This window comes from Clostridium sp. LIBA-8841 (genome assembly GCF_057782475.1).
Map to the genome: position 1 here is coordinate 3,360,001 of NZ_CM173488.1, position 57,671 is coordinate 3,417,671.

50 protein-coding genes, 21 tRNA genes and 1 riboswitch (1 of these 72 running past the window's edge) are annotated in these 57,671 nt (G+C 29.3%); of the genes, 7 read left to right on the forward strand and 64 right to left on the reverse strand.

Features of this window, described 5'->3' with window-relative positions:
• Positions 1-414: 414 nt before the first annotated feature.
• Positions 415-984 carry a chromate transporter gene (locus tag AC2A4K_RS14800; protein WP_322505426.1) on the reverse strand — a complete coding sequence of 190 codons (570 nt, stop codon included), beginning with the start codon at positions 982-984 and terminating at the stop codon, positions 415-417.
• Positions 971-1,522, reverse strand: coding sequence for a chromate transporter (locus AC2A4K_RS14805; RefSeq protein WP_322505425.1), 552 nt, complete (start codon positions 1,520-1,522; stop codon positions 971-973). The genes AC2A4K_RS14800 and AC2A4K_RS14805 overlap by 14 nt, the downstream gene beginning before the upstream one ends.
• 109 nt (positions 1,523-1,631) lie before the next feature.
• On the opposite strand from AC2A4K_RS14805, the gene AC2A4K_RS14810 reads away from it, so the two are divergent.
• Entirely contained in the window at positions 1,632-2,510 is an 879-nt protein-coding gene (locus AC2A4K_RS14810; protein WP_322505424.1) for a LysR family transcriptional regulator, read from the forward strand.
• A gap of 282 nt (positions 2,511-2,792) precedes the next feature.
• Positions 2,793-3,485: a YjgB family protein gene (locus AC2A4K_RS14815; RefSeq protein ID WP_488458831.1), complete on the forward strand. Its 693-nt coding sequence runs from the start codon at positions 2,793-2,795 to the stop codon at positions 3,483-3,485.
• Positions 3,486-3,542: 57 nt separating this feature from the next.
• Here the strand turns inward: AC2A4K_RS14815 and AC2A4K_RS14820 are convergent.
• From AC2A4K_RS14820 to rph, 24 genes are all read right to left on the reverse strand, one after another.
• Positions 3,543-3,619: transfer RNA gene (locus tag AC2A4K_RS14820), tRNA-Arg, on the reverse strand.
• 46 nt (positions 3,620-3,665) lie between these two features.
• A tRNA-Gly gene (locus AC2A4K_RS14825) sits at positions 3,666-3,739 on the reverse strand.
• Between the two features lie 3 nt (positions 3,740-3,742).
• Positions 3,743-3,817, reverse strand: a tRNA-Gly gene (locus tag AC2A4K_RS14830).
• A gap of 23 nt (positions 3,818-3,840) precedes the next feature.
• Positions 3,841-3,924, reverse strand: a tRNA-Leu gene (locus tag AC2A4K_RS14835).
• A 10-nt stretch (positions 3,925-3,934) separates the two neighbouring features.
• Positions 3,935-4,010 (reverse strand) — tRNA-Lys (locus tag AC2A4K_RS14840).
• 6 nt (positions 4,011-4,016) lie between these two features.
• Positions 4,017-4,091, reverse strand: a tRNA-Gln gene (locus tag AC2A4K_RS14845).
• Positions 4,092-4,094: 3 nt separating this feature from the next.
• A tRNA-His gene (locus tag AC2A4K_RS14850) sits at positions 4,095-4,170 on the reverse strand.
• Positions 4,171-4,174: 4 nt separating this feature from the next.
• Positions 4,175-4,251 (reverse strand) — tRNA-Arg (locus AC2A4K_RS14855).
• A 35-nt stretch (positions 4,252-4,286) separates the two neighbouring features.
• Positions 4,287-4,360 (reverse strand) — tRNA-Gly (locus AC2A4K_RS14860).
• A 4-nt stretch (positions 4,361-4,364) separates the two neighbouring features.
• Positions 4,365-4,440, reverse strand: a tRNA-Pro gene (locus tag AC2A4K_RS14865).
• 5 nt (positions 4,441-4,445) lie between these two features.
• Positions 4,446-4,522, reverse strand: a tRNA-Arg gene (locus tag AC2A4K_RS14870).
• A 75-nt stretch (positions 4,523-4,597) separates the two neighbouring features.
• Positions 4,598-4,671: transfer RNA gene (locus AC2A4K_RS14875), tRNA-Gly, on the reverse strand.
• Between the two features lie 4 nt (positions 4,672-4,675).
• Positions 4,676-4,750, reverse strand: a tRNA-Gly gene (locus AC2A4K_RS14880).
• 26 nt (positions 4,751-4,776) lie between these two features.
• Positions 4,777-4,860, reverse strand: a tRNA-Leu gene (locus tag AC2A4K_RS14885).
• A 9-nt stretch (positions 4,861-4,869) separates the two neighbouring features.
• Positions 4,870-4,945 (reverse strand) — tRNA-Lys (locus AC2A4K_RS14890).
• A 20-nt stretch (positions 4,946-4,965) separates the two neighbouring features.
• A tRNA-Lys gene (locus tag AC2A4K_RS14895) sits at positions 4,966-5,041 on the reverse strand.
• A gap of 6 nt (positions 5,042-5,047) precedes the next feature.
• Positions 5,048-5,122 (reverse strand) — tRNA-Gln (locus tag AC2A4K_RS14900).
• A gap of 3 nt (positions 5,123-5,125) precedes the next feature.
• Positions 5,126-5,201: transfer RNA gene (locus tag AC2A4K_RS14905), tRNA-His, on the reverse strand.
• 4 nt (positions 5,202-5,205) lie between these two features.
• Positions 5,206-5,282 (reverse strand) — tRNA-Arg (locus AC2A4K_RS14910).
• Between the two features lie 78 nt (positions 5,283-5,360).
• A tRNA-Gly gene (locus AC2A4K_RS14915) sits at positions 5,361-5,434 on the reverse strand.
• 4 nt (positions 5,435-5,438) lie between these two features.
• Positions 5,439-5,514 (reverse strand) — tRNA-Pro (locus tag AC2A4K_RS14920).
• Positions 5,515-5,725: 211 nt separating this feature from the next.
• Entirely contained in the window at positions 5,726-6,196 is a 471-nt protein-coding gene (locus tag AC2A4K_RS14925) for a metallophosphoesterase (protein ID WP_322505128.1), read from the reverse strand.
• Positions 6,197-6,207: 11 nt separating this feature from the next.
• A complete protein-coding gene (locus AC2A4K_RS14930; protein WP_322505127.1) occupies positions 6,208-6,822 on the reverse strand; it encodes an XTP/dITP diphosphatase in 615 nt (204 codons plus the stop codon).
• Between the two features lies 1 nt (position 6,823).
• Positions 6,824-7,570: a ribonuclease PH gene (gene rph / locus AC2A4K_RS14935; RefSeq protein ID WP_322505126.1), complete on the reverse strand. Its 747-nt coding sequence runs from the start codon at positions 7,568-7,570 to the stop codon at positions 6,824-6,826.
• 229 nt (positions 7,571-7,799) lie between these two features.
• On the opposite strand from rph, the gene AC2A4K_RS14940 reads away from it, so the two are divergent.
• Positions 7,800-9,503 (forward strand): hypothetical protein, encoded by a 1,704-nt coding sequence (locus AC2A4K_RS14940; RefSeq protein ID WP_416173365.1) that lies wholly within the window; start codon positions 7,800-7,802, stop codon positions 9,501-9,503.
• 40 nt (positions 9,504-9,543) lie between these two features.
• Here AC2A4K_RS14940 and AC2A4K_RS14945 read toward each other — a convergent pair whose 3' ends face one another.
• Positions 9,544-11,088, reverse strand: coding sequence for an ABC transporter substrate-binding protein (locus AC2A4K_RS14945; protein WP_322505124.1), 1,545 nt, complete (start codon positions 11,086-11,088; stop codon positions 9,544-9,546).
• A 71-nt stretch (positions 11,089-11,159) separates the two neighbouring features.
• Positions 11,160-11,570 (reverse strand): restriction endonuclease, encoded by a 411-nt coding sequence (locus tag AC2A4K_RS14950; protein WP_322505123.1) that lies wholly within the window; start codon positions 11,568-11,570, stop codon positions 11,160-11,162.
• A 176-nt stretch (positions 11,571-11,746) separates the two neighbouring features.
• Here AC2A4K_RS14950 and AC2A4K_RS14955 point away from each other — a divergent pair, with 176 nt between their 5' ends.
• Positions 11,747-12,070, forward strand: a complete 324-nt coding sequence (locus tag AC2A4K_RS14955) for a hypothetical protein (protein ID WP_322505122.1) — start codon at positions 11,747-11,749, stop codon at positions 12,068-12,070.
• 50 nt (positions 12,071-12,120) lie between these two features.
• Here AC2A4K_RS14955 and ligA read toward each other — a convergent pair whose 3' ends face one another.
• From ligA to AC2A4K_RS15030, 15 genes are all read right to left on the reverse strand, one after another.
• A complete protein-coding gene (gene ligA / locus AC2A4K_RS14960; protein ID WP_322505121.1) occupies positions 12,121-14,109 on the reverse strand; it encodes an NAD-dependent DNA ligase LigA in 1,989 nt (662 codons plus the stop codon).
• Between the two features lie 115 nt (positions 14,110-14,224).
• Positions 14,225-16,477 carry a DNA helicase PcrA gene (pcrA, locus tag AC2A4K_RS14965; protein WP_322505120.1) on the reverse strand — a complete coding sequence of 751 codons (2,253 nt, stop codon included), beginning with the start codon at positions 16,475-16,477 and terminating at the stop codon, positions 14,225-14,227.
• A gap of 202 nt (positions 16,478-16,679) precedes the next feature.
• Positions 16,680-17,408 carry a hypothetical protein gene (locus tag AC2A4K_RS14970; RefSeq protein ID WP_322505119.1) on the reverse strand — a complete coding sequence of 243 codons (729 nt, stop codon included), beginning with the start codon at positions 17,406-17,408 and terminating at the stop codon, positions 16,680-16,682.
• Positions 17,409-17,424: 16 nt separating this feature from the next.
• On the reverse strand, positions 17,425-17,973 hold the full coding sequence (locus AC2A4K_RS14975; RefSeq protein WP_322505118.1) for a SipW-dependent-type signal peptide-containing protein: 549 nt from the start codon (positions 17,971-17,973) through the stop codon (positions 17,425-17,427).
• Position 17,974: 1 nt separating this feature from the next.
• Positions 17,975-18,646 (reverse strand): LPXTG cell wall anchor domain-containing protein, encoded by a 672-nt coding sequence (locus AC2A4K_RS14980; RefSeq protein ID WP_322505117.1) that lies wholly within the window; start codon positions 18,644-18,646, stop codon positions 17,975-17,977.
• A gap of 538 nt (positions 18,647-19,184) precedes the next feature.
• Positions 19,185-19,904: a pseudouridine synthase gene (locus AC2A4K_RS14985; RefSeq protein WP_322505116.1), complete on the reverse strand. Its 720-nt coding sequence runs from the start codon at positions 19,902-19,904 to the stop codon at positions 19,185-19,187.
• A 206-nt stretch (positions 19,905-20,110) separates the two neighbouring features.
• Positions 20,111-22,156 carry a triple tyrosine motif-containing protein gene (locus AC2A4K_RS14990; protein WP_322505115.1) on the reverse strand — a complete coding sequence of 682 codons (2,046 nt, stop codon included), beginning with the start codon at positions 22,154-22,156 and terminating at the stop codon, positions 20,111-20,113.
• Between the two features lie 352 nt (positions 22,157-22,508).
• Positions 22,509-22,946, reverse strand: a complete 438-nt coding sequence (locus AC2A4K_RS14995; RefSeq protein WP_322505114.1) for a YaiI/YqxD family protein — start codon at positions 22,944-22,946, stop codon at positions 22,509-22,511.
• A 142-nt stretch (positions 22,947-23,088) separates the two neighbouring features.
• Positions 23,089-24,441 carry a glucose-6-phosphate isomerase gene (locus AC2A4K_RS15000; protein WP_322505113.1) on the reverse strand — a complete coding sequence of 451 codons (1,353 nt, stop codon included), beginning with the start codon at positions 24,439-24,441 and terminating at the stop codon, positions 23,089-23,091.
• Between the two features lie 29 nt (positions 24,442-24,470).
• Positions 24,471-24,680 carry a hypothetical protein gene (locus tag AC2A4K_RS15005; RefSeq protein ID WP_322505112.1) on the reverse strand — a complete coding sequence of 70 codons (210 nt, stop codon included), beginning with the start codon at positions 24,678-24,680 and terminating at the stop codon, positions 24,471-24,473.
• Positions 24,681-24,886: 206 nt separating this feature from the next.
• Positions 24,887-25,855 (reverse strand): ABC transporter ATP-binding protein, encoded by a 969-nt coding sequence (locus tag AC2A4K_RS15010; protein ID WP_322505111.1) that lies wholly within the window; start codon positions 25,853-25,855, stop codon positions 24,887-24,889.
• Positions 25,856-26,833: an ABC transporter ATP-binding protein gene (locus AC2A4K_RS15015; RefSeq protein ID WP_322505110.1), complete on the reverse strand. Its 978-nt coding sequence runs from the start codon at positions 26,831-26,833 to the stop codon at positions 25,856-25,858. It lies immediately after the preceding gene.
• 13 nt (positions 26,834-26,846) lie between these two features.
• Entirely contained in the window at positions 26,847-27,761 is a 915-nt protein-coding gene (gene opp4C / locus AC2A4K_RS15020; protein ID WP_322505109.1) for an oligopeptide ABC transporter permease, read from the reverse strand.
• Positions 27,762-27,775: 14 nt separating this feature from the next.
• Positions 27,776-28,741 carry an ABC transporter permease gene (locus tag AC2A4K_RS15025; RefSeq protein ID WP_322505108.1) on the reverse strand — a complete coding sequence of 322 codons (966 nt, stop codon included), beginning with the start codon at positions 28,739-28,741 and terminating at the stop codon, positions 27,776-27,778.
• Between the two features lie 72 nt (positions 28,742-28,813).
• Positions 28,814-30,565, reverse strand: a complete 1,752-nt coding sequence (locus AC2A4K_RS15030; protein WP_322505107.1) for an ABC transporter substrate-binding protein — start codon at positions 30,563-30,565, stop codon at positions 28,814-28,816.
• 633 nt (positions 30,566-31,198) lie between these two features.
• Here AC2A4K_RS15030 and AC2A4K_RS15035 point away from each other — a divergent pair.
• Positions 31,199-32,491 (forward strand): MFS transporter, encoded by a 1,293-nt coding sequence (locus tag AC2A4K_RS15035; RefSeq protein WP_322505106.1) that lies wholly within the window; start codon positions 31,199-31,201, stop codon positions 32,489-32,491.
• A gap of 276 nt (positions 32,492-32,767) precedes the next feature.
• Here the strand turns inward: AC2A4K_RS15035 and guaA are convergent, their stop codons facing one another.
• The 18 genes from guaA to groES form a co-directional block, all read right to left on the reverse strand.
• Entirely contained in the window at positions 32,768-34,297 is a 1,530-nt protein-coding gene (gene guaA / locus AC2A4K_RS15040) for a glutamine-hydrolyzing GMP synthase (protein WP_322505105.1), read from the reverse strand.
• Between the two features lie 115 nt (positions 34,298-34,412).
• The gene (gene guaB / locus AC2A4K_RS15045) at positions 34,413-35,867 is read right to left on the reverse strand and encodes an IMP dehydrogenase (RefSeq protein WP_322505104.1); all 1,455 of its coding nucleotides are present in this window, start codon (positions 35,865-35,867) and stop codon (positions 34,413-34,415) included.
• Between the two features lie 186 nt (positions 35,868-36,053).
• Positions 36,054-36,151, reverse strand: a riboswitch (purine riboswitch).
• A gap of 211 nt (positions 36,152-36,362) precedes the next feature.
• Positions 36,363-38,993: a PA14 domain-containing protein gene (locus tag AC2A4K_RS15050; protein ID WP_322505103.1), complete on the reverse strand. Its 2,631-nt coding sequence runs from the start codon at positions 38,991-38,993 to the stop codon at positions 36,363-36,365.
• Positions 38,994-39,012: 19 nt separating this feature from the next.
• On the reverse strand, positions 39,013-39,570 hold the full coding sequence (locus AC2A4K_RS15055) for a PilW family protein (RefSeq protein WP_322505102.1): 558 nt from the start codon (positions 39,568-39,570) through the stop codon (positions 39,013-39,015).
• A gap of 27 nt (positions 39,571-39,597) precedes the next feature.
• Positions 39,598-41,694 carry a DUF2572 family protein gene (locus tag AC2A4K_RS15060; RefSeq protein WP_322505101.1) on the reverse strand — a complete coding sequence of 699 codons (2,097 nt, stop codon included), beginning with the start codon at positions 41,692-41,694 and terminating at the stop codon, positions 39,598-39,600.
• Positions 41,695-41,698: 4 nt separating this feature from the next.
• Positions 41,699-42,694 carry a type IV pilus modification PilV family protein gene (locus AC2A4K_RS15065; protein ID WP_322505100.1) on the reverse strand — a complete coding sequence of 332 codons (996 nt, stop codon included), beginning with the start codon at positions 42,692-42,694 and terminating at the stop codon, positions 41,699-41,701.
• 16 nt (positions 42,695-42,710) lie between these two features.
• Entirely contained in the window at positions 42,711-43,922 is a 1,212-nt protein-coding gene (locus AC2A4K_RS15070) for a hypothetical protein (protein WP_322505099.1), read from the reverse strand.
• Complete coding sequence (locus AC2A4K_RS15075; protein ID WP_322505098.1) at positions 43,909-44,478, reverse strand: PilN domain-containing protein; 570 nt, start codon at positions 44,476-44,478, stop codon at positions 43,909-43,911. Before AC2A4K_RS15075 ends, AC2A4K_RS15070 begins: the two co-directional genes overlap by 14 nt.
• 14 nt (positions 44,479-44,492) lie before the next feature.
• Positions 44,493-45,590, reverse strand: a complete 1,098-nt coding sequence (pilM, locus tag AC2A4K_RS15080; RefSeq protein ID WP_416173366.1) for a type IV pilus assembly protein PilM — start codon at positions 45,588-45,590, stop codon at positions 44,493-44,495.
• A 144-nt stretch (positions 45,591-45,734) separates the two neighbouring features.
• Entirely contained in the window at positions 45,735-46,214 is a 480-nt protein-coding gene (locus AC2A4K_RS15085; protein WP_322505096.1) for a prepilin-type N-terminal cleavage/methylation domain-containing protein, read from the reverse strand.
• Between the two features lie 15 nt (positions 46,215-46,229).
• Positions 46,230-46,688 (reverse strand): prepilin-type N-terminal cleavage/methylation domain-containing protein, encoded by a 459-nt coding sequence (locus AC2A4K_RS15090; protein WP_322505095.1) that lies wholly within the window; start codon positions 46,686-46,688, stop codon positions 46,230-46,232.
• Positions 46,689-46,835: 147 nt separating this feature from the next.
• Positions 46,836-47,327 carry a prepilin-type N-terminal cleavage/methylation domain-containing protein gene (locus AC2A4K_RS15095; protein WP_322505094.1) on the reverse strand — a complete coding sequence of 164 codons (492 nt, stop codon included), beginning with the start codon at positions 47,325-47,327 and terminating at the stop codon, positions 46,836-46,838.
• A gap of 19 nt (positions 47,328-47,346) precedes the next feature.
• Positions 47,347-48,552 carry a type II secretion system F family protein gene (locus tag AC2A4K_RS15100; protein WP_322505093.1) on the reverse strand — a complete coding sequence of 402 codons (1,206 nt, stop codon included), beginning with the start codon at positions 48,550-48,552 and terminating at the stop codon, positions 47,347-47,349.
• Between the two features lie 27 nt (positions 48,553-48,579).
• Positions 48,580-50,271, reverse strand: coding sequence for a GspE/PulE family protein (locus tag AC2A4K_RS15105; protein ID WP_322505092.1), 1,692 nt, complete (start codon positions 50,269-50,271; stop codon positions 48,580-48,582).
• Positions 50,272-50,302: 31 nt separating this feature from the next.
• Positions 50,303-51,046 carry a prepilin peptidase gene (locus AC2A4K_RS15110; protein WP_322505091.1) on the reverse strand — a complete coding sequence of 248 codons (744 nt, stop codon included), beginning with the start codon at positions 51,044-51,046 and terminating at the stop codon, positions 50,303-50,305.
• A 253-nt stretch (positions 51,047-51,299) separates the two neighbouring features.
• The gene (locus tag AC2A4K_RS15115) at positions 51,300-51,728 is read right to left on the reverse strand and encodes a type II secretion system protein (RefSeq protein ID WP_322505090.1); all 429 of its coding nucleotides are present in this window, start codon (positions 51,726-51,728) and stop codon (positions 51,300-51,302) included.
• 671 nt (positions 51,729-52,399) lie between these two features.
• A complete protein-coding gene (gene groL / locus AC2A4K_RS15120) occupies positions 52,400-54,019 on the reverse strand; it encodes a chaperonin GroEL (RefSeq protein WP_322505089.1) in 1,620 nt (539 codons plus the stop codon).
• A 56-nt stretch (positions 54,020-54,075) separates the two neighbouring features.
• Positions 54,076-54,360, reverse strand: coding sequence for a co-chaperone GroES (gene groES / locus AC2A4K_RS15125; protein WP_322505088.1), 285 nt, complete (start codon positions 54,358-54,360; stop codon positions 54,076-54,078).
• A gap of 381 nt (positions 54,361-54,741) precedes the next feature.
• Between groES and AC2A4K_RS15130 the strand changes: the two genes are divergently transcribed.
• Both AC2A4K_RS15130 and AC2A4K_RS15135 read left to right on the forward strand, forming a co-directional pair.
• The gene (locus tag AC2A4K_RS15130; protein ID WP_322505087.1) at positions 54,742-55,398 is read left to right on the forward strand and encodes a TIGR01906 family membrane protein; all 657 of its coding nucleotides are present in this window, start codon (positions 54,742-54,744) and stop codon (positions 55,396-55,398) included.
• A gap of 128 nt (positions 55,399-55,526) precedes the next feature.
• On the forward strand, positions 55,527-55,832 hold the full coding sequence (locus AC2A4K_RS15135) for an HNH endonuclease (RefSeq protein ID WP_322505086.1): 306 nt from the start codon (positions 55,527-55,529) through the stop codon (positions 55,830-55,832).
• A gap of 78 nt (positions 55,833-55,910) precedes the next feature.
• Here AC2A4K_RS15135 and AC2A4K_RS15140 read toward each other — a convergent pair whose 3' ends face one another.
• The 3 genes from AC2A4K_RS15140 to AC2A4K_RS15150 form a co-directional block, all read right to left on the reverse strand.
• Positions 55,911-56,849, reverse strand: coding sequence for a DNA-3-methyladenine glycosylase family protein (locus tag AC2A4K_RS15140; protein ID WP_322505085.1), 939 nt, complete (start codon positions 56,847-56,849; stop codon positions 55,911-55,913).
• Between the two features lie 17 nt (positions 56,850-56,866).
• Positions 56,867-57,271 (reverse strand): C-GCAxxG-C-C family protein, encoded by a 405-nt coding sequence (locus AC2A4K_RS15145; protein WP_322505084.1) that lies wholly within the window; start codon positions 57,269-57,271, stop codon positions 56,867-56,869.
• Between the two features lie 264 nt (positions 57,272-57,535).
• On the reverse strand, positions 57,536-57,671 hold the 3' portion of the coding sequence (locus tag AC2A4K_RS15150; RefSeq protein ID WP_322505083.1) for a signal peptidase I. 365 nt of this gene lie beyond the right edge of the window; 136 of the gene's 501 nt are visible here — the last part of the coding sequence; its start codon lies off the right edge, out of view; its stop codon occupies positions 57,536-57,538.

Below are 57,671 nucleotides of genomic sequence, written 5' to 3' on the forward strand. Positions count from 1 at the left end.
AATTTTCAAAGACCATTGTCATCTTGCAACTTGTTTGTCGCTTGTTCTTGATGACGATATTTATGATATCACAATTATAAATGCCTTTTCATTTAGTCTAATCTATTTAACATAATTAAATTAATATTTCTTTAAATTACGTCTTTTTTCTCCATTTTTCTTTTATAGATACACTTGGTTCAGTTTTACTATGATTAGTATGTCTTTTTTGTATTTTAAATCGAAATTTATCTTAATCTTATTTATTATGGTTACATTTTGACTTCTTAGTTATCATATTTTCATTCATAATATAAGATTATCTAAAATATATTTGTAAATATAAATTACTAGAGAACTTACTTTGAAAAGTAAGTTCTCTAGTAATTAAATCTCTTTTTATATTTATAAATTTTCTCTCTTTTCAAAAATGCTTTATTGTGCAAAATTAAATATAATTCCAATAATAGCTGATAGAGCTATATAAAAAATTGGTGACTTTTTAAACTTGTTTATTAAAAAGTATAAAATTATAGCTAATATTAAAGCTTTAAAAGAAACTATGTCAAAAATATTATGCGTTTTATCATATTTATCTAAAGTCAATATTGATATCTTAACTATCTCAAATCCAGCAGCAAAAAGAAGTCCTGTTGATGCTGGACGTAACCCATAAAAGCAATCCGCAACAATTTTATTTTCTTTAAATTTGCTTAATACTCTTGCTACAAGTAGAATTATAATAATTGAAGGAACAACAATACCTATAGTTGCAACAATTCCTCCTATAATACCATCAGTTGCATAACCAACATAAGTTGCCATGTTAATTCCCATTGCTCCTGGTACTGATTGAGATATAGCAACCATATTTGCAAGATCAGTATGAGTAAACCAATGTGTTCTATCTGAAATATCATAAAGAAATGGAATAGTAGCTGCTCCTCCACCTACTGCAAAAAGGCCAACCTTAAAAAATTCAAAAAACAATCTAACTATTAGCATTTTTTCTACCTCCAAGTCCCTTAAGTACAATACCAGCTATTCCTGCTATTATTATAAATAGAACAGGAGATATATTTGTAAATATAGAAAAACCAGCTACAAATATAAAAATCATCAATGTCTTAACATCAATAACTGATGTCTTCACTAGTTTTATTGCTGTATTTAAAATTAGTACAGATACACATACACGAATACCTGCAAAGGCATTTTTAACTATTGGAAGATCAGAAAAATTCCCAATAAAAGTAGCAATTATTGTTATTAATATTAAGGATGGTGTTACAAATCCAAGAGTTGCAAATATTCCTCCTAAATTACCTTTTCTTTTATGTCCTATAAATGTAGCAGTATTTACTGCAATTACCCCTGGAGTACATTGTCCAATTGCATAATAATCCATGAGTTCTTCATTGGTAATCCATTTTCTTTTTTCGATTATTTCTTTTTGTAGTATTGGAAATAAAGCATATCCACCACCAAAATTCATAAATCCTAGTTTTACAAAAAGAAGATATAATTCAATTAATTCTTTCATATATAAGAACTCCTTTCTATTGACTAATTATTTAAAATCTATAATATTTACAAAAAAAATTTTTTATATTAAAGTTTACTTAATATAAAAAGTAAAGCGAGGTCTTATCATGGATATAAAACATCTTAAATATTTTATTGCTATTGCTGAGGAAGGAAATATAACTTCTGCTGCGAAAAGACTACATATTTCACAGCCTCCTTTAAGCATGCAATTAAAACTTCTTGAAGAAGAATTAGGTACAAAGCTTATTGAAAGAGGATCTCGTAGCATAACTTTAACTGATTCAGGCAAACTTCTATATAAACATGCTTGTAATATAGTATCTTTAACTAATACAGCCATAAAAGATTTAAGGGATTTTGATAATGGTGTCAAAGGAACTTTAAGACTTGGAACCATATCATCATCTGGTACTGAACTCTTATCTCATAGAATGAAAGATTTTCACCAAGCAAATCCTAATATAAAATTTGAAGTCCATGAAGGAACAACATTTGAAATGCTTGATATGCTTGAAAACAACATTATTGAGATAGCATTAGTTAGAACCCCATTTAAATCTAAAAATATAGTCTCTTACTTTTTAAAATCAGAACCAATGGTTGCTGTTGCTAAAAAAGAATACTTTATTGGTATAGATAAAGATGTAATTTCTATTTCCTCTTTAGATAATAAACCTTTAATTTTCTATAGACGTTTTGAATCTTTAATAACATCAATCTTTGAAAAAAATAATATTAATTTAAATTGTTTTTGTAAAAATGATGATGCTAGAACTACATTGCTATGGGCTAAAGCGGGACTTGGAATAGCACTTATTCCAAAATCAGCATCAAAAATGATTGAAATTCCTAATCTTCAATTAAAAGTATTAGATGAGCCCAATTTATGTACAAGTCTCGGAGTAATCCATAGAAAAAGTACTCCACTTTCAAAAGCTGCCGAAAGTTTTATAAAATTATTTATCAATAATAATAATATATAACCTTAGTGTTTTAAATAGCTTACTTATATAATATACCATTTTATATCCTTTACAAAAAAATATATAAAAAATATGTTTATAATATATTTTTTATATATTAAGTAAAAATAATTCTTATAATATAAGCAAAAAAATAGCATAGAAAGATTTCTGTAATATTCAAAATTAATGTTAATCTAACTTATATTTAATCTGATTATTTAGTCTTATTAATTAATAATTTTGTTAACTATTCTGTAAAAAAAATATATAATATAATTAATTTTTCAAATAAAAAAAGGAGTGGTTAAATTGAAAAAGTTGCTTATACCAATTTTGATTATTATAAGTTTTTCAGTAATATTTTTAGGTTGTACTAATTCCTCCTCTAACTCATCTGTAGAAATAATCAATAATAATCAAGCAAATTCTAATAATAACAATAATTCTAATAATACTGAAAAATCCAACGCTAATAACAATTCATCACATAATAATAATAATATTTCCGAAAATAATAATAATAAAGTAAATTCAGATACAGAAAAATTATTAAAAAATATAAAAGACAAAGCTGCAAAGGGCCAAGTTATTGATTCTAACTTTACTTTAGGCGATTCAATATATACTGTAACTTCTAAGTTAGGAGAACCTTCCAGTGAGGATTATGTTGCTGAAGCTAAAGGAACCTATTTTAATTTTGATTCCTATAACTTATCCTTTGGATGTAATAAAGGAGATCAAATCTTTGAAATCAGATCTTTAGATAAGAATTTAAATAACTTAGACTTAAATGATGTAGAAAAACTTTTCGGAAAACCTGACTACGATGTAACCACTAAATCAAAAGAAAAAATTATTGGATATAAGATAACAAAGGATTTTAAAATACTGTTTGTTTTTAATACTAGTACATATAAGTTAAAACATTACTCTGTTCTATATCCAGGTATAACTCAAAACTCTATGGCTGGAGATAGCGGAAGAGAATGGTAAATCAATATAATTATCTTTAAATATAAAAAGAGTTACAGAATTTCTGTAACTCTTTTTTGGTGCACCTAGCAAGATTCGAACTCGCGACCTGTGGATTCGAAGTCCAACGCTCTATCCAGCTGAGCTATAGATGCTTATATTTAAATAAAAAAAAGATAACCGAAATGGTTATCTTTTGAATGGAGCGGGTACCGGGAATCGAACCCGGGTATCCAGCTTGGAAGGCTGGTGTTCTACCATTGAACTACACCCGCATATGGAGCGGAAGACGAGACTCGAACTCGCAACTTTCACCTTGGCAAGGTGACACTCTACCATTGAGTCACTCCCGCATGAATGCTTGTTTAAATTTAATTGGTGCAGATGAAGGGAGTCGAACCCCCACGCCGTAGGCGCTAGATCCTAAGTCTAGTGCGTCTGCCAATTCCGCCACATCTGCAAATTAAATTTGGTGATCTGCCAGGGAATCGAACCCTGGACACCGTGATTAAAAGTCACGTGCTCTACCGACTGAGCTAGCAAATCAAGTTTTGGCTGGGATAGCAGGATTTGAACCTGCGAATGACGGAGTCAAAGTCCGTTGCCTTACCGCTTGGCGATATCCCAATATGGGGTGAGCGACGAGACTCGAACTCGCGACAACCAGAGCCACAATCTGGTGCTCTACCAACTGAACTACGCCCACCATATGGTGTACCTTAAGGGATTCGAACCCCTGACCCACGGCTTAGAAGGCCGTTGCTCTATCCAGCTGAGCTAAAGATACACATTAATAAATTTTGAAATGATTTTAAACATTTATGGAGCGGGTACCGGGAATCGAACCCGGGTATCCAGCTTGGAAGGCTGGTGTTCTACCATTGAACTACACCCGCATAATGGTCGGGGTGACAGGGATCGAACCTGCGACCTCATGGTCCCAAACCACGCGCGCTCCCATCTGCGCCACACCCCGAAGTGTGGTGTACCTTAAGGGATTCGAACCCCTGACCCACGGCTTAGAAGGCCGTTGCTCTATCCAGCTGAGCTAAAGATACACATCAAACAATATTTATTTTAAATGTTTTTTAACATTTTGTCAAGCATTTTTACTTAACATTTTAAATATTTAGTGGAGCGGGTACTGGGAATCGAACCCAGGTATCCAGCTTGGAAGGCTGGTGTTCTACCATTGAACTACACCCGCATATTGGAGCGGAAGACGAGACTCGAACTCGCAACTTTCACCTTGGCAAGGTGACACTCTACCATTGAGTCACTCCCGCATAAAAATGCTTTAGTATAATTTAATTGGTGCAGGTGAAGGGAGTCGAACCCCCACGCCGTAGGCGCTAGATCCTAAGTCTAGTGCGTCTGCCAATTCCGCCACACCTGCAAATTAAATTGGTGATCTGCCAGGGAATCGAACCCTGGACACCGTGATTAAAAGTCACGTGCTCTACCGACTGAGCTAGCAAATCATAATTTTAAAATTTTGTTTTGGTGATCTGCCAGGGAATCGAACCCTGGACACCGTGATTAAAAGTCACGTGCTCTACCGACTGAGCTAGCAAATCACATTTTGGCTGGGATAGCAGGATTTGAACCTGCGAATGACGGAGTCAAAGTCCGTTGCCTTACCGCTTGGCGATATCCCAATATGGGGTGAGCGACGAGACTCGAACTCGCGACAACCAGAGCCACAATCTGGTGCTCTACCAACTGAACTACGCCCACCATATGGTGTACCTTAAGGGATTCGAACCCCTGACCCACGGCTTAGAAGGCCGTTGCTCTATCCAGCTGAGCTAAAGATACACATTGAAAACAAAATTTATTTTAATTAGTTTGAAATGTTTTGTCAAGCATTTTTTGCTTAACATTTTAAACATTTTGTGGAGCGGGTACCGGGAATCGAACCCGGGTATCCAGCTTGGAAGGCTGGTGTTCTACCATTGAACTACACCCGCATAATGGTCGGGGTGACAGGGATCGAACCTGCGACCTCATGGTCCCAAACCACGCGCGCTCCCATCTGCGCCACACCCCGAAGGCTTTGTTTCACCGCCGCTCTCTCGCGACGACAATAGTTATTCTACAGTATACTTATTATTCTGTCAACACTTTTTGCAAAGTTTTTTTTAAAAAATTTATCGAATCCTCTGAACCCCTGATTAAATCTAGGTTTTCTTTTCAAAAAAAGTGTTAATACATAACATTTTTTATATATTAACACCTATTCTTGTTAAATTATATTCTAATTATATAGCAAAAAATCTCACACTTGTATTATCACCATTTATATCCATAAATGCTATACTAGCTTCACCATCTTTAGGTATAGAGGGGCTACCAGGATTAATAATCCACATATTTCCTTCTTGTAATGCTATTTTTCTATGTGTATGTCCAAAAATAACTCCGTCCACTCCTAATTCCATTCCTCTATAGTATATTCTGTCTAAGCCATATTTAACCTCATACTTATGTCCATGGGTTATTAAAAACTTTTTCCCTTCTATTTCAATGACTTGTTCTACTTCGCCATCTTTCTCATAATCACAATTACCTATAACGGCATATACCTTTCCATTAAATCCTGAACTTAAAAGCTTAGCATCATTTATACTATCTCCTAAATGTATAAGCACATCTGAATCATTTAATAACGTTTTTATATATTCAATAACATTTGTAACTCCATGTGTATCACTTACTATAGCTACCCTCATTCCTTCTCCTCCTATTTAAGTAAATCTTTTAACTTACTCTTTAGTTTTTCTAAAGCTCTCCCTCTATGACTAATAGCATTTTTTTCATCTGAAGTCATTTCTGCAAAAGTCTTTTTATATTCTGGTACAAAGAATAATGGATCATATCCAAACCCTTCATTTCCACTTAACTCTTCTAAAATTATCCCATAGCTTTTTCCTTCAGCTACTATCTTTTCTCCCTTATCTGTAACAGCTACTATTACGCATATAAAATTAGCCTTTCTATTTTCCTCTTTAATACCTTTTAATTCATTTAATAACTTTTCATTGTTTTTTGCATCATTGCCGTGTTCCCCAGCATATCTAGCTGAATATATTCCTGGTTCTCCATTTAAATATTCTACTTCTAAGCCAGAATCATCAGCCATTACAATAAAATCACATTCACCTTGGCTATCTAAATATTTTCTTATTTCATCAGCTTTCTTAAAAGAATTCTCTTCAAAAGTTTTCCCATCTTCCTCAACATCTATGTCTATTCCAGCTTCTTTTAAAGATAATATCTCAAAATCAAAATCCTTTAATATTTCTTTTATCTCTTTAATCTTATGTGCATTATTACTTGCTAATATAAATCTTTTCATCTTATTCTCTCCCTGTTCCAATCCATAAAGAATCAGTTTTTAAAGCATCTTTTTGTGCTTGTATCATTTGTCTTGCTCCTTTTTCAGCAAGATTTAATAATTCATCCAATTCTTTTCTTGAAAAAGGACCAGCTTCTCCTGTTCCTTGAATTTCTATAAACTCGCCCTCTTCTGTCATGACAACATTCATATCAACCTTGGCAATATGATCTTCCTCATAACATAAATCTAATATTTTCTCTCCACCTACTATCCCTACACTTATTGCACTAACAAAATTTCTTACTGGATATACCTCAAAAGGTTTCTTTTGATGAAGTTTATTTACAGCATCAATTAAAGCTACAAAAGAACCGGTAATAGAAGTTGTTCTTGTTCCACCATCAGCTTGAAGAACATCACAATCTATCCAAATAGTTTTTTCTCCTAAAGCTTTCATATCTACAGCGGCTCTAAGTGCTCTTCCTATAAGCCTTTGTATTTCCATTGTTCTTCCATCTATTTTTAATTTATTTATATCTCTTTGCTTTCTACTTTGAGTACTCCTTGGAAGCATATTATATTCAGCAGTTATCCATCCTTCACCTGAACCTTTTAAAAAAGGTGGAACCTTATCTTCTATAGAAGCAGTACATAATACCTTTGTATCTCCTACTTCTATTAGTACAGAACCCTCAGCATACTTTGTGAAGTTTCTTGTTATTTTAACTGGTCTTATCTGTTCTTTTTTTCTTCCACTACTTCTCATTCAATATCTCCTTACCTTATTTTAATTTCAAACACTAATTATAAGAATAGTATATTGGTTATTTTATCCTTTATCAATATTTTACCTATTAAAATCCACTAATAAATATACTTACGAAAATTACTTAAACTCTATATTTTCTATAAAGGTATTATATACTCACCAGGTAATATTTATAATAAAAATTCATATTAATATATATAAGAAATAATATCATGAGGTGAATTATTTGAAATATATAGGTTCATTCTTCAAAAAAAATTCTCTTTCAAAAGAAGAGATAAAATCACAATTACTTTTTCTTTCAAAAGAATCAGTAAACCACATAGTACTTGAATCTAGATGTGGAATATCTACAAACTATAAAAATCTTAAAGAAAATTTTAAAAAAGATGAAATTTCCTTTTTTAAAAATAATACTCCATTAGTATGCATATACAGAAAAGCAAAACCTAATATCTATTCTTCTAAGTATTCAAAAACTTGGGATGATACAACATTTAAAAAGGATATCCCTATTTCCTCTAATGCATTAATGACCCTTTCTATTTTAAGACTTTGTCCTTACTATGAAAAGTTTAAAAAAATTAATAATGCTCTCTATAAAAAAGTTGCTTTTTATAAAAATTTAAGCAAACTACAACTTGACTTTTATTATAATTATCTAAGAAATCCTGAAGGTTTCTTTGTAAATAAAAAAAATGAGGATTCTTCATCTAAATCTGGATTGAACATAAGTGAAAAAGAGGATGCTATATCTTATTCAGATCAAGCGTTTATGATGTTAGCATACTATTTGTATAGTACTATCTGTCCTGAAGATCCAGATAGTAAAACTTATGAAGACTTTGCTTTTCAAATATTAAACATGTTCATCAATTTTAAGGATGAAATTTACTCACTTCCACTAGATGAATGTTGTAAGATAAACTATTGTTTAAATAACATGCTTCTATACTCTAATAGCGAAGATTGTAAGTCCTTAGTTTTAGACTTGTCTGACTTTATACTAAATAAATACTACGAATCAAGTAATACATTTTCTGACATTGAAACAACATCACTTTTAGCATTAAATATGTACTTAAGCTACAAGAATACAAACATACTTATATTTAAAGATGCTTACTTAGACTTAATTGAACTTTTCAGCAACATGTTTAATGATGATAAAGGAATAATAATAAAAGGAACAGATAAAAAAGAATATAAATATTCTAACGTTGAAATCTGTTTATACTTAACAAATCTCTTAATATCTTTTGATATAGATAAAGAAGGCTCAGAAAAAAGAGAAAATATAATAGCTAAAGTCTATAAAAACTATGTGATAAATTCTGGAATGGTTACTAGTTTCCCAGACGCTCCAAACCTAGATTCTCATGAAAGATATAAAAAATTCTCTTTAAAACCAGATGATTTAATTGATGAATCAATGTTTAGAATAACAAATGCTAATAGTCCTGAACTTACTGGAATGGCACCTATCTTTGTAAAGAATATAAAATACTCTAATAGAAAATCAATTTTCACTTCTGATAAAACTACTTTTGATAGTACAAAAAATATGTTTATATTCTTTGTATTTATAGATAGCTTTATTGATAGATATATTGATTATATTACTGATGCAAATGTAGAAGAAAAATATACTCTTTCAATAGAAAAAATAGAAGCAATAAAAGATGTAGAGAACATAGACAAACTAGATGTCAATAAAACACCAGATATAGAGGATCCTTTAATTCCTCCAAATACTATAGAAACAGAAGATAAAATTATAAAAGAACCAAGCAAAATTCATCCAATTCCTCCTCCAGTAACTAATGGAATTTTACCTAGAGAAATTTCTGAAGGCTCTAATACAACTGATGTAAAAGAAGAAAATCTAGATGATAAAATGAAAAATGTTCTTACTTCCACAGATTTGTGATAAAAAGCTGTATCAAATATTATTTGATACAGCTTCTTTATTAACTACTATATTTAAATATTAAATTCCCATTTCCATCTATAAATAGATAATTAACCTTTTGAGATTTACACCAAACATCATTTTTAAAATATAAGCTTATTAAACTCAAGTTCTCTTCTTTTAAAAACATTTCTTTTTCTTTATTTTCTAAATTTTCCTCAGTATTACTATCAACTGAATCCTTTTCCTCATTTTCTAAATCACTGATCTCTTCTTTGGATTCTTCTAATAATTCTTCATCTTTATTTAAATTTAATTCCACTAAAGCTATATTAAAATCTCCTTTTTTTATAACTTCATCAATTCCCTCTTCATGTACTTTAATTATACTTTTTATAGATAACTCTTTTTCTAAGAAACTTTTTAGCTCATTTGCTAATATTTTATCCTCTTCTTTATCTTCTATAATTATTTTTAATACTTCATTTTCATCAATACATTTTTTCAATTTACTTTTTGCTATTTCTCTATAATTATTTTTTTCCCCATCACTTATTTTATGATTTAATTCACTACTTTGTTTATTTTTTAATGAGAGCTTTTCTTTATTATCTATTAAATTCACATAAGGTTCTCCCAAATTATTTTTTAATATATTACTTTCATTAATCAGAACATTCATAATAGAAGATATTCCTTGGCTTAATTCAGGATTTTCACTATTTACAAGCATAACCTTTAAAGTTTCATTATTAAATTTACTTAAGTCCTTATATAAACCTAAGTCATCTGAATATATTATTGGAGGATTTTTTAAAATATCTACTTTATTCAAATTAAAAGCAGCTAGTTCAACTTCATCAGCTTCTTTTTCCTTTAAAACTACATCTTTTATTTCAAGTTGACTTTTATTATATGGGTTGTCTTTCAAGTGAATAAATCCATTATCAGTTATATCATATATAGTATAAGGACCAGTATATGATACTTGATTAAAATCTTTTTTATAATTATCTAAAGGTTCATTTAAATCTCTTAATCTATATATAGGTTTTGATAATTTTTTTAACAATTGATCATCCTTATTATTCATTCTTATAGTAAGTGTATAATCATCTGGGCTATTAATAGCTACCTTACTAAAATCTGATTTTCCTTCTCTATATTCCTTAACTCCATATATGCTATCTAATTCATCACTTGAATACTCTTCATTATCTGGACTTAATAACTCCCTAAAGAATATCTGAAAATCTTTAGCTACTATTTCCTTACCATTACTCCACTTATTTTCCTCATTAATCTTAAATGTATATTCAAGTCCATCTTCACTAACCTTCCATCCCATAGCTAGGTCTGGGATTGGCTCTCCTTTTTCATTTAACTCAATTAATCCTGAAAATATAGAGCATGTTAAATCTTCTTCTCCCCTACTTACGAACTCACTAGGGCTTATAGAATTTGGTAGGCTATCAACTGCATATATTAAGCTTTCATTAGTTTTAAAATTAACAGTAGAAACTGGAGTTACCTCTACATAACTCTTCAGCAAACCTACGCTTAACAAAACTATTAAACATATAAATAAAATTACTTTCTTCATGTAAATATCTCCTTCAATAATCTTTTACCCTCTAGATTATTGACAATTTTAATAAAAGAAATACTTACACCTTAGAATAAAGATTTAAAACTTAATTTATCATAGGAAATATGATGATGTTTTTTCCTCTTTATCCATCTTTGCTTAACAACAAACTCTTTTCCATCTAAAAGTTTTATTTTGTTTATAAATCTATCTGTTTCTACTCTGTTATAGACATCCTGTTGAAATACTCCCGTAGTTATATATACGCCTTTATCAACTTCTCTATCTTGCATTAAATGTATAAATCTATCATAATCATAAATTGTTACAGCTAATATTTTGTGAAATGCTATTAATGTCTTCTTTCTACTAGAACTTATTTCGATTAAAAATTCATTATTATTTTTTTTGATTATTTCATAATTTAAATTTTCTTTAATACACTCTTTAATTATTATTTGACTTACTTTTTTTATTGATATTTTCCTGAACTTCATAAGTGACTTTTCTATATTTTTTGAGTTCAATAAAATATAAAAGGATTTGAGCATAGTTTTCTCTCCTCATTTATTGCTTACTAAATTATATGTTCTAATGTAATAATTATTTAACACTATTTTTTCCTATTATTATGGTATAATTTATTTATTATTTTATATGGAGGTAAAGTTAGATGACTTTAGCAGTTCAAGTTATTGCTATACTTTTCATGCTAACAATGATGTTCTTAGGAATCTGGAGTTTTGTTATAGCTAACAAGGCATATAGACAAATAAAATATAAAAATTATTTACTTGAAAAAATAGCACATAACATATCTCTAATAAGAAATAAAGAAAAAATATTTGATAACTTAAATGATATGGATGACTCAGTTTCATATTCTGAAATAAAAGAAAACCTTTTAGATAAAGATGATATAGCTGAACCAGCTTTAGAAGAAGATATAGAGATATCAAAAGAAATTGAAGACGCTATAGAAATAAGCGAAAAATAAAAGTCATGTGAGATTAATCACATGACTTTTATTTTTTGCTATGTTGATTTTTATATCATATTTTCAAATTCTTCTTCACTTAATATAGTAACACCTAAAGATTTTGCCTTATCATATTTTGAACCTGCAGCTTCTCCTGCTATTACAAAGTCAGTCTTTTTACTTACACTTCCAGCAACCTTTGCTCCTAAAGACTCTAATTTTTCTTTTATTGAAGTTCTAGAATAGTTTTCTAAAGTACCAGTTACAACTACTGTTTTACCCATAAATGGACTTTCTAAAACTTCCTTTTTCTCATAATGAGGATTTACTCCAAGAGCTAATAATTCATTTATAACTTTTAAAGTTCTTTCCTCTTTAAAGAATTCTATTATACTTCTAGCAACTATATCTCCAACATCTTGAACAGATACTAATTCCTCAAAAGTAGCCTTTTCTAAATTATCTAAAGACTCAAATCGCTTAACTAGATCCTTAGCAGTCTTAACTCCTACATTAGGAATTCCTAAAGAATATAAAAAGGCTTCTAAAGTACAATTCTTACTTTTTTCTATAGCATCTAAAAGATTTTGAGCTTTCTTTGGACCAAATTTATCTAAGTCTAATAATTTTTCATACTCTAATTTATAAAGATCTGATATATCTCTTATATCAAGTTTTTCAAATAATTGCTCTGCTGTTCTTTCAGAGAATCCTGCTATATTCATAGCTTCTCTTCCTGCAAAGTGAACTATAGTTTTAACCATTTGAGGCTTACACCCTAAAGTATTTTCACAATAAATGTGAACTCCTTCATGAACTAAGTGAGCTCCACAAGCTGGGCATACCTTTGGTTCTTCAATTTCTTTTGTACCCTCTAAACTTTCTGGAACTACTCCCATAATTTCTGGAATAACATCATTACTTCTTCTTACGAAGACTTCAGCACCTAATCTTACTCCTTTTCTAGCTATATCGTCCATATTATTTAAAGTAGCTCTCTTAACAGTAACCCCTGCTAACTCTACTGGTTCCAAGATAGCCGTTGGTGAAACTCTACCACTTCTACCTACATTCCATTCAACATCTAAAAGTTTAGTTGTAGCTTCTTGAGCCTCAAACTTATATGCAATAGCCCACTTAGGGAACTTAACTGTATAACCTAAAAGTTCTCTTGTTCTTATATCATCTATAGCTATAACTAATCCATCTATGTCATAATTTAAATCAAATCTTATATCTCTTATATAATCAATTTCTTTTTGAATTTCATCTAATGTAGTGCATTCTCTAATGTAATCATCCATTGGAAATCCCTTAACTTTTATGAATTCTAGCATCTCCATATAAGTTTTAAATGGAGTTCCTTCCTTATATCCAATATCATAGAAGAAAGCTGAAAGATTTCTTTTAGCTGTCTCTGCTACATTTAGATTTCTTAAAGCCCCTGCTGCTCCATTTCTTAAATTTTTAAGAGGAGTATCCGCTTCTGAATTATATTTTTCAAAAGCTTCAGTGGTCATAACAGCTTCTCCATGAATTTCTAAAAAGTCATGACAATTTATTTTTAAAGGTATTGATTTTATAGTTTTGACTTGGGCTGTTACATCTTCTCCAATAGCTCCCGTACCTCTAGTTGCACCAGTAACCAACACTCCATTTTCATCATAAGAAAGGTTTATTGTTAAGCCATCAAATTTTTTAGTTAAAATATATTTTAATGGTGGTAATTCTTCACCTGAAGTTCTATTATATTCTTCAATAAACTTAACATTTCTATTATGCCATTCTTTAATTTCATCTAAAGATTGCGCTTTATCTAAACTCCAAAGTCTAGCTTTATGAGTATATTTCTTAAATTCAGGAAGAATTACATCGCCAACTCTTTGAGTAGGTGAATATGGTAATTTATATCCTATTTCCTTTTCTAAATCTACTAATTCATAGTACTTTTTATCATAATCTTTATCTGTTACTGAAGAATTTCCTAAAACATAATACTCATATGCATACTTATTTAATTCTTCAACTAACTCTTCTATTCTTTTTTTCTTATCCATTTTACTCATCTACTCCTTATTAAAGTAAATTTCCATTATAAAATTAAGGCTACTTATTATTATTGATTTTTACATAAAACTGTAAAACCATATTTCACCTAAAACAAACCTTAAATTAAAGAAGCTCTAGTGGCGCAAAGCTAAACATTAAGTGTTTAACTCCTTGACTATCAAAGGCTATTGTAAGTTTGTAATCATCTCCAACCTTACTTTTTGTTATTAATGTTCCCACTCCAAACTTAGGATGCTTAACCTTTCTTCCTATAGTTAATTCATCGATATCAGCTTTTTTATCATTTTCTGAAAATATTTTATTTAAAGCTGCACTAGCCTGAGAATCATTCATTGTGGTTCTAAGCTTATGTGGATTATAACTTTTTCTTGATTCTCCATAAGTTGAAGCATTATTTTTGAAAGAGCTACTTGAACTTTTACCATTAATATTTACATAGTCTTTTATATTAGCTGGAATTTCTGATATAAAGTCTGATTGTGAATAAGCTACAGTCTTACCAAATATCATTCTTGTTTCAGCTGATGTCATATATAGTTTTTCCTCTGCTCTAGTTATTCCAACATAGCAAAGTCTTCTAGCCTCTTCCATTTGGTTATCATGTTCAAAACAAGCTGCACTTGGGAATATTCCATTTTCCATACCAACTAGGAAGACAGTTGGGAATTCAAGACCCTTTGAACTATGAACTGTCATAAGCATTACATAGTTATCTTCTGATTCTAAATCATCCATATCTTGAACAAGAGCTACTTTTTCTAAGTAGGCTGATAATGATTTATCCTCTTCATTACTCTTTTCAAATTCAACAGCATCAGAAACTAATTCCTCTAAGTTTTCTATTCTACTTTGATCTTCTATAAGATTAGAATCCTTAAGCGCTTTTAAGTAACCTGTTTTCTCTAAAACATATTCTATTAATTGAGATACACTTAATTGCTCTGACATGACCATTATTTCTTCCATCATATCAGTAAACTTTTTAATAGGATTTATACTTCTAGCTGTTAATCCTGGTACATAATCTACATCTAATAAAACATTGTATAATGTATCTTCTATTTCATTAGCATGATTTTGAAGTTTTTCTACAGTGGCATCTCCAATACTTCTTTTAGGAACGTTTATTATTCTTCTTAAACTTATAGCATCCTTAGGATTCACTATTATTTTTAAGTATGAAAGGATATCTTTTATCTCTTTTCTATCATAGAATTTTAGTCCCCCAAAAATTCTATATGGAATTCCTGCTCTTCTTAAAGCTTCCTCAAAGTTACGTGACTGTGCATTTGTTCTGTAGAGAACAGCGAAATCTTTGTATTTATATCCTTTATCACTTTTAAGCTTTTCTATTTCTGAAATTACAAAAGATGATTCCATTTTATCTGAGTAAGCTCTATGGATACTTATTTTCTCTCCCTCTACTTGCTCAGTTCTTAAAACTTTAAATTTTCTCTCTGCATTATTTTTTATAACTTTGTTAGCCGCCTCTAAGATATTTCCTTTTGATCTATAGTTTTGTTCAAGTTTAACAACTTTAGCCTCTGGATAATCCTTTTCAAAGTCTAATATATTTCTTATATCAGCACCTCTCCAAGCATAAATACATTGGTCATCGTCACCAACAACACATATGTTTTTATATTTTGCTGCTAAAAGCTTAGCAAATTCATATTGGGCCTTATTTGTATCTTGATACTCATCTATCATTATGTATTTAAACTTATTTTGATAAAAATCTAATACATCACTATGCTTTTTAAATAGTTCAACTGTTTTAACTATTAAATCGTCAAAATCTAGAGCATTATTTTCTTTTAATTTCTTTTGATATAAAAGATAGGCATCTGCTATTTTATTTTTTCTGAAATTTCCTTCATTTTCTTTTTTGAAACTTTCCGCACTTTGTATATTATCTTTTGCTTTTCCTATAGTACCTAAAATCTCTTGATCAGTTATCTCTTTTTCATTAATATTAAGCTCTTTCATTACAAGTTTTATTAATGTTTTCTGATCTGATGAATCATATATTGTGAAGTCTTTACTATAGCCTAATTTGTCTATTTCTCTTCTTAAAATTCTTACACAAGATGAATGAAATGTTGATATCCACATATTATTTGCTACTTCACCAACTAGAGATTTTACCCTCTCTCTCATTTCTCCTGCTGCTTTATTTGTAAATGTTATTGCTAATATATTATAAGGTTGTATATCCTTTTCTATCATGTACGCTATTCTATGTGTAAGTACTCTAGTTTTACCAGAACCTGCTCCTGCTAATATAAGTACTTGACCATCAATTGTTGTTGCTGCTTCATATTGTTCTTTATTAAGCAAGCTTTTTAAATCCATTAAATCACTCCTCTTCCTACAATAAAACTAAACTTTATTATACCATATAAATCTATATATTATATTCTATCAGACATATTATTCTTTTACATGATTAACAAAAAAATAAATGGTCACATTATAAAATGTGACCATTAAATTCAAATCTAATACTAAAAATTTAAAATTTAAATTTTAATATATAACCCTATAATAAAATCTTTTAATTTACTATTGGTTGTTTTTCTTCATTAGTACTGTTATATATCTCAGAAATATTATTTTCCTCTACATTATCTTTACCTAATTCATTTATTTTTTCTTCTTCTGCCTGATTACTTTCTGGTAATTTATTTTCTATAGTAGAATTATTATCCTCTTCTTTAGGAGCTTCTATATCTTCATTATTAACTTCATTTTCTACTGGAGGTTCAACTAAAATCTCATTATCAGGCTGTACTATCACATCCTCCTTATAATCATTAGTCAAACTCCAATTAATATTTTCATTGAAATCAGAATATAAATATAGTGTAATTTCTTCTAAATCTTTTCCAAACCTGTCTTCAAAATTTGTATTTAAAGTTATACTAGGCAACTTATTTTCTAACCCTATTGGAAGTACAAATGCCCCCTCTTTTTTAGTTATAATAAGTTCCTTTCCTTCTATTGATATTTCAACATCATCTAAAAAATTTTCACTTCCAACTACATCATTAACCAGATTCTCTCCAGTGTAAAATATTCTTTTAGAAAATTCTAAGACTAAAGAATTCTCTCTAATGCTTATTTTAGAAACTTCAAAAGCACTATCTTTTAAATCTAACTCCACTATCTTAATAGTATTATTAATAGTATCCTCTCCTGTAAAATAAGCATAACTTCCATAAGTAGCACTTGAAGCAAGTGAAACTCCTAAAATTAATGCTATAATTTTATTTTTACTAATCACTTATACTCCTCCCCTACTACTTATTATTTGCTTGATTATATCCAACTCTTAAATCAAAATTAAAATCTGTTCCTGAATATTTTTCTGGCATATCCCTTTGCATATTTAATGTTAATGTTGCTGTTAAAATTTCACCTTCTTCTAATATGATTTCATTGTTATCTAAGTCTACTACTTTAACTCCATTTTCAAATAAAGAAAGTAATGTTTCTTCTCCATTTCCATATGACTTTAGCTCTCTATCTTTACTACTTTTAAAACTTAATGAATATTTTATTTTTTCTAATCCATCATTACCTATTGATGAATTTTCAAAATTAATTAATAATGATTGATCTAATGTACCATTATTAGTTATTAAAAATGTATCACTAACAGGAACTTCTATATCAATTCCTTCTATTTTAATTCCTTTAATTATTTCTGAACTTAGAGTACCTAAGGTTAATTTTATTTCTCCATTCATTTTTTCCTTATCAGAGAAATAAGCTAAACTTCCAACACTTCCTGTTATCCCTATAGCTAATACTAATGCAGTTATTTTTCTAATCTTAGCGTTTTCCATCTTAAACCTCCTCCCTCTTTTGAGGTAACTTTAATACCGCTCTTCCTACTCCTAAAGCAAGTATTCCTAAAATCATAAATACTTTATTGCTAAAGCCTCCTGTATTTGGTAAGTCTCCACTTCCATTATTACTATCATCTTCATATTCATAATGAACACTAACACTAAATTCATGTTGTATTCCTTGTCCTCTATCATCTAAATCCTCTGAAAGATTTATTTCTAATTCCATAGACTTGCTTTCATTAGCTTGTACAATTATTTCTTTTTCTAATTTAATATTTCTTTTTGAAAAGACATCCTCAAGGGTTCCTTTAAAGATGATATCTTTATTATCTTTAACAGTAATTGCTGCATTCTCTAAAAAATGCTTATATATTTCATCACTTTTATCTATCTTTTTAGAATTCAAATAGTCAAAAATACTATCATCATGAAAAGATAAATTTTTTATTTTTATAGCTTTATCTAAATTATTTGAAATATTAAGTAAGCTTTCTTCTATATGTCCAGGTTTCCAAATAACCTCTTCATCAAATAAAGTATTATTTTCCTCTACCACATCTACCCTTACTCCAGCTTTTTCATCAGCAAAGACAACAGTGTTTTTAACTAGCATAAAAGTTAATATTGCTAAAAATGTACATAGAAACACACTTTTAGTTTTTCTCATACTGCCTCCCCCTTTTTTTATAGCCTTAACATAATCTTCTCTTTTAACCCTATATTTATATTCATAGCACATAAAAAAAATAACCTTTTTAACATATATTTTAAAAAAATATCATATAATGTTAAGAATAAAATTAAATATTTCTAAATATAATAAGCCATTACTCTTATTTCAAAACTTATAAAAAACAAATTAAAGTTCAACTTATATATATAAATTTACTTAAACTATTATTTATATAAAAAAAGAGTTAGTATTTTTATATACTAACTCTATACATAATATTTGAATATTTTCTTTTAATTTTAATTATTCTTGCAAGTTTTCTTGCATTTATATAAAATAAAAAAACGCAACCCTTGGGGCTAGGTTGCGTTTCAGCAATAAGCAATAAATAAAAAGGGGGCTATTTATTCCTTTTATTTATCCTCGCACAACTATTATATTAGATGTTTACTTAAATTGCAAGTAATCTAATATTTTTTTTGCAAGTTTTCCTACATAAATTCTTCAAGCACAATCATTATCATTTAATTTTCTAAAAATTTTTGTAAAGTACCGCTAATTCACTTTCAGAAAGCTCTTTATATTCGCCTTCTTCTAAATTTTCATCTAGTGGAAGATTACCAAAAGATGTTCTTTTTAAATAAACAACTTTTTTACCCCTTGCCTCAAACATTCTTTTTACTTGGTGATACTTTCCTTCTTGAACAGTGACTTCTACTCTAGCTGAGTCTTCTAAGTTTTCTATAACTTTAAGTTTAGCACTCATACACTTATATCCATCATCTAAAGTTACACCATTTTCAAAGGCTTTAATATCCTTATCTGTTATAGGTGCATCTATTTCAGCATAATAAACTTTATCCACATGATACTTAGGTGATATTAACTTATGATTTAAGTCTCCATCATTAGTTAATAATAATAACCCTACTGTATCCTTATCAAGTCTTCCTACTGGAAATGGTTCAAAGACTTGATCTTCCATATATAATAAGTCAATAACAGTTTCATCTCTCTTATCATAAGTTGCTGAAATTACTCCAGCTGGCTTATTCATCATTAAATATATGTACTTTTTATACTCTACTTCTTCACCATTTATAACTATCTTGTCTTTTTCAGGATCTATTTGTAATCCATTATCTTTTACTATTTTATCATTAATTGTTACAAGTCCCTTTTTAACAACTTGTTTTATTTCTTTTCTTGTTCCGTATCCTAAATTTGATAAGACTTTATCCAATCTTTCCACTAGTTAATCACTCCTTTTAACAAAATTGCATTTATATCTGTGGTTAGTATAAAGCAAAGTCTAACTAATTACAACTCATTATATTGTAGAAAATAACTAAGACTCTGCTTTAGGTCAATATTGATTTTTAGCTATCCCTTCAGACCTAACTTACAGTTCTATCTAAAAATCAACATTATTTTAAAACAGAGCCTTACTTAATTTTTTTATTCCACTCTAAATTCAAAAGTATCATAATCTTCATAAGCACATTTTTTATAATAACTTCTAGTTAAAACTAAAACTTTATATTTTCCTGGTACATAAGGTCTAAAAGAATAATAACTTTTTCTACTATATTTTTGAACTAGTGACCAGTTGCCATTAACCATTATATAGTATTCATAACAAACTCTATTTCCACCTTCGCATTTCGTAGAAAAATTTATTTCTTCATTTATTTTAAATACCTGATCTGAAGTGTTTATTTTAGTATTCATAACTGGTGGTGCTTCATTAATGTAGAATTTTACTTCTCTTCTTGAATCAAAACCTTCTTTACATTTAACATTTCTTGCAAAAATATCTACTGAATATTTTCCTGGACATTTAGGAGTTACTTTAAACCTCTTATTTTTTATATAATCAGTTTCTTCAACTATTTGGCCATTAACCTTAGTTACATACTTAACCTTTACCTGTCTAGTATTCTGTGCTATAACCTCAATATCAATATCATCTCCAACTAAAAAATATTCTTTAGCGGGAACTAAAATATGATCAATTTTTCCTTCTGCATATTCTTTTACTTTAAAGTTTAAAACAGTATGCACATCATATTCTTTTGCTGAATATTTATCTTTAACCCTAACATCAAGTTCATAGTTACCTTTTTCACTAGGAATAAATTCAACCCAGTTAGTACTTCCATAAGCAATATTCTCCATAATTTGACCATCTTTAATTATTATAAAAGAATATTTCAAGTCAGTACCACCCTCTGCACTAACTCTAAGTTTTATAACTTCATTTATAATAGGAGTTTTATCCCTATCAAAAATCAATTCAGTTATCTTTATTGGTTTTGCAACCTTTTTATCTATTTTATAATCTAGTTTTGATTCTATTTCATAATCTCCAATAAATGAATCGTCCTTTGCCCAAAGAGTTATTCTATAATTACCTTCTTTTTTAGCATTCCATTTAAAAGTGCTATTTCTTGTATACCCTGAATCTTCTGATATTTCTCCATCTATTTTAAATCTATAAAGAACATCACTTCCTCCATCCACAATAGCTTTTATTGATATTGTTTCACCTTTAACCTGCGGTGAACTTAAATCTGTAGTGAAATTCCTTAATTGAAGAGGTTCGTACGGTTTTATGTCATAAACCATTACGGCTCTATCGTCAAACTCTCTATTAGAATACATGTCTCTTATTAAACATAGAAGCTTATATTTTCCTTCTTTAAATTCTCTAAATGTTACAATACGTCTTGATGAGAAATCTTGAATGCAAGTTCTACTTCCATCTGGTGATATCTTTATAAATTTATATAATGCCGTTCTTTCATCTTCAAAATTTGCTTCTACTTGGAATGTAAGATCTGAATTTACTAATAAGTTCTCACTTAAATTAACGAAATTAATTATTTCAGGTTTTATAAACTCTTTGGCTGTGAACATAACTGTCGCATAATCATCTGCTGTATTAGTTGAGCTAGGTCTTTTGCATTCTATTAAAAATTCAAACTGTCCACTTTCATTAATAGTGTAGTTTAATTTATTTTCTAAAGTATAATCTTTTATAAGCTGCCATCCGTTCTTTCCACTTATAAAATATCTGTACATAATATCTTCATTAGTGCTATCAACTTTTAAAACAGTCTTTTCCCCAACATTAAAAACATCTTTGTTTAGGTAAATTCCTTTTATTAGTTTCTCATCTTTTTTTTCTTCTACATTTATCTCATTATGAAGTCCATCACCTTTTTTATTCACATTCACACTCTGAGTAACTTTATAATCAAAAGGTTTATTTGACTTATCTTTTTTCCCTTGGACCATTAGCATATATTCCCCAACATCCTTAGGAGTCCAAACAAATTTATTTTCCTTTTCAAATTCTCTTAAAGTTTCCCAAATTCCATCCTTTCCTGTTAATATTTTATACTTCAAATTATCATCAGTGTTATTGATTATCTTTATGTTAACCGGACTATTATCTTCTATTATATCCCTTTCATCTAACTCTAAAAGCAATTCTCCCATAATCACTCCCCCTAAAACCCGAAACATTCTAGATAAATAAATTATATTATACTTCCGTTTTTATGTAAATATTTTCTATTTTTCTTGTTATAAAATACTCTATTTCTACATTTTTTTCTCTTTTATAAGGTGTATAAAAAAACTTTAAACTGGATATACTATAGCTAGTGTTACTTAACACTGTAAATCTCCTAATTTTATTATATCCATATAATCAAACCATTAAAGAAATCTCAGCTATTCTGAGATTTCTTTATTTTTGTAACTCAATAATTTTGTAAAAGCCTCTCTTTTAAAGTAGTATTGATTTTTAGATATAAAATAATAATTTTTTACCAACCTATCATTAAGCTTAGTTTGTTTTTTCTATAAGCTTTTTAAGATTATAGTATAATCTCTCATCATCTTCTTTGCTTCTTTTATGATTTCCTTTTGTTCTTCCACCAGCTCTTCTATTTTTTTGACTTAAGTGTCTTTCAAAAAGCAACCTATCAATATTATTATTATCATAAATATATCCTCTCGGACTAATAGCTAACGCTCCCTTTCCCAAAGCCATAGCTGCCACTCCATAATCTTGAGTTACCACAATATCATTTTTTTCTGTAGCGTTAGCAACATACATATCTACACTCTGGAATCCATCATCAACGATTTTAACCTCTGAATAATCAGATCTTATCATGTGATTTATTGTACAATATATTAAAATCTTTATTGAATTTTCTTTAGCGACTTTTTCAATTATTTCTCTTCCTGCGCAACCATCACCATCAACAACTATTTTCATGTTTATACGCCTCCCCCTAATATATTCTCCATTACATTTATAAATATTAATTCTAAAATTTAATTTAAACTATTAATAAAATTATACCTTTAAAATAAAAAAGAAGCTCTAAAAAGAGCTTCTTTTTTATTTTAAATTTATATTATTTTAATCTTTCTTCTAACTCAGCTTTTAAGTCTTCAAAACCTGGTTTTCCAAGTAAAGCAAACATGTTTCTCTTGTAAGCTTCAACACCTGGTTGATCGAATGGATTTATTCCTAAAACATATCCACTGATTCCACAAGCTTTTTCGAAGAAGTAAACTAATCTTCCGAAGTAGTATGGAGTTAACTCTGGAACATTTACAACTATGTTTGGAACATCTCCATCATTGTGAGCAAGTAAAGTTCCTCTGAATGCTTGCTTGTTAACATAGTCCATAGTTTTTCCAGCTAAGAAGTTTAATCCATCTATGTTTTCATCGTTAGCTTCTATTGTTATTTCTTCTCTTGGAGTTCCTACATTAATAACTGTTTCGAAGATGTCTCTTCTACCTTCTTGAATGTATTGTCCCATTGAGTGTAAATCAGTTGAGAAATCAACAGCAGCTGGGAATAATCCTTTGTTGTCTTTTCCTTCTGATTCTCCGTATAATTGTTTCCACCATTCATTGAAGTAGTGAACAGCTGGCTCATAGTTAACTAATATTTCAATTGCTTTACCTTTATTGTATAAAGCATTTCTAGCGGCTGCATATTTATAACATTCATTATCAGCTAATGAAGGATTAGCGTATTCTTCTCTAGCGTCAGCAGCACCTTCCATCATTTCGTCGATGTTTATTCCAGCAGCAGCTATTGGTAATAATCCAACCGCTGTTAATACTGAGAATCTTCCTCCAACATCATCTGGAATTACGAAAGTTTCATATCCTTCAGCATCAGCTAAAGTTTTTAAAGCACCTTTTTTAGCATCTGTTGTAGCATATATTCTCTTAGTAGCTTCTTCTTTTCCGTATTTCTTTTCCATGTAGTCTTTTAATATTCTGAAAGCTATAGCAGGCTCTGTAGTAGTACCTGATTTAGATATAACGTTTAAGCTTACATCTAATCCATCGATAGCTTTTAATAAGTCAGCCATATAGCTTGAGCTTATGTTATTTCCTGCATAGAATATAGCAGGAGTTTTTCTCTTATCTTTTGACATTGAATTATAAAAGTTGTTAGTTAACATTTCTATAGCAGCTCTTGCTCCTAGGTAAGAACCACCAATTCCTATAACAACTAAAACATCTGAATCGCTTTGTATTTTTTTAGCAGCTTCTTTTATTCTAGCAAATTCATCTTTATCATAATTAACAGGTAGGTCAACCCATCCTAAAAAGTCATTACCTGCACCTGTTCCATTATGTAGTTTGTCATGTGCTTGGTTTATAGTTTCTTGCATGTAAGCAACTTCGTGAGATTTTAAATATGGAGCTGCTTTTGATAAATCAACAACTAATCCTTTTTTCATTATTACTACCTCCATTAGCGTTTATAAATTTATTTTAACCACGCCATTAATATATATAATATAATCGCAAAAATAATTAACCCTCCAAAAACCATTGGAAGTATTATTGCGTATTGCGCTATCATTATAGCAACCAAATCTTTAAAGTTTGGCTTTTCTTTATTTTTAACCTCTTCCATTAATTTCTCGTATTCTTCTTTTTCTTTTCTTCTAGTTATTTCGTCTTTAAACCAAAACAAACTTAATTCCCTCCGTTTACCACACGTTAATATTTTATCATTTCTTATTTATGTATTACAATACAATATAGAACTTTTTATACATTTGATGAAATTTTATCATATATAGTTATAGTGTAGGAGAATTCAATCCCCTACACTATACAAATTTAAATTTTTAATTCATTTTTTACATTTTAATACATATTGCTTACATTTAATTAAAATTAAACTAAATGACATGCAACAAAATGGTCTTTTCCAACGCATTTGTATTCTGGCGCTTCCTTCTTACATTTATCCATAGCATATGGACATCTAGTATGGAACTTACATCCACTTGGTGGATTAGCTGGTGAAGGAATATCACCTTTTAATATTATTCTATCTCTTTTTAATGTTGGATCTGGTATTGGAACTGCTGATAAAAGTGCCTTTGTATATGGATGTAGAGGATTTTCATAAAGCTCATTTTTTGGTGCTAATTCAACTAAGCTTCCTAAGTACATTACACCTATCTTATGACAAATATGTTTTACTATACTTAAATCATGAGATATGAAAAGATATGAGAATCCCATCTCTTCCTGTAAATCCATCATTAAATTTACTATTTGTGATTGTATAGAAACATCAAGAGCTGAAACTGGCTCATCTGCAACTATAAAACTTGGATTTAAAACTAAAGCTCTTGCTATACCTATTCTTTGTCTTTGTCCACCTGAGAATTCATGTGGATATCTTTTCATATGATATCTAGCAAGTCCACATCTCTCTATAGTCTGAGCTACTCTCTCTGGAAGCTCTTCTTTACTACATAATTTATGACTTAAAAGAGCTTCACCAACTAAAGAATCTACTGGTAATCTTGGATTCAGAGATGAGTATGGATCTTGGAATATCATCTGCATCTTAGGTCTTAATTCTCTTAATTCTTTCTTTTTAAGTTCAAATATATCTTTTCCTTCAAAATATACATTTCCATCAGTTTTTTCAAACAATCTTAAAATTGCTCTTCCTGTTGTTGATTTTCCACAACCTGATTCTCCAACTAGTCCTAAAGTTTCACCCTTATTTATAGTAAAACTTACTCCATCAACAGCTTTTACGTGTCCAACAGTCTTAGAAAAGACTCCTGCTTTAATTGGAAAGTATTTTTTTAAATTTTCAACTTTTAAAACTGTATTATCTTGCATCTACTTTCCCTCCTTATATAACCAGCATGAAACCTTGTGTCTGTTTCCTACATCAATAAGAGTTGGTTGAGTCTCTGTACATTTCTTTATACATCTATCACATCTCTCATTAAAGTAACAATTGTCAGGCATACCTACTGGATTAGGAACTTGTCCAGGTATTGAATAAAGTCTAGTTTCTGTACCATTAACTGCTGGCTTAGATTTAAGTAATCCTTGAGTATATGGATGAAGAGGATTTTTAAACAGCTCTATAACTGGAGCTTCCTCAATAACCTTACCAGCATACATTACCACAACATAGTCAGCCATCTCAGCAACGACACCTAAGTCATGTGTTATTAATAATATGGAAGTATTTAATTTCTCTTTAATATCTCTCATAAGGTCTAGAATCTGAGCTTGGATTGTAACATCAAGTGCTGTTGTAGGCTCATCTGCTATTAAAAGCTTCGGATTACAACAAACTGCCATTGCAATCATAATTCTTTGTCTCATTCCTCCTGATAACTCATGAGGGTAAGATTTCATTATTTCTTCTGCTCTAGCTATACCTATTATTTTTAAAACTTCTATAGCTTTCTTCTCAGCTTCTTCCTTTGATAAGTGCTGGTGAAGAATTATAGCCTCACAGATTTGATCTCCTATTTTAAATACTGGATTTAATGATGTCATAGGCTCTTGGAAAATAACTGATATATCATTACCCCTCATCGCCATAAGTTCTTCTTCTGTAAATTTAAGAACATCTCTTCCATCAAAGAAGATTTCTCCTCCAACTATTTTTCCTGGAGGGCTAGGTATTAATCTCATAAGAGACATGGCAGTAACAGATTTTCCACAACCAGATTCTCCAACTACACAAACTGTCTCTCCTTCTTTTATTTTAAAACTAACATTATTTACAGCTTTAACTATTCCCTCACCAGTATGAAAGTGAGTTTCAAGATTTTTAAATTCTACTAATGTTTTTCCCATTATACTCTCCCCCTTAAACCTTTAGCTTAGGATCTAGAGCATCTCTTAATCCGTCTCCAAAAATGTTTATAGATATAACCGTTAAGAATATACATATTCCTGGTGGTATCCATAACCACCATCTATTAGTTAATGTGTAATAATCTTGAGCTGTCTGTATCATATTTCCCCATGTTGGTGTAGGCGGTGTAACTCCGAGTCCTAAGAAGCTTAGAGATGATTCTGTTAAGATTGCTCCCCCAATTCCTAATGTAGCTGAAACTATAATTACAGCTAATGTATTAGGTAATAAGTGTAAGAACATTTTTCTAGCATCTGAAAGACCTAAAGCCTCTGCAGCTTGCATAAACTCTTGTTCTCTAAGTGATAAAACCATACCTCTAACCATACGACAAGTACTGGTCCAACTTAAAGCCCCTATAATAAACATAACTACGAAAATTCTGTATTCTGGTGGTATTTTTAAATCTGACATTATAGCAGATACCATTATTAATAATGATAAGAATGGGAAACACATAAATACGTCAACAATTCTCATTATTAAACTATCTATAAATCCACCATAATATCCGGCTAATATCCCCAAAGTTGTTCCTATAACTATAGAAATACCTACTGCAACTATACCTATTGAAAGTGAATATCTACCTCCATACATAAGTCTAGCTAACACATCTCTTCCAGATCCATCAGTTCCTAGCCAATGCTGAGCTGAAGGAGGCTGATTAGTTTTTAATAAATCTATTGTTAAATGATCATGTGGATATAACATTGGCCCAAATATTGCAATTGCAACTAAAATTAAAAGTATGAATAATCCACTTAAAGCTAACTTATTCTTCTTTAATCTTTTAAAAGCTACAGTCCAAGGGCTTTCTATTTTTTCTTTTTTTATTTTAACTTTTTTATTTAATTCTGTTTGCATCTAAAAAGCACCTCCTACTTCAGCCTTATTCTTGGATCTACAAATGCGTATATAATATCAGCAAGCAAGTTTCCTATTAAAACTAAGATTGCTAAAGTAAGGTTTATACCCATAAGTAGGTAATAATCTCTGTTATTTACTGCACTTAACTGTACTGGACCTATACCTGGCCAGTTAAAGATTTTTTCTGTTAATGTAGCACCTGAGAATAACCCTGGAATTGACATTCCTAATAATGTTATAACTGGTATTAGAGCATTTCTTAAAGCATGTTTGTATATAACAACCTTCTCTTTTAATCCTTTCGCCCTAGCAGTTCTTATGTAGTCTTGTCTAACTACCTCAAGCATACTTGATCTTGTGTATCTCATCCATCCACCTACACTTCCAAGTGTTAAAACTATAAGTGGTAAAATCATATGTTTTAATACATCTAAAACATATTGCATTCCTGTATATGCACTTCCAGGAGTAGTCATACCTGATATTGGAAACAGATTGAGTTCAACCCCCAAATATTTTATTAATATAAGTCCAAAGAAAAAGGATGGCATTGATATTCCCATAAGGGCAAATACCGTAAAGAATTTATCAAAAAAGGAATATTGCTTAGTTGCTGAAACAATTCCTATTGGCACTGCGATTATTAATCCCAAAATCAAGGATGCAGCCCCCAAAATAAATGAATTTGGTATAAAATCCTTCATTACATCAGCAACTGGTCTCTTATAATAAAATGACTCTCCCAATGATCCCTCTGTTACAACACCTTTTAACCAATACATATACTGTGTTGTTTTTGGCTCATCTAAATGATATTTTTCTCTTATTGCTTGTTTAGTTTCGACACTCATATTTGGATCCATATTTGCTGTAATAGCATCACCTGGAGCCATAGCAAATATAAAGAAAAGTACTAATGATACTCCAACAATAGTTGGAATTATTAAAAGTATTCTTCTAGTAATATACTGTAGCATCTTGCTGTTCCCCCCATTTTTCAAAATTAGCCTGGATTTTTTGTCCAGGCTAATTCTTAATTTATTTTATTTTTATTCATTTACTAACTCTAATTTATGAACATCATGAGTCCAATCAATATAAGTTGAAGGCTGATACCCCTTAACTCTTGCACTTGATGCAAACATTTCTTGTGCATTTCCTAAAAGGATATATGGTACATCTTCAGAGAATTTTAATTGCCATTCAGCATAAGCTTTCTTTCTTTCATCTTGATTAGTTGTTCCTTTACCTTTCTTTAATAAAGCATCTGCTTCTTCATCTCTCCAACCAACATTATTAAATCCGCCTGGTACATCTTGCTCAATTGCGAATATTCCTGATGGATCTGGGTCTATTGAAAGGTTCCAAGCTGCATTGAATATGTCATATTCTCTCTTATCAACCTTATCTAGCATTGTTCCAAATTCCATTAATTCTGGAGTAACCTTAACACCAATTTGCTCCCATGATTGTTGAACTATTGGAATTAAAGCATCAACGTATTGAGAATCTGTATAAGTTAACCATTGAAGTTCTAATTCAACTCCATCCTTATCTCTTGTACCATTTCCATTTGTATCTTTCCATCCAGCTTCATCAAGTAATTGATTAGCTTTTTCTGGATTGTACTCATACTTAGGTACATCTGGGTTATATGCCCATGAAGTTGGAAGTATGTGTGAATTATAAACTTGGCCATATCCTTGATAATAAGATTGCATAAATCCTTCTCTATTTAATCCATAAACCAATGCTTGTCTTACTTTAGGATCTTTAACTTTATCGCTACCATAATTCATTCCCATATATCCATATCCATTTTGCATATATAAATCCATATTTAAGAACCCAGCTTGTTTTAATGGATCTATATTTTCTGGTTTAGCACCAACTCTATCTATATCAACTGTTCCAGCCATTAACTCTTGTAATAATGTTTGTGCATTTGTAACCTTCATTACGATGTAAGGAATTTTTGGTTCACCTTTCCAGTAATCTGGATTCTTCTCAAATTTAACTTCTTGTCCTGGTTTAAAGTGAACAAACTTATAAGCTCCTGAACCAACTGGTTGTAATAATTTATCCTTAACCGCTTGGAAGTTTCCTTTTTCAAATCCATAAACACTTTCCGGCATAATTCCATAAGCATAATTCCAAATACCTTGAGCATCTACTTCCTTATTAGTAAATTCTATTGTATAATCATCAACAACTTTTATTCCCTCAACACTTGTAGCATCACCTTTGTTATACTCTTCGTAACCAACTAAGTTACTTACAGCATCCATTCTTGGACCATCATATCCTGGGTCACAGATAGTAGTAAATGTAAAGGCAACATCCTTAGCTTTTAGCTCTTCTCCATTGGTAAACTTAATACCTTGGTTTAATTTAAAAGTATAAGTTTTTCCATCTTCAGAAATTTCATAACTTTCTGCTACATTTGGAACAGGTTCTCCTTTTTCATTATTTGTAATTAATCCATCAAATATTAAATTATTAACCCATCCATCATAAGTTGTAGAACCATATACGGGTACAAACTCTCCCTTTGGATCTGTTGTTCCAACTATTAATGTATCAGTTCTATTTTTAGCAGTCTCTGGAACAGCTGATGGATTTTCTGCTGCAATTCTCTCTGGCTTAGATAAATCCCTATTTTCCCCGCTTGAACTTGAGTCTCCTGAAGCTGAACCACCATTATTTCCCTCTGCTGGCTTTTCTGCTCCGCCTCCACATGCTACAAATAACATTGAAGTAGCTAACCCAGCTGTTAATAATGTAACTAATTTTCTTTTCATTAATTTTGCCCCCTTATAATATATTTATTGCTAGTATGTAACAATTTTCCAATGCCCCATATTAAATTAATGTTACAATACATACATTTTCTGTAATTTTCTAAAATAAAATTTTATTCCATATTTTACTTTATTTTCATATTAAAATTATATAACTTAGATTTTGCTTTGTAAATAGGTATTTTTATTAATAAATTAATAAATTTAAGAGCTATATCTAGATATATTATTAAAATAATTGGTGTATATCTCAGAAATACACCCGTCTTTCGAAATTGTATTATTTGTATTTTAATTTATTTCCGATATTTTTGCAATATTGGAAATAAATTTTCTTATTACAAATATTTTTACATTAAATTTATTCCTTTCAATAAATAAATCTTAATTGCAATTATGATTTACTCTAAGTATATGAAGTGTATATGCCAAATTATTAATTTTATAGATAATAATAAATATACTATGAAGTTTTAATAATTTACTCTTGTAAATAATTTATTACTTTTTATTCGTGATAAAAGTTACAGTTTATATTTCTTTTTAATGTTATAATCTTATGGCAATTAAATTTGATATATTATACATTTTAGAGTTAAAAAATTAACAAATTAAAAAAATGGAGTGAATGAAATGAAAAACTTAAACCTAAAAGGTAATCCAAATCGTGGATTAATAGGTGCTACATTAGGTTTCTTCATAGGATTCGCAGCAGTTTCTCTTTATGGACCAACTTCTGCGGTATTTAAAGAAGCTTTTGTAAACCTTAATCCGGTATTATTAGCATTACTTATAGCAGCCCCAAACCTATCAGGTTCTTTGCTTAGAATACCTTTCTCAGCATGGGTTGATACAACTGGAGGAAGAAAGCCACTTATTGTTTTACTACTTTTATCAATCATAGGTATGGGTGGTTTATACGTAGTTTTAGCCTTCTTCAGTGATAACTTAAATCAATATTATTACTTATTATTTGCACTTGGACTATTATCAGGATGTGGTATAGCAACATTCTCAGTTGGTGTCAGTCAAGTATCATACTGGTTCCCAAAAAGCAAGCAAGGTGTAGCTTTAGGAATGTATGGTGGTATTGGTAACTTAGCACCTGGAATATTTGCATTATTAATTCCAAACTTAGCACTTCCTCTATTAGGACTACCTGGTTCTTACTTAGCTTGGTTAATATTCTTAATAGTTGGAACAATAATTTACATAAAGATAGGTCAAAATGCTTGGTACTTCCAACTTCTTGATAAAGGAATTAGTAAAGACGAAGCTAAAGAAATAGCTTCAAAAGAATATGGTCAAGAATTATTCCCTAAAGGAAAAGCGAGTGAAACACTTTTAATATCAGCTAAATCATGGAAAACTTGGGCGTTAGTATTTATATACTTTACAACTTTCGGTGGTTTCTTAGCATTAACAGGATGGTTCCCTAACTACTGGATGACTTATTTCGGATTAAACATAAAAATAGCAGGTCTTTTAACAGCCTTTTATTCTATCTTAACTTCATTAACTAGAGTATATGGTGGAAAACTTGCTGATAAAAATGGTGGAGAAATAACAACTATAATTTCTCTAGGAATAGCACTTGTTGGTGCAATTTGTATGACATTTGCTTCAACTATGACTTTAGCAATAATAGGTATAATACTACTTGCTGTTGGTATGGGTATAGCAAATGCAGCAGTATTCAAAATCGTTCCTAATGCAGTTCCAGAAGCAATGGGTGGAGCTTCAGGATGGATTGGTGGATTAGGTGCTTTAGGTGGCTTCTTAATACCTCCTGTAATGGCATCATTCTTAAATAAATCAGGATTTGCTGGATATTCACAAGGATTCTCAGTATTCATTGTTTTAATGATATTAGCAATAGGAGTAATTGCTTTATTCCAAGCAATCCAAAAAAAATCAGTAAAATAAAATATTTATATAAACAAAAAGTAGCTATGAAAATTCATTGCTACTTTTTTTATTTATACACAATTACAAATGATTAATTAGTTATTTATATAAAACCAAATATTATCCACAGAATTTATAAATTTAATTAATCCACATTTATCTTTAATAATTACACTTTTTATTAATCACAAGCAATTGTGAATCTACTCACAAATAAATAGGCAATCAATTTTGATTGCCTATTTAATCAGTAATAAAATTTATATATTTAATGATTAATTGGATGCTTATTTTTTATTCCCACTCAATAGTTGCTGGTGGTTTTGAAGTTACATCGTAGACAATTCTGTTAACTCCTTTAACTTCATTTACTATTCTTCTTGATACCTTATCTATTACTTCATATGGTATATGAGCCCAGTTTGAAGTCATTCCATCTGATGATGTAACTGCTCTTAATCCTACAGTATGGCAGTAAGTTCTTTCGTCACCCATAACTCCAACAGATTGGATATTAGGTAATACTGCAAAGTATTGCCATATTTCACTTTCAAGGCCTGCTAAAGCTATTTCCTCTCTGAATATAGCATCTGCTTCTCTAACAACTTCTAATTTATCCTCAGTAACCTCACCTAATACTCTTATAGCTAGACCTGGTCCTGGGAATGGCTGTCTCCATACTAAATGATGAGGAATTCCTAACTCTTCACCTACAGCTCTTACTTCATCTTTAAATAATTCTCTTAATGGTTCTATTAATGAGAATTCCATATCTTCTGGAAGTCCTCCAACATTGTGGTGACTCTTAATTACCGCTGAAGTGTCTGTTCCACTTTCAACAACGTCTGGATATATAGTTCCTTGAACTAAGAATTTGATATCACCTAATTTATTAGCTTCTTCTTCGAATACTCTTATGAACTCTTCTCCGATTATCTTTCTCTTAGTTTCTGGATCTGAAACTCCTTTTAATTTACCTAAGAATCTATCTTGAGCATTAACTCTGATAAGGTTCATATCAAAACCTTCTTTAAAGATTTTTTCTACTTGATCTCCCTCATCTTTTCTTAATAAACCGTGATCAACGAAGATACAAGTTAATTGCTTTCCAACAGCCTTGTGAACCATAACAGCGGCAACTGATGAATCAACTCCACCTGATAATGCACATATTAACTTTTGATCTCCAACTACTCTTTTTATCTCAGCAATTTTCTCTTCAGCAAAAGAAGCCATTGACCAAGAATTTTCTAATCCACATATATTGTAAAGGAAGTTTCTCATCATATTTTGACCAAATGGAGTATGCTCAACTTCTGGGTGGAATTGAACTCCATAAAGTTTTCTTTCTTCATTTTCCATAGCTGCTACTGGACATACATCTGTATGAGCTATGATTTTAAATCCTTCTGGTGCTTCTGCGATATAGTCAGTATGACTCATCCAACAAGTTTCATTTTCTTCTATTCCTTCAAATAATTTTGATGAATTATCTAAAGTTACATTAGTTTTTCCATATTCTCTTACAGGAGCAGTTGCAACTTTTCCACCTAGAAGGTGTGCCATTAATTGATCTCCATAACATATTCCTAATATCGGAACATTTAAGTTGAATATTTCTTTATCTAATGTAGGAGTATTTTCTCCATAAACTGAGTTTGGTCCACCTGTAAAGATTATTCCCTTTGGATTTTTCTCTTTTATTTTTTCTATGCTATATGTATAAGGAATTATTTCACAATAAACTCCACATTCTCTAACTCTTCTTGCTATTAACTGATTATACTGTCCACCAAAGTCGACAACTAAAACTAAATCTCTCATTTGCTTTCCTCCACAACTTTATTTTTCCGTTCATCTTATATAATATATTGCAACAAAATGTTAAAACTTTCAATGTATTTATTCTAACATTTTGTTGGATTTTCTAGTCTTTTTATTATTGATTAACGCTATAATTTGGTGCTTCTTTAGTTATATTTATATCATGAGGATGACTCTCTCTAAATCCTGCTGAAGTTTGAACAACAAAGTTAGCATTTTCATATAGATTTTCTAAAGTTGGTGCTCCTAAGTAACCCATACCTGATTTTATTCCACCTATTAATTGATATATAGTCTCTGCTAAATGTCCTTTATAAGCTATTCTTCCTTCTACACCTTCTGGAACGAACTTCTTAGTACCATTTTGGAAGTATCTATCGCTTGATCCTTTTTCCATAGCTCCAAGTGAACCCATTCCTCTATAAACTTTATAGCTTCTACCTTGGTATATTTCTATAGCTCCTGGTGCTTCTTCACATCCCGCAAAGATTGAACCCATCATAGCTGCACAAGCTCCTGCTGCTAAAGCTTTAACTATATCTCCTGAATATTTTAATCCACCGTCAGCTATTACTGGTATTCCTAATTTTTTACCCTCTTCAGCACAATCCATAACTGCTGTTAATTGAGGAACTCCAACCCCAGCAACTATTCTTGTAGTACAGATTGATCCTGGTCCTATACCAACCTTAACACAGTCTGCTCCAGCCTCTGCTAAGTCTCTTACGGCCTCTGCTGTTGCTATGTTACCAGCTATTACTTGAAGTTCTGGATATTTAGCTTTTATTTTCTTAACGCCTTCAATAACTCCTTTTGAATGACCGTGAGCTGTATCTAAAACTATAACATCAACATTAGCTTTAACTACTGCGTCTACTCTTTCCATCATATCAGCAGTTACTCCGATTGAAGCTCCACATAAAAGTCTTCCTTTTTCATCCTTAGCCGCATTTGGGAAAGCTTTAGCTTTTTCTATATCTTTTATAGTGATAAGTCCCTTTAAGTTATTTTCATCATCAACTAAAGGAAGTTTTTCTATTTTATGTTGCTTTAATATTTCTAAAGCTTCAACTAAAGTAGTTCCTTCTTTAGCAGTAACTAATGGACTCTTAGTCATAACTTCTGAAACCTTTTTATCATAGTTTGTTTCAAATACTATATCTCTGTTTGTTATGATTCCAACTAGTTTTTCTTCTCTTGTTACAGGAACTCCTGAAATTCTGTATTGAGCCATTAAATCTAATGCTTCTCTTACTGTGTGATCTTCTGATAAGAATATTGGATCTGTTATTACTCCATTTTCTTGTCTTTTTACTCTATCAACTTCTCTTGCTTGATCTTCAATTGTCATGTTTTTATGGACTATTCCTATTCCACCTTCTCTAGCCATAGCTATTGCCATTTTAGATTCAGTAACTGTATCCATACTTGCACTCATTAATGGAATGTTTAATTGGATTTTTTTAGTTAATTGAGTTTTTAAAGAAACCTCATTAGGTAGGACCTCTGATTTGTTTGGTACTAATAATACATCGTCAAATGTATATGCTGTTTTTAATATTCTTGCCATACTATCGCCTCCACACACTATCTTAAAGTTATTTATGTACAATTAAGTATTTTTCTGTAATTCTACCCTTTTAAATCCCTACTATTTTTGAAAGCAAACTTGCAATATACATTCTTAATGAAATTTTATATTCAAAAAAAAGCATACTAACCTCAAAGTGAAGTTAATATGCCTATAGTACACCTATAGTATATCAAATTCACTCATAGACGGAAATTTAAGGTCTCCGGTAGAAACGCCTTGCCTTATTCAAAGCTTATACGAGTTTATTTCTATTCCGTTTTGTTTAATTTTTATTAATTATAATCTATGAAAGAAGGCTTGTCAACAAAATGCAATAAATTAATTTTAAAAGCGTATTTTTGCAAGTTTAAATTCTCGCTTTAATATTTAATGATTGTTAAATTGCATTTTATTCTTTTTTTATTAACATTTTCATCTTAAATAAAAAGGATAAGATTATATTTTAAGTATAATCTTATCCATCTTTATTTTCTAAAATACATCAGGCATTTCTGTCGGTTGAAGAATTGCGTAATGTTTATTAGTATCACTACCTCCATCAATCGTTCCTTCTAGTTTTAATTGTCCACCATCAGGTATATCTGGAGTAACATTTATAACAATCAAATAATCATTATTTTCTTCTAATTTAAATCCATCTTTATCTTGTATAGCTATGACATTATTATTTAAACTAAATTCTGCAGTTTCTGAATTAATAAAGTCAATATTATCATTTATTATTTTATATTTACTTACAGATATATTTCTATTTCCCGATCTTAAATAATTTTGATTTAAAGAAACATCAATAATAGTGCCAGGAGAATTTACCTTTACACTTAACGCTACTTTGCTTGGAATTCCATTTACTACATTACTAACATCATTTATATTTCCAATATTACTTGGCTTTGCTGCAGAATCTAAAATTCCCATCTGAATTATTTTTGAACTACTTATAGCATTTATATTTATTGTTGGAAAATACTGAGTTATTGTTGCCATATCTTTTCCTGAATACTTATATGTAATCCTATTATCATTTCCATCAAAAATAAATTGTCCAATTCTACCAATCTGTATTTTAACTGGTATTTCTATATTTTGAGCTTTATACATCATATCATTTCTATCCAATGTATAAACCAAGTCATTATTAAATTTAACCGTAAAATTAGTACCCTTCGGTGTTTCATCTCCTGATTTTTCTATAGTATAATAGCGATTTGAATTCTCATTTAGATTGCTATTATTTCTTGAAACAAACTTAATTCCAGGTGGCAACATTCCATTTATCTCAATGTCAGTCAATATTATAGTATCCGGCAATTTTTCTTCTGATCCATTGCTTATATCTTTAGTCGCAATAGGTTTAGGCTTTAATGTATATTTTAGATCATACTTTTTCCCTTGAACTAATTTTTCACTACTATCTAAGCTAATATTAGTTATAAACCTATTTTCAACATTAAAATATCCATATTTTCCTTCTTTTAATACCTTTTGATTTGATGTATCCTTTTTTCCTATAGATACTATTCTATATTCTATGTAATAACTTCCTTCTTCTGATGGGAATGGTATTCCATCTTTTCCTCCAGTAAATATACCATCAGCATTTTCTCCTGGTTCTTTACTTTTTGAAGGATAAAAAGTAAATGCTGACCCATTTTCACCCATATATTCTCTATACCCATATCCATAATCTTTATTAGTACTATACTCATAACCTACTTTGAAGGCTCCTCCACCTCCCCAGTTAAAGTACTCTAATGATATTGGATAATACTCATCTGAGCTTAAATATATTGGGTTAGCATCTCTATTAGAAAAGTATTGTACTCCATGTGGATAAAAACCATCTTTTGAAAATGCATAAGCCTTTCCATCTGCAGTAATAGTACCCTTTGCACCATCATCGGATAATATACCGAGCTTATACCATCCAGTTTTTTTAGGTTTTATATAACCCCAATACTTTGCAGCCTCTTTATATTCTCCACCAATCATCATACTATTGTAAAAGGCCATATTAGGTACCCATTTATATTTTAATCTTCCATCACTATCAACATAGCTACTTAAATGTCCATACTGATTTTTACTATTAGCAACATTTGTAGGTAAATACTTAATATTACTTGATGGATTTTTAAATACTAGATTTGGATCAGACCATTGACTATTTCCACTTAAAGTAGGTAAATGGTTAACGTCATATGATCTAAAGGTTAAATTATTAGGATTATCATAATCTATATCAGCATTAATTACATCTGTATTTAATAATATATTTTGCCACTCTGGATTATCACCTTGTCCTTTTTTAATAAACCTATATTTTAAATAGTAATTACTATCTCTATCCTTTGCGATTCCTGAAACTTTAAAATTAGCTAGTCCTCTTCCTATTAAAGTATTGTCTTGAGTTAAATCTTCATAATAAAGCTTATTTTCTTTATCATTTATCGTATTATATGGTTTTCCCAAATTTCCTCTTGAATCACTTACTGATATATTTACACTTAACTCCTTATTAACACTAAATCTAACAGTAGGTAAATCTCCTGCGCGTTCCCAATCTACTTTTATGCTTCCATCAACTGAATATTCCTTGATAGCATCATTACTTAAATTGTTACCAATATATTTTATAGTTATTTCAATTGGGTTTGCTCTAAAATATCCATTCCAATACCAATGCCAACTCCACTTCCAACTTCCAATAGACTCATATTGTATACTAGGCAATTTAATTGAAGTTAAGTCAAGCCCATTTACATCAATATTTTTACTTACTCCATTTTGCTTCCATTCTATCCCATTTACTTGCATTCCATCTGGAACATTTAAGTCTAATATTGCATAATTAAGACTTTCTATACTATTAGGCTGTTCTCTATTACTATATCCAAAATAACTTGGGTCTAAGTCTTGAGGTTGAACTGTATAAGTTACACTTACTTCTTCACCATTATTTATTATGTAATCCGTAGTACTAGTATTTATTGACATATAAGGTACTTGATATGCCAATACATTTAGACCTACTAAGCTTATTAGTCCTATTACAAATATAAATATTAAAATATTTTTTCTATTATCAACTAACTTAATCAACTATTTCACCTCCAAACATCTATTTTTTATTTCTAAAGGTTAATATGTTACTAATCTCATATGGAGTAGCATTATTAGTATCAAACTCTATTTTTACTTCTATTGAACTAGCATTCTCAAAATTTGTTCCACTAGGCATAGCATTAAAACTCATTTTCTTAATAAATTGTCCTATTTGAACTTCTTTATTATCATCCTTTTTATAATATAAAATTTCATCATCTAACCTAAATCTTGTTTCTATATTATCCTTTATATCATCATTATCAAATGTTATTGATATAGCATCACCATTTCCTATAGATTCCGCTGTACTATTTTCCGCTAAGTCTATATTTTCCTTACTATTATTTAAATTAATCGCTAAAATCTTTGAAGCTTCCATAGCTGAATCAGTAAAATAATTCATTATTACCTTTGCTTCTCTTTGAAAATCTATTTGATTGCTTGTCTTATTTAAACTTCTATAGTTTGATATAAAGAAAGGTCCAACTATCATTAATATTATAGTAATTAATGACAAAGCAACAACTAACTCTATAAGAGAAACACCTTTCCTTTTAGTTTTAAGTTTCATACTCTTATCACCATCTTTCTCTTATCATTAGTTTACTTTCCAATCATTTGTCTTTACTAAATCTAAAGTTGTATCATTTATATCTTTTTCTGATTTAACTACTAAGTATGTAGAAGTTGGATTTCCACTAAACACACCTTTAAAATCCTCGTAATTATCTCCTACTAATTCTTTCAAATATTCCTCATCATAAGTTATTTTCACATTTTGTTTTTTAGTTCTTCCCTTATTTAAAACATCTAAACTGCCAGTAGTTATTATAGTCCCTTTAAAACTTATATCACTATCTATTTTTATATTTTTATCAGTTATAATAATTCCATTGCAATCTTTATTTATAGTTACAGTATTTTTATCAATTGTTAATGGACTATTATCGCTATTTTCACCTATATTACTTCCATTATTTATATCAATATATATTAAATCGTTACTCTTAGTAATTTTATTAACATACTTTTGATTTTTTGAAAGCATGCTTTCCGTATTTATAGAATTAATCTTTCTAAAATAATTATCTATATAATCACTTCTTATTTCTTGAACTTTGTCTAAAGTTAAATTATTTCCTTTTATATCATTATCACCTTCAACAGTTACACCAACACTTGTTACATCATCTGAATCTGGCAAAGAAATGCCCTTACTATTTATATTTACAGCCTTACTTGCTTCCTTAAAATATTTCGCCTTAGCATCCAAGCTACTATCTCCATCTATACTTTCTACTAACTGTAGTGGATTATAGTATTTGAATTTTACATCTTTTCCTTTTACAGCATATGTATATGCTATATAATTACCTTTTACCGCTACTGATTCACCTGTTTGATAGCTCTCCCCTAAAGTATTTATGTATGCACTTCCCATTATTACTGCTTTATTTTTAATATCTAAATTAGATCCATCGCCTAAATCTTTTGCATTTATTACTATAGCACTAGAGTTTTGCTTATCACTTGCTAGATTTTCATTTGAACTATTACTATTCAAACCATAAAATCCATCTTGAAGATTAATACTAGAATTTAATCCATTCATTATCAAGTCATTCATCGTATAAACTGGTACTTTAGAATCTATTCTATTTCCTTTTAAAAACTCACTATTTCCAAAAGCCTTCTTTGAATCTATATTTTCAAAAGAATATATACCTAAATTATGAGTATATATTCCACTATTATTTGTTCCTGCTGAACCTAAAGCTTTAAGTGACCCATTTTCTCCATTAAGGATAATATCTTGCTTGCTCACCAAAACTCCATTATCTATATTTAAGTTTCCCCCTGAAATTACAATTCCACTGGCAACTTTATTTTGATTTTGATTTTTATAAGATTTATTATCATCAAAACTATAATTAGCAGAAACATAAGCACTTCCACTTATATTTAAATCACTATTTTGATTAATATTAAGATTTTCCCCAACAACTAACCCTTGTTGCCATATATTATATACAGGTATTTTTTCTGTATAATATGCACCATTATAATCAGGTACCTCTATATTAAAAGTCAATTGAACATCCTTATAATTTTTAGTTTTATTTCCGTCTTTTACATTAAATTTTGAGTTTAATCTTATAGTTAGAATCTCATTGTTGTCAGAAGCTCCAAAAACAAAATATTTATCTAGATCACTTATTTGGTTAATCCCACTATATGAATTAATTTCTTTTCCATTTATTGAAATAACACTTATATCATAATAATCAGAATTCTGTTCATATTTAAACCCCTTAGTATTAAATAAAACTTGTCCATTTTTAATCTTAAATAGATTCTTAAAATTATCATGAATATAATTTTTGTATTCACTCTTGAATATAGAATTTTGAGTACTCTCTATATTTTCAGAAGTTAAACCCTCCACACTACTCTTTGCAACTGCATCATTCCCAGCCTCTACAGCTTCTGCAGTCATATCATTTATTTTAACTTTAACTTCATCTAAACCTGACTCAGACATATATAAATTTTGTGTTTTTTTAGATTCAACTATTATAGCTTTATAATTTGACAAAGAAAGTGACACTATTGCTGTACCAATTGTTGCAACTATTGCTAGTACTACTATTACATAGGCAAGAGAAGCTCCTTTTTTCTTTTTCATGTATAACATATAATCACTCTCCTATAAATTCTGTAGCTTTAAGGTTGTATATTTCTTCATTCCCACACTTTATATTTAAATTTATATCATATAACCCTACCTTATTGTCATAAGGAGACTTTTCAACATAGTTTTTGTAGATCTTAACTATCCCTTGTGGCTTTGTATCTTCAATAGTATCATAATATCTTACGCCACTTCCCTTGTATTTATAAGCATATATACTTAAGTCTCCTTCTAAATCACTGTTTAAAGCCCTTAACTTTATAGATTTATTTTTTTCATCTTCATAAAAAAGAACTTTCACTTTAGAATCTTTGCTTTCTTTAGCTAAATCAGCTTTATTTATATCACTTTCAGTTTTCACATTATCATTATTAACTGTGATATCATTTCCCTCATGAGTTGATTTAATATCAACAGTTCCATCACTATTTTTATCTATGGTTAATTCAAGCAACTCATTATTTAAATTGTTAATTCGTTTATATTTTAACCTGTACCACTCTCTATTTATTATTCTGTAAACAGTAATACTAGTATTACCAATATAAACGCAATAATTAAAATCTAATTTATTACTTTCATTATTTTCATCCTTATCATTGTTATATCCACTTAAATTTGGTGTTATAGTTCCCTCAACCTCAAAGTTTTTATTTGTATTATTAAACTTAACAACACCATTAACTTTATATGAATCAAAATTATTTTCACTATTATTTTCTTTATTCAAAGTTATCATTATGCCATTATTCAAAACTATCTTATTTGTATCTGGATAATTTGATAAATTATATAACTTATCAACTTTTAAAGCTTTTATCTGTTCAAGAGTACTTTGTGCTAAGTCTATAGCCTGTTGTTTTTCTGCACTTTTGCTAGATGTTTTAATTGCTGTCAAAGTAAAGCTTCCTAAGGGTATCATTATTAAGGTAAACAAAACCAAACTAATTATAGCTTCTATCACTGTAAATCCTTTTTTACTTTTTCTTTTTTTGATACCCATAAGCTTCACACCTCTTCTAGTTTTTTATTACTTTCACTTTACCTTCTGTTGTTACGTTAACTCTTGGATTGGATGTATCATCCTTATCTACAACCAAATTAACATTTTTATCTGAACTATTTACTATTTTTATATTAACTCCAGATTTATCATCATTATTTCCTCTTTTCTCTGAGAAAATTTCAAAATTTATATCATTTCCATTTGGCTTAAATTCTTCACCATCTCCACTAAAATCTGCTGGATATGTCTTACTTCCTACTTTATATTTATAATAATATTTACCATCCTTTTCAGTTATGTACATTTCTACATTGGTAACATCATTTTCATCGTTACTTAAATAACTTGTCTTATTTTTATCTTCAGCTTTACCTAATACTATAGTTGGTAAATCTGAGTTTATTGGTCTAATAGTCATTAAAAAATCATTTTTTGTTTTTGAATTTTCTAATTGACTTTCTAGTGTTCCACTACCTGCAACACTTGCTCCTGAAAAAGGATTTTCCTTACCATATTTATCATCAGCTGTTGTAAACTCTTCAGTTGTAGCATCAATCTTTGGTATTGCAATTAATTGTATATTTATATTAGCTGAAACTTTCCCATCAGTTTGAGCGCTTAAATTAAAATTAAGTATATTTATATGCTTAGGATTTTCATCAAGAGCCTTCATAAAATTCATAATATCATCATAAGTTCCATTTACACTTAAAGAAATAGTCATTTGATTTAAGTTGTAAATCTCTTCTTGTTTCTTACTTGAAGTTTCTTGTTTTTTATCATCAACTATATTATTATAATCATTTACTATACCTTGTATCTGATTTTGATTTTCTTCACCATTCTCATTATTACTTTGTTTATCACTCTTTTGTACAACTGGAAGAGCTTTTACTTCAGAAAAGCTCATAGTTCCCTTAACATTAGTATTATTCATTAAATTATTTAACTCTAAAATAATATTAGGTTGCTCAATACTTGAATAAAATCTAGATGTTAAATTGTTGATTTCTGTATTAAATATATTTATTTCTTCTTTATTTGGTTCCATAGATTGAACCATTTTCACATCATCTTCATATTCTTTTTCAGTACTTTGTTTTTTACTCTCTAAAGATTTTAATTCACTGTATTGATAATCCCATACTAATTTATAATATCCAAAGCCAAGAATTCCAAGAGCTAGGACAAATAATAAAGTCTTTTCTTTTTTAGTTATTTTCATTACTTCCTACCTCCTTTAGAGTACAACTTATAGAGAATGAATATTCTCCTTTTGCATCTCTTTCTCCAATACCACTTATATATGTATTTTCAATAAATCCAAGATTATTTAAATTATACTGTAAATCACTTATTGCACTTCTTGTTTTGGATAAAGCTTGGATTGTTAAATTCTTATTATCTATGCTTATTTGAGTAAATATAACATCATTAGGTACTGTACTATTTATTATTTTTATTCTTTGTGTATTTACATAGTCATTACTACAAATTTGTTCTGAAGCCGCTTTTACATTTGTATAATATTTTTCTAAAGTAGAGTGTTCTGAATCAATTTTTTTTGCCTGAGCTAAATTTTCTTTCATATCAACAGCATTTATTTCAGCTTCATAAGTACTTATTTGCTTTTTCAAAAGATGAATTTTCACAAAATTTATTGTAAAACTTGCTATAAATATAAATAAAATTACTCCTAGTATACTTAACCCTATATATTTTCTTGTTGAATCACTTTTTCTTTCTTGAACTATATGGGAGAAAAAGTTAAAATCTCTCATTATTAATCACCAACCTAAAGTCTTATTAAGGCTCCAATAGCATTTATGTATTCAGAAATACTTACTTCATCTACGTTCTTTTTAAATTCTATATTGCTATTTCCTTGAAGTATTTTAACTCTCATATCAAATTTAGTTGAAACATATCTCTCTAGTCCTTTTATGTTAGCTCCACCACCACAAAGATATATTTTATCTATTTTACCCTGAGAATTTTTACTTTTATAATACTTTATCAATCTATTTGCTTCGTCAAACCACATATCTACACTTTCTTTAACACAGTGTTCTAAAGGGCCCTCTTCTCTACTCATTAAATTACAACTTTCTTTTTTCTCACTTTCTGCTTCTTGTAATGACAGTCCTAACATTCTTGATATTTCATGATCTAAATGATTACCACCTGAATTTATTGTTTTAATTAAAACAAGTTCATTATTACTTATTATTGTTAGGCTAATATTATTTGCACCTATATCCATGCTTAAAACTGTTTCCTTTATATATGGATTCATTACATAAAGTGCCTTTCTCTTAGAATTGTAATTTAAATCAAGTGCATATGGTTTTCCACCAATCAAATTAGTAAGCTCTTCATAGGAATAAATCATTCTATTAGGGTAAACAACTATAAGAACCTCTAATTTTTCCTTTCCCTCAATAACTTTCTCACTTAATATATTGTATTGAATCATATGTTCTTCTAAATTTATAGGAAGATATTGTTTAACTTCATACTTAATTACAGTTTCTATTTCATCTTCATTTACTTTAGGTATCATTATGGTTCTATTTATTATTGATGTACTATTAGTAGTAAAAATAATATTATCAACATTTACCTTATGTAAATCTAAAGCATCACCTATAACGTCACTTAGCTCATCAATATTTTTTATATGTCCATCTTCAATTGCACCCTCTGGAGTTGATATTTTAAAAGCTTTTTCTATAGCAACTTTATTCTTGTTGTATCTTCCAACTACAACCTTTATATTTTCGCTTCCAATATCTATAGATACTGCCTTTTTAGAAATTACCTTAGCAGTTTTAATCGTTTTTTTATTCTGCTTTTTTCTCTTAAAAACTTTTAATATATCACTAACATCCATTTGCAATATGTTTTTTTTATCTTTCTTCTCTAAATTCAAGGGGATCCCTCCTTGCCTTTTATAGTTGAAAAGTGTAAGGATACTTGGTCCTTACACTTTATAATTTTATAATTTTATTACTTATTATTTTGCTATTTACTTAGCTTATTTATTTAAAGCATATTCTGAATCTGCTGTAGGATAAATATTTTTATCATTAATATCTACTTGTATAACAGGTTTGCTTTCAGGTCCTGTAATTGTAACTTTAAATATTCCTTTATCTACTGATTGAGCAAGTGGAATTGTTTGTAAATAGTTTTGTAAATCTTGTGCATCCATTCCAGGATCTGTTGATGGATCATCTTTTCCGTCACCACCATTAACTATTCCATCAGCATTTAAAGTTAAAGTTATCGTCTTATCTGCACCAGGAGCAATTATTTGACCTTCTGCTATTAAAGCTGAAGTTGCATCATATATTGTTTTCGCACTGGCTACATCTGCCTTAACTTTAGCTTTTCTTTGAATTGATAAGAAGTTTGGAATAGCTATAGCCGCTAATATTGCTATTATTGCTATTACTATAATTAACTCAATTAAAGTAAAACCTTTTTTCTTTTTATTTTGTTTTTTTGTATTCATTTGTTTTCCTCCTTACTAGTTTAATTGATATTCAGCATCTGTTGGATTAGGATAAACTAATACATCACTTGTTCCATCTATATATATTTGTATAACTGGGTTAGATTCAGTTCCAGTTATTTTAACTGCAAAGTGAGCATTATCAACTGATTCAGGTTTAGGTATTGTTTGAAGATAATTTTGTATGTCTTGTATATCTGCATTTACATCTTTTGTTCCATCTATTGGTGTAACATTTGCTAATACTGTAGCATCTTTAGAGCCTGGTACTATTTTTCCCTCTGCTATTAATGCTGATGTTGCATCATATACTGTTTTAGCACTTGCTATATCAGCCTTTACTTTAGCTTTTCTTTGTATTGATAAGAAATTAGGTATTGCTATTGCTGCTAATATTGCTATTATTGCTATTACTATAATTAACTCAATTAAAGTAAAACCTTTTTTCTTTTTATTTTGTTTTTTTGTATTCATTTGTTTTCCTCCTTAAAATAATATGTAATCTATTAAAAGCCCAAAAGACTATTAATTTCTTTTAAAATCACTGTCAGAGTTAGATGTAACTCTCAAAGTACATTATTTTTAACTACATAAACTATTAAACTTAGCTTGTCTAAGTTTTTAATCTAATTTTAAAATACCTGTTTGAGTGGGATATACATCGCCTACTGTTTTATTATTAGAGTTAATGATGGATACGTTTATTATTGGTTTACTTAAATTAAGTTTTCCATTTTCATATTCAAACTGAACATTTATATAAAAATATCCTCCACTAACTGATTGAGGTTTAGGTAATTCACCATTTTGCAAATATGCTTTCACTAAATTTGATTGATCATAAGAAGAAGATAAATCAATACCATACCCCCATCTTTCATCATTACCAGTTCCAGTATGTTCTGGCATTTTTGATTTGCCTTCTGCTATTAAAGTCGTAGTTATATCATACAAACTTTTTCCGGTAGCTATATCAGCATTAACCTTAGCCTTCCTTTGAATAGCTAAAAAGTTTAATATAGCTATTGCAGCCAAAATAGCTATTATTGCTATTACTATAATAAGTTCAATAAGAGTAAAGCCTTTTTTCTTTAGTCTTTTATTAATACTCAAGACTATCGCCTCCTTAAACTTAACCTATACTGTTATACATCTTAAACATAGGCGTTAATATCGAAATTAATAGGAATCCTATAATTACTCCCATAACAACTATCATAAAAGGCTCTATTAAAGCTGTTGCAGTCTGTATTCCTCTCTCTAACTCATCATCGTAAAAATCAGCCGTCTTATCTAATATACTATCTAAAGAACCAGATTCTTCTCCAACTTTAACCATAGAAGCAAGCATTGGTGGAAAAATTTTAATTGTCATAATTGAATCTCCAAGACTTTCCCCTCTTACAACCTTATCCTTAACTCTTAATAATTCCTTTTCTGCAATCTTATTTCCCACAACAGAAGCCACAATCTCAAGTGAGGTAACCAAAGACATACCACTTGAAGAAACTATTCCCATAGTCCTTGTAAATCTAGAAACTATTATCTTTTGAGTAAGCTTTTTTATAACTGGAATTTTTAAATTTATAATACTTAATCTATATTGACCTTCTTCACTCCTAAAATATTTTCCTAGGAAATAAATCCCCAAAACTAAAATTAAAAATAATATTATTCCATATTTCCCCAAAATTTTGCTTGTTCCTAAAACAAATTTTGTTATAGCTGGAAGCTCAACATTATTTTCTTCAAACATTTGCATAAAAGTAGGCATTACAAAGGTAAGAATAAAAGTTATTGCAATGATAGCAACAATTCCTAAAACTATAGGATAGATCATGGCACTTTTTATTTTTCCTCTTATCTTATTCTCTTTTTCATAATAATCTGCCATTCTCTTTAGAATCAAATCTAAATTACCACTTCTCTCACCTGCATCAACCATACTAGTAAGTAAATTGGGAAAAACACCTTTTCTTTTTTTCATAGAACTAGCAAGAGTTTCTCCTCTTTTTACATCAGCATTTACTCCAATTAATGCCTCCTTCATCTTCTGATTTTCATCCTGCTCTATTAATATATTTAAAACTTTTCCTACGGATAAACCAGAATCTAACATAACATAGAATTGTCTACAAAACACTGCTATATCTTTTAGTTTTACTTTATGCCTAAAAGAAAAGCGTTTTTTATTTCTGACATTAACTACTTCTATGCTTAAAGGATAATATTCATTAGATAAAAGAATTTCCCTAACTTGACTCTCAGAATCGGCAGTTTGTGTTCCTTCTATTCTTTGTCCCTCTGAATTAATAGCCTTATATTTATAATTTGCCATAATTCATCTCCTTCTCTTTTATCAAAACTAATCATCATGAGTTACTGCTAACATTTCTTCTACTGTAGTTACCCCTTCTAAAACTAAATCTCTACAAGCTTGTCCTAAAGTTTTCATTCCTTGTCTAATAGAAATTTCTTTAAGAACATGAGCACCTTCACTATTTAAAATTGCATCTCTATGTTTTTTAGTAATTTCCATAATTTCATATATACCAGCTCTTCCAACATAACCTGTGTTATTGCAATAAACACATCCTCTTCCTTTATGTAAAATTAGATTTTCATGCTTATCTATTCCTAAAATCGATTTTTCATATGAATTTGCTTCATACTTTTCTTCACATTTAGGACATATTTTTCTCACAAGTCTTTGAGCTATAACTCCTTTAATAGCATTTGCTATTAGATACTTTTGAACTCCCATATCTTCTAATCTTAAAATACTAGAAGGGGCATCATTAGTATGCAAAGTTGATAAAACCAAATGTCCTGTAATAGCTGCTCTTATAGCAATTTGAGCCGTTTCAGTATCTCTAATTTCTCCAATCATTATAATATCAGGGTCCTGTCTTAAAATTGATCTTAATCCTGTTGCGAAAGTTAACCCTGCTTTTAAATTAACATTAACTTGGTTAACTCCTTCTATTTCACATTCAACCGGGTCTTCTACCGTAATAATATTTTTACTCTCTATATTCAATTCATTCAAAATAGCATAAAGAGTTGTTGTTTTACCACTACCTGTAGGCCCAGTAACAAGTATTAATCCATTAGAATGTTTAGTTATTTTTTCTAATAAATCAAGCTCATCTTTCTTCATTCCAAGACTTTCTTTAGCTATTATAAAGTTCTCTCTATTTACTATTCTTATAACTATCTTTTCTCCTGTTATCATAGGTAAAATGGATACTCTTAAATCTATTCGTTTATTTCCTACTTTAGTAAGTATTCTTCCATCCTGTGGAAGTCTTTTTTCCGATATATCAAGGTTAGCCAGTATTTTAACACGTGTTACTAAGGGCGCTAAAGTATCTACTGGCAATGTTGATATAGTATGTAGCTTACCATCTATCCTATATCTAATCCTTAATATATTCTCATAAGATTCAATATGTATATCACTTGCTCTTTCTTCAACTGCATTCTTAATAACATACTCTATCATTTTTACAATAGGTGCATTATCTAAATTATCAATTTCCTCAATTTTATCTAAATTAAGTTCATTATTCTCTTCGCCTGATACTTTTGATAATTCTTCTGCAACTGAAAGAACTTTCTGATTCGAATAATATATGTCTATTGCTCTTTGAATAGATTGCTTTAAAGCTATATAAGGCTTAACCTTTAACCCTGTAGAAATCTCAACATCATCTATTGCTACTATATCCAAAGGATCAGCCATAGCAACCTTTATAATATTTCCATCTATTTCATAAGGAAATATCATGTGTTTTCTACAGACAGTTTCAGAAATCATCTTTATAGCTCTTCTATCTATTGTTATGATTTCAAGATTCACCTTTTCTATATTTAATTGTTTTTCTAAAACCTCTATTATGTCTTCTTCAGTAACAAAATTCTGCTCAACAAGTATTTCTCCAAGTCTTTTACCAACTTGTTTCTGAATTGCTAAAGCTTCTTTTAGTTCTTTTTCTGTCAGTTTTCCTGATTCTATTAGGATATCTCCTAAACGCTTCTTTTGATAACTTACCAAAGGAATATCCTCCTTTATCTAAAGTAAATACTTAAATTCCAAAATATATTGGAATTATAATATTTCCCATAAAAATTAATATTATAGTTGATATACCGATAGCTGGTCCAAAAGCTATATAATCGTCTCTTTTCTTTTTCTTGAACACAATCTCTAAAACAGCTAATATTCCACCGATTATAAATGACAAAAATATATTTATTATAGCTAATTTCCATCCTAGAAAAATTCCTGCTATAGCATGTATTTCTATGTCTCCACTTCCCATAGCTCCAGTTAGCTTACTAACTAAAAAAATCACTCCACTTGCTATTAAGCACCCAAAAAAATAATTTAAAATGCTTCCTCCAAAATAAATTTTTTCTATTAATGCAAAAATGATTCCAAGTAATATTGCTGGATAAATTGTAACAGCATAAACATCTTGAGTATCATAATCTATAAGTGAAATTACTATAAGAAATGTAATTAAGACTAAATACTTAATTGTCAAAAAAGATATACCATAATATTTATATACACAAAAATATAAAAAACCTGTAAGTAATTCTACTAGAGGATATCTTATAGATATTTTTGTTTTACAATATCTACACTTTCCCCCTAAGAATAAATAACTTAAAACAGGTACTAAATCTATAGGTTTTAAGTTTCTTTTGCATGTACCACAGTGTGAAGGGGGAAATGCTATAGATTCACCTGCAGGAATTCTAAAAATACATACATTCAAGAAACTTCCAATTATTAATCCAAATAAAAAAAATATTATAGACACAGTTCCTCCAAAATTAGTTAAAAAAATTAACTATTTATTAATATTTCATATTAATTATAAACATCATACATTTTTTTGTAAATAATTTTAAACAACATTTTTATCTTATTAAATGAATAATTTACTATTTTTCTTTTTATAAACAATATTCTTAAATAATACTTAATAATCCATTAAATTACACATTATAAAAATAAGCTTTTGATCTTAGTTTTATCAAAAGCTTTAAATATAACTTGTAACTAATTAAGTTTTAAAAAGATTCTGTTTTTCCTGTTGTTGCTTTTACTTTTCTTCCATTTTCTATATTTACATTATAGAAGTCTCCACTTTGTGGTTTATCTAAATCTTCAAGCAACTCTTGTAATTTACTCTCTCCATCGCCACTTATTCCTGATATTTCAACCCCTGAATCATTAGGTTCAATTTTTATATTTGTTGTACTACTTTCAATAACATCTTCTGCTAATAGCATTTCTACTGATCTTTCAATTGCCGCACAGTTTTGTTCATCAACTTTTGTTCTAGCTCCTTCTTTTACTGAGGAAAAATTTGGAGCTATGACTGTTATGATTATTGCCATAATAGCCAAAACAACAGTCAACTCAATTAAAGTAAATCCCTTTTTCTTTTTTTTCCTAGATTCCTCTTTTTTAAAATTTGTGTTTTTTAGTGATACCATTTCTGTACCCCTCCTATTATATTTTTCATAAAGTTAAATAATTTTTAACTTTAGATTTATATTAGGATTATGGACTTTTTTACCATTTTTATACATAAAAAAAGAGATTCTTTTAAAAAGAATCTCTTTCTATATATCATTCGTTTATTAAATTTCTTATGTTATTTAAAATCCTTAGTTATCTTAAAATCTTTCGTATATCTAAATCATTTGTTTGTTCTAATTTATGTACGTACTCTATAACTTCTTTCGTTTTTCTTTAACGTCTTTTGTTGTAATAGCATTAAGCTATTATATAAATTCAAATCATATGTAACTTTAATATCTTTTGTTTTATAAGTTCATTTGTTAATCATTATTTTATCTTTAGTGTATCTATTTCTTTTGTTTTTCAAAAAATCATTTGTAACTTATGTATTTATATTAACACATATTTTTCCAGTTGTCTACAAAATAATACAATATTTTTTGTTTTTTTTAATATATATTTTTTTCACCAATTAAAAATTTAAAATTAATACTTTTAATAACAATTAGTTTATAAATTAATTATTTACATGCTATTTTCAATTGATTTTTCGACATTTAAACCTTTAAAAGTATATTATGTAATTATTTTCAAAATAATACAATAAAAAAGAGATGACAAACAAATGCCATCCCTTTTTTCATTAATACATTCCGTCCATTCCCATACCTGCACCTTGAGGCATTTCTTTTTCTGGAATATCTGCTACAGCAGCTTCTGTTGTTAAGAATGTTGATGCTACTGATGATGCATTTTGAAGAGCTGATCTTGTAACCTTAGTTGGGTCAACAATACCTGCTTTAAGCATATTTTTATATTCTCCTCTTAAAGCATCAAATCCTATACCAGCTTCACTATTCTTAACCTTTTCTATTATAACTGAACCTTCTAAACCTCCATTGTGAGCTATTTGTCTCATTGGTTCTTCTAAGGCTCTTACAATTATATTTATACCAACCTGTTCATCTTGAACATCTGAAGTTAATTTAGCAACTTCGTTTATTACATTTACATAAGCAGTTCCACCACCTGGAACGATACCTTCTTCAACGGCTGCCTTTGTAGCCGCTAAAGCATCTTCTATTCTTAGCTTACTTTCCTTAAGCTCAGTTTCTGTAGCGGCACCAACTTTAACCACCGCAACTCCACCAGCTAGTTTAGCAAGTCTTTCTTGTAATTTTTCTTTATCAAACTCAGAAGTAGTCTCTTCCAATTGAATTTTTATTTGATTAATTCTATTTTTAATTTCTTCTGAATTTCCTCTTCCATTAACTATTGTTGTATTATCTTTAGTTACCTTAACACTTTCAGCTTCTCCAAGCATATCTAATGTAACTTCTTTTAAATCTCTTCCTAATTCATCAGATACAACAACTCCACCTGTTAAGATAGCTATATCTTGTAACATCTCTTTTCTTCTATCTCCAAATCCTGGTGCCTTAACAGCAACACAAGTGAATGTTCCTCTTAATTTATTAACAACTAATGTTGTCATAGCTTCGCCTTCTATATCATCAGCTATTATTAAAAGCTTTCTACCTGCTTGAACTATTTGCTCAAGTATTGGTAATAAATCTTGAATATTGCTTACTTTCTTATCAGTTATTAATACTAATGGATTATCTAAAGCAGCTTCCATTTTTTCTGTATCTGTTACCATATATGCTGATACATAGCCTCTATCAAATTGCATACCTTCTACTACATCTAACTCAGTTCCCATTGACTTAGATTCTTCTACAGTGATAACTCCTTCGTTACCGACCTTCTCCATAGCATCTGCTATTAATTCACCTATTTTTTCATCAGCGGCTGATATAGCAGCAACTCTAGCAATATCTTCTTTTCCATTAACAGGTTTAGAAATTTTCTTTATTTCTTCAACAGCCTTCTCAACAGCAAGCCTAATTCCATTTCTTATTAATATAGGATTTGCTCCTGCTGTTACATTTTTTAATCCTTCTCTTATGATAGCTTGAGCTAATAGTGTAGCTGTAGTTGTTCCGTCTCCTGCCACATCATTAGTCTTAGTAGCTACCTCTTTAACAAGTTGAGCTCCCATATTTTCGTAAGCATCCTCAAGTTCAATTTCTCTTGCTATAGTAACTCCATCATTTGTTATAAGTGGTGATCCAAATTTTTTATCTAAAATAACATTTCTTCCTTTTGGTCCTAATGTAACCTTAACAGTGTTAGCTAATTTATCTACACCTGCTTGCATAGACCTTCTTGCTTCTTCACCAAATAATAATGTTTTAGCCATATTAATCTACCTCCCAAATTTATTATGAATATCTAAAGCATTTATATGTTTTCAAACTATTCAACTATTGCAAGTATATCATCTTGTCTTAAGATAGTATATTCTTCACCTTCAAACTTAACTTCTGTTCCTGCGTATTTAGAGTATAAAACCTTATCTCCAACCTTAACTTCCATTTCAGTTCTTTTTCCATCTACTATTGCTCCTGGTCCTACTGCTATAACTTCTGCTTCCTGTGGTCTTTCCTTAGCAGTTCCAGTAACTATTATACCGCTTTTAGTAGTTTCTTCTGCTTCTAATCTTTTAATGACAACTCTGTCTCCAAGTGGTTTAATATTCATTCAAAAACCCTCCTTAAAAATGCTAATTAATTACTCAATTTTTAGCACTCTTCAATAAAGAGTGCTAATTCTTATTAATATAATATAATTTACCAGTTGTAAATTCAATAACTAAATTTATTAATTTACAATATGTTATTATTATTTTTTCTCTTTAATTTAAATTATCTTTTATTTTCTGTAATATACTCTATTTTCCTTTAAGTATCTTTTAAAATTTAATTATACCTTTTACTTCTTAATTCTAGACAAGTTCCTCTTTATTAATACACCATACACTATAAATTAATACTAAATGTATTCTTAAAATATGTATTCTTTGATTAATATTTTATAAAAAAGTCTAGAATTATTAAAAACATTTATTTTAAGGAGTAAATAATGATTAGAGTCTTAAAGAATATATTACTTTCTTTATATTTATTAATTAGTTCAATAATATTTTCCGTTATAATAACACTTAATAATTCTCCATTACTATATTCATTTTTTCTAGATTTTAAAAGTCTACCAGCAATAAGCAACCTTAGTAAAAATCAAATTATGAATGATTATAATAATATAATCAATTACCTGAATTCGCCATATGAAACTACTCTTAAATTTGAAAATTTTAAAATGAGTCCTACTGGAGAATATCACTTTTTAGAAGTCAAAAATATTTTTACTTCTGTTTATCTAGCTGGATTTATTTGTCTAATATTAGGAATAATTTTATTTATATTGATAAAAAAATCTAAAGTTAAAGTCTTATTGAAGTCATTTAATCTATTCTTCTATGAAGTTTTAATTATTTGCTTTTTTATACTCTTAGGATTTTATTTTGACTTTTCAAAACTATTTACTTTATTTCATAAAATATTTTTCAATAATGATTATTGGATATTTGATCCTCAAAAAGACCAAATAATAAATGTTTTACCTGAATCCTATTTTTTATTCTTAGCAGTATTGGTAATATCTTTAGTAATCATGTTTTCTATAATATCCAAAATCTTTTATAACCTAAATAAACCTATTTTTTCTTCTTCAAAATAAATTATATTTCCTTAAATTATAGAATAATTCTTCTTAAATTTTCAAACTATTAAAGTAACGGCTTTTTAAAATTTAAATACATATATTATAATATTTATAAGTATTCTATTATTTAAGGTGTGATGAATATGAATAAAGAAACTCATATATGTGATCTTTGTGAAAGGGAAGTTCCTACAATCACAGAACATCATCTAATTCCTCGTCAAAAAGGAGGAAGATTTCAAGAAACAGCTTGGCTTTGCGTGCCTTGTCACAAACAAGTACATGCTTTATATAGTAATTATGAATTAGCTTCTAGACTTTACTCTATACCAAGGCTTAGAGATGAAGAGAAGATAAAACGTTACTTAAAATTCATCAAGAAACACCCTGGTGATGCTAACTTTACTATAAAACAATCAAAAGCCATTCGTAAAAAAGGTCGTTATTAACAAAAAAGTAGATTATTAGCTCCTTAAACCCAAGTTTATAAAGCTCTTAATCTACTCTTTTTTTACTTGATCTAAAAACTATATTTTTATTCCATTTTCTCTTGCATAATAGAATAAATATTGTTGAGCAAATCCTGAATATTCTCCAAATCTTTCTCTTGCAAAAATTCTTATCTTATTTAATGAAGCATCATCGGCACCATAAAAATGCATCATAGCTCTTTTAACCCAAACATCAACTGGGAAAGCTGAACTTTTCTTCATAGAGAATAGCATTATACAATCTGCTACCTTTGCTCCTACTCCCATGAATTCTTGAAGGCCTTTATGGCATCCATCAACATCCATATTAGTTATCTTTTCTAAATCATATTTTTCTAATATTTCAACTATATCTTCTTCTGGTGCTTCTAGTATTCCTCTTTTTGCTAATTCACATTTATATATCTTTTGAGTTGTATCATATATGTATTTGCTTCTAAATGATGCACCAGTTTCTCTTATTTGATCTATTGAAGCCTTAGCTAAGCTCTCTGGTGTTGGGAAAGCATAATAGGTATTTCCTTTATATTCTATTGCTTCTCCCCATCTTTCACTTATTTTCTTTATTGTTTTTGATATTACAGGTATGCTATTTCTTGCTGATATTATAAATGAAATAACTAATTCAAAAGGATCTTGATTTAATATTCTTATTCCATATCCAAACTCAACAGCACTTTTTAAGGTATCATCCCAAGATAAAGCTTCTTTAACCTTTGAATAATCTCTTTCTAAATCGAAATAATCTACCCAAATATTTTCAAAATCCTCTTTATTAGTGTTATATATTATTACATCATCACCTTCTTGAGCAACTTCTATAACTCTTCCAAAGGCAACTCCTATGTATGAACCACTTTCTGTTCTTTCCCATCTAAAGCACTGCCCACATTCAAAAACTTGTTTTATATTAAAGTTTTTTGTATCCTTTAATATTACTTTATCCTCTCTATACTCTACACTTTTAAAATCCATTTATTTCACCTATCTTTCTATCTTTCTCTTCTTACGATTTCATCTAAAACTTCAGATGCAGTCTCTATCATAACTATGCATCTTCTATCATCGTCTTTTTTATATTTAGCTTTTAACTCAGTACAATTATATTCGCCTAATCTATCATAAAATTTTTCCATAAACTCTTTTGTGAAAGCTCTTGTTTGAGGACTTTGATGTCCTCTATCCTCTGTGAACATAACACCAAGAATACCAGCTGCACCTGTTGCTGCCCCACATACATTTCCTATTGCTAATCCACCACCAAAAGATGACATTACTTTTAAAGTTTCCTTTGATAAATTTAAATTATATTCTTCATTTGCAGCATACATTATGCACTCTGCGCAATTCAAATCATGTTTTTTATCCCACTTTTCTCTTGCTTTTTCAACTAACATATTATCCCTCCAAAATAAAGTTTTATTAATTATATCAATATTTATCTTATAGTTATTATAAATAAAAAAATTTCTCTTTCAAAATTATATATCTATAAGATAAACCAGTTAGAATTTAAATCTAAAAGTATTATCTAATTCTATTCATAAAACCTTATATGAATAATATTATACTAATAAAGGTTATTAATAAATAGTCTTTTTATATAAAACAAAATAAAAACATGGATAGGTGTTCTTTCGAATCACCCTCCATGTTATAAACTAAGCCTTCAATACTTTTTTCTTATCTCCTTTAAAAGTATCCCAAAGAATACTTATTGCAATTAATACCATAAGTCCAGATATAACTATAGGCTTTGATAAAAATACTGTAACATATCCTAGGAATGGTATATGA

What these genes read in the sequence shown, in the direction of transcription:
- AC2A4K_RS14800 (WP_322505426.1), bottom strand. Translation starts at nt 984, where the DNA reads ATGCTAATAGTTAGATTGTTTTTTGAATTTTTTAAGGTTGGCCTTTTT.
- groL (WP_322505089.1), bottom strand. Translation starts at nt 54,019, where the DNA reads ATGGCTAAAACATTATTATTTGGTGAAGAAGCAAGAAGGTCTATGCAA.
- AC2A4K_RS15085 (WP_322505096.1), bottom strand. Translation starts at nt 46,214, where the DNA reads ATGAATACAAAAAAACAAAATAAAAAGAAAAAAGGTTTTACTTTAATT.
- pcrA (WP_322505120.1), bottom strand. Translation starts at nt 16,477, where the DNA reads ATGGATTTAAAAAGCTTGCTTAATAAAGAACAATATGAAGCAGCAACA.
- AC2A4K_RS15060 (WP_322505101.1), bottom strand. Translation starts at nt 41,694, where the DNA reads ATGTTATACATGAAAAAGAAAAAAGGAGCTTCTCTTGCCTATGTAATA.
- AC2A4K_RS14975 (WP_322505118.1), bottom strand. Translation starts at nt 17,973, where the DNA reads ATGGAAAACGCTAAGATTAGAAAAATAACTGCATTAGTATTAGCTATA.
- AC2A4K_RS15070 (WP_322505099.1), bottom strand. Translation starts at nt 43,922, where the DNA reads ATGAAAATAACTAAAAAAGAAAAGACTTTATTATTTGTCCTAGCTCTT.
- guaA (WP_322505105.1), bottom strand. Translation starts at nt 34,297, where the DNA reads ATGAGAGATTTAGTTTTAGTTGTCGACTTTGGTGGACAGTATAATCAG.
- AC2A4K_RS15025 (WP_322505108.1), bottom strand. Translation starts at nt 28,741, where the DNA reads ATGCTACAGTATATTACTAGAAGAATACTTTTAATAATTCCAACTATT.
- AC2A4K_RS15030 (WP_322505107.1), bottom strand. Translation starts at nt 30,565, where the DNA reads ATGAAAAGAAAATTAGTTACATTATTAACAGCTGGGTTAGCTACTTCA.
- AC2A4K_RS14805 (WP_322505425.1), bottom strand. Translation starts at nt 1,522, where the DNA reads ATGAAAGAATTAATTGAATTATATCTTCTTTTTGTAAAACTAGGATTT.
- AC2A4K_RS15140 (WP_322505085.1), bottom strand. Translation starts at nt 56,849, where the DNA reads ATGGATTTTAAAAGTGTAGAGTATAGAGAGGATAAAGTAATATTAAAG.
- AC2A4K_RS15100 (WP_322505093.1), bottom strand. Translation starts at nt 48,552, where the DNA reads ATGGCAAATTATAAATATAAGGCTATTAATTCAGAGGGACAAAGAATA.
- AC2A4K_RS15090 (WP_322505095.1), bottom strand. Translation starts at nt 46,688, where the DNA reads ATGAATACAAAAAAACAAAATAAAAAGAAAAAAGGTTTTACTTTAATT.
- AC2A4K_RS15035 (WP_322505106.1), top strand. Translation starts at nt 31,199, where the DNA reads ATGAAAAACTTAAACCTAAAAGGTAATCCAAATCGTGGATTAATAGGT.
- AC2A4K_RS15115 (WP_322505090.1), bottom strand. Translation starts at nt 51,728, where the DNA reads ATGGTATCACTAAAAAACACAAATTTTAAAAAAGAGGAATCTAGGAAA.
- AC2A4K_RS14930 (WP_322505127.1), bottom strand. Translation starts at nt 6,822, where the DNA reads ATGAAAAGATTTATATTAGCAAGTAATAATGCACATAAGATTAAAGAG.
- AC2A4K_RS14995 (WP_322505114.1), bottom strand. Translation starts at nt 22,946, where the DNA reads ATGAAAATAGTTGTTGATGGTGATGGTTGCGCAGGAAGAGAAATAATT.
- AC2A4K_RS15135 (WP_322505086.1), top strand. Translation starts at nt 55,527, where the DNA reads ATGAATAAAGAAACTCATATATGTGATCTTTGTGAAAGGGAAGTTCCT.
- AC2A4K_RS15000 (WP_322505113.1), bottom strand. Translation starts at nt 24,441, where the DNA reads ATGAAAAAAGGATTAGTTGTTGATTTATCAAAAGCAGCTCCATATTTA.
- AC2A4K_RS14810 (WP_322505424.1), top strand. Translation starts at nt 1,632, where the DNA reads ATGGATATAAAACATCTTAAATATTTTATTGCTATTGCTGAGGAAGGA.
- AC2A4K_RS15065 (WP_322505100.1), bottom strand. Translation starts at nt 42,694, where the DNA reads ATGGGTATCAAAAAAAGAAAAAGTAAAAAAGGATTTACAGTGATAGAA.
- AC2A4K_RS14980 (WP_322505117.1), bottom strand. Translation starts at nt 18,646, where the DNA reads ATGAGAAAAACTAAAAGTGTGTTTCTATGTACATTTTTAGCAATATTA.
- rph (WP_322505126.1), bottom strand. Translation starts at nt 7,570, where the DNA reads ATGAGAAGTAGTGGAAGAAAAAAAGAACAGATAAGACCAGTTAAAATA.
- AC2A4K_RS15010 (WP_322505111.1), bottom strand. Translation starts at nt 25,855, where the DNA reads ATGCAAGATAATACAGTTTTAAAAGTTGAAAATTTAAAAAAATACTTT.
- AC2A4K_RS15075 (WP_322505098.1), bottom strand. Translation starts at nt 44,478, where the DNA reads ATGAGAGATTTTAACTTTTTCTCCCATATAGTTCAAGAAAGAAAAAGT.
- guaB (WP_322505104.1), bottom strand. Translation starts at nt 35,867, where the DNA reads ATGGCAAGAATATTAAAAACAGCATATACATTTGACGATGTATTATTA.
- AC2A4K_RS15130 (WP_322505087.1), top strand. Translation starts at nt 54,742, where the DNA reads ATGATTAGAGTCTTAAAGAATATATTACTTTCTTTATATTTATTAATT.
- AC2A4K_RS15015 (WP_322505110.1), bottom strand. Translation starts at nt 26,833, where the DNA reads ATGGGAAAAACATTAGTAGAATTTAAAAATCTTGAAACTCACTTTCAT.
- AC2A4K_RS14950 (WP_322505123.1), bottom strand. Translation starts at nt 11,570, where the DNA reads ATGAAGTTCAGGAAAATATCAATAAAAAAAGTAAGTCAAATAATAATT.
- AC2A4K_RS14925 (WP_322505128.1), bottom strand. Translation starts at nt 6,196, where the DNA reads ATGAGGGTAGCTATAGTAAGTGATACACATGGAGTTACAAATGTTATT.
- AC2A4K_RS15055 (WP_322505102.1), bottom strand. Translation starts at nt 39,570, where the DNA reads ATGAAACTTAAAACTAAAAGGAAAGGTGTTTCTCTTATAGAGTTAGTT.
- AC2A4K_RS14955 (WP_322505122.1), top strand. Translation starts at nt 11,747, where the DNA reads ATGACTTTAGCAGTTCAAGTTATTGCTATACTTTTCATGCTAACAATG.
- AC2A4K_RS14945 (WP_322505124.1), bottom strand. Translation starts at nt 11,088, where the DNA reads ATGAAGAAAGTAATTTTATTTATATGTTTAATAGTTTTGTTAAGCGTA.
- AC2A4K_RS15145 (WP_322505084.1), bottom strand. Translation starts at nt 57,271, where the DNA reads ATGTTAGTTGAAAAAGCAAGAGAAAAGTGGGATAAAAAACATGATTTG.
- pilM (WP_416173366.1), bottom strand. Translation starts at nt 45,590, where the DNA reads ATGGATGTTAGTGATATATTAAAAGTTTTTAAGAGAAAAAAGCAGAAT.
- ligA (WP_322505121.1), bottom strand. Translation starts at nt 14,109, where the DNA reads ATGGATAAGAAAAAAAGAATAGAAGAGTTAGTTGAAGAATTAAATAAG.
- AC2A4K_RS14990 (WP_322505115.1), bottom strand. Translation starts at nt 22,156, where the DNA reads ATGGGAGAATTGCTTTTAGAGTTAGATGAAAGGGATATAATAGAAGAT.
- opp4C (WP_322505109.1), bottom strand. Translation starts at nt 27,761, where the DNA reads ATGCAAACAGAATTAAATAAAAAAGTTAAAATAAAAAAAGAAAAAATA.
- groES (WP_322505088.1), bottom strand. Translation starts at nt 54,360, where the DNA reads ATGAATATTAAACCACTTGGAGACAGAGTTGTCATTAAAAGATTAGAA.